We start from the raw sequence: 55,719 nt of genomic DNA, 5'->3' as shown, positions 1-55,719 counted from the left end.
GGAGGAGTAAAGGGACCATGTTCACTCAGGTTAAAACTTACTATCCGTTTATCGGGCCGCATGATCCATGTCCGCCCATCCGGGTGAAGACTTATCAGACACCGCCCCAATTATATATCCCCTTCCAGCAGCCCAATTTACCTCAATTCCATTTGTCCGAGGCGTTGAAGCGGGGTACTTTGTGGCCGGCTTTATACAGTCCGTATGAAGGCAGACCATAGAAAGGAGAAGAAGCGGTAATGCAAAAAACGTTGGATGAACAATATTACCGGAGGCTGCGGGAGCTGCAGGAGGTCGATTTTGCACTGGTTGAGCTGTCGCTTTATCTGGACACCCATCCCGGCGATCAACAAGCTCTCCAACAGTTTAACCAGCTTGCCCAGCAAAGGCAGAAGCTCGCCAAGCAATTCGAGCTGGAATATGGTCCTTTGATGCAGTTTGGACATAGCTTTTCGCGCTATCCTTGGCAGTGGGTAGAGTCCCCATGGCCGTGGCAGGTCTAACCATATAGAGAGAGGGATAACGTAAACAAAATGGGAGGAGCTTTTTATGTGGATTTATGAAAAAAAGCTGCAGTATCCGGTTCGCGTCAGCAAGTGCGATCCGCGGATGGCTAAATATTTGATCGAACAATACGGGGGGGCTGACGGGGAGCTGGCCGCCGCCTTGCGGTATTTGAATCAGAGATATTCGATCCCGGATAAGGTCATCGGATTGTTGACGGACATAGGAACGGAAGAATTTGCTCATACTAGTTATCAATGAATTAATTCGGTAATTTTGGATATAATTTCAGCGTAAACTGCTGAATCGCATCCGGATTCCATCTTCCCCCTACTTCTTTTCTGTATGTCGCATATTCCAGTACTGTTTTTAACAATTCGTTTTGTTTCTTGGGATCATTAGTTTTCCTATATACATCAAGCACGTACTCTACATTAGGGATGATCTCAACTTTAGCATTTTCCCTCTTCTCTTCAATTTCATACTCCATTTTTGAAGTTTTCACCGCCATTTTAGCTTCTTGGATACGGGAAGATAGTATTTGTGATCTCTCCATATATTCATCGATCGAATATATTTTACGTTCCAGTAAGTCGTGAAGGTTATCCTTCTGATTTATAAGTTCGGTTAGCAACTTTTCGGCGCTTTTCAAAATGTTCAACTTTGCTTCGAGCATATCTTCCTTTGGCGCAGTTTCTCTTGGCTTTTTTTCCATCCATTGTGCCTTATAATCCTTTAGCCATATCCGAAGCCCCTCTAAAAGTCTATCCTCCACCAGGTCCAATTCCGAACTCACATTTTTGCAAAGTGATGTAGCACACATGATAGCTGCGGGCCTGTTGTGATAGGGTCTGCGAACCATAGATCGTCCGCATATATCACAACGGATCAAACCTGCGAGGGGATTCGTAATTATTCCAGTTGGAGCAGGAGTAATATCTTTACTTTCAAGGATTTCCTGAGCCTTTTCCCATGTCTTCTCATCGACTATTGCTTCATGTCTACCTTGGTAGAGTAGCCAATCTTTCCTATCTGCCCTTGGTCGAGACAATTGTAAGATCCCGTCTTTTCTTCTTCGCTTTGTGGGTCGTCTATTCCAGGCAATTTTCCCCATGTAAACAGGGTTTCGTATCATCCCATTGATTGTTTGGAGCGTCCAAATGCTATTCCTTGCAGTTGGAACAGCTAGCTCGTTCAATCTCCTAGCGATCAGCCCCGTTCCTTTACCCTCACGCACGTACATATCAAAAATCATCTTGATTATGGGGGCCTGGTCTGGATTTGGTACGAGTGTATAGCCTTTTCCAGGCAGTTTCTTTCGATCATATCCATACGGCGGTTTGCTACCGGCATACCTGCCGTCCTTGACCGCATCTGCACGGCCGCCTTGGAGACGTCTCGTCGTAGTCTTAAACTCCCTGCGACTCATAAATAAACCGAATTCAAAATATTCCTCGTCATCAGGATTTTGCGGGTCATATATCCTCATTGGAGTCACGATTAAAGTATCAGAATACTTAAATGCCTGGGCTACAATCCCTTGATCCATCGTATCGCCACGCGCGAGCCTTTCGACCTCAACGACAAGAATACCGGTCCACATTTCATTTTCGACATCCTCAAGTAATTGAATCATCTGAGGACGCTCAGAAATCCTCTCGCCAGATGTAGCCGGTTTTTCTTTATATATTTTCGAAAGAGTAATTCCATGGCGCTTGGTCAGCTCTAAAAGAATTTGCATATGACGTTTGTATGTATCTTCTTCGCCTCTAGCTTCAGCTTCAAGGTCTACACGTGATTTTCGAAGGTAGGCAGCATATTCTCCAGAAGGTAGTTTAAACATTTGAAACCCTCCTCCTATATATCTATCTTATTCATAATCCTATGACATATTGATACGTTCTTCTCCGAATTTGCTGAAGGCGCCGCTCGGCAAGTGCATGAGTACAGCCAAATTCCCGAGCAATGATGTCTATTGCTTCGCATTCCCGAGAAGGGAGAATCAGATTGCGATACATAGAATATGGGATAGCTGCGTACAGTAGAAAATTGTCGGCATCCCATTCTTGCAATTCAACGAATGGTTTTGGCAAATGCATTTGGTTACCGGAATGTCTTAGGACATGGCATAGTTCATGTAGAAAATCTTCCCATTGTTCCGGAGGAGAACGTCTTCGATCGAGACTGATGCTGATCAGTCCATTTCGTTCGATTGATTTGCTAGGAAAATCGTTGAAATATAGCCAAGCATTGAGACGGTATGCGATCTCAAAAACGTTCAGTTGGGACGGATTCTGGATGCCTAACCTGGTGTACATTCTTTCGACCCAATCCTCCAGATGAGTAGTGCGATAGTAGGTCATGATGGCACCTCGAATGTATGTTCTGCATTTGAGTAAAAAGAAAAGCCCCGAGGGCTAAAGTTATTAATTTTCGATGCCTAAAGTGTTCTCGATATCAGTTAGATATAAGATCCCTTGTAAGAAGTAATCCCCAGACTGATCTACGATATCTTGTATATCATTAACTTCTGAGGCAGGAAACTCCCCTTTATCAAACATCTTTTTAGCCTTTTTAATGGCCTCTAATCGGAATGCAATTGCATCTTCTATTTCAACCTGAAAGGAACCGAGTTTCTTTTTCAATTCTTTGTCTAAACCATCAGTCGGGAGTTCTCCGGTTTGCTGGTAGATTAAGTCATATCTTTTTTTTGCAGTATCAAGTTTTTTCCATGCTTCTGAGGAAGTTATTTTTCCGTCGGTTACACTTTGAAATGTATAAGTCCATAGGGTTTCCCATATAAAATCAAATTCATCTACAATATGATCTATTTCAGGTTTAGTCGTCTTAATGTAGAAATCTCTTTGTGCATCCAAAGGGATTTCTTCGATGACCGGTTCCATTTCAGTTTTAGTACTATCTTCTCTGGAGACTGGTGTCTCAGTCTTTGTTGTCAGTGTATTCACGGGTTTACTATCCTTAGTGTTCTCATCACTGCCACCACATGCCGAAACAACAGAAGTGAGAAAAACAGCCATAGTTATAACGAATATCCGTTTCATTTGTTTTGCCTTTCAGTATTCAATCCCGATCGGCTCGGGTACTTGCTTAATCATCCTGTCTTTGACCAGGCTTCCGGTCTTTCTCTGCTTCCTGTATAAATTTCCAGAAGCGGAGCATCTCCTCCTGACGCTCTTTCGGAGCGCTCTTAAAGTCCTTGAAAAACATGCTGATTTCTGTATCGCTTTCTTCTTCCTCCTCTTTGGATGTATCTTCGGAAGGCTGGTTTGTTCGGCCAAGAAGGAAGTCAGTTGATACATCTAATATATTCGCAATGGAAACGAGAGTTTCGTGTGGTGGAGTACTATGGCCGTTTTCGTAGTTACTAATTGTTCCTTTAGTAGTATTGACCTTGATCGCTAACTGCTCTTGGGTTAGCTTTTTCTTTTTTCTCCACTCTATCAATCTTTCAGGATGAAACAAAGTAGTTCCTCCTTAAATTAGAAGTACAACTATATTGTACACAAATATAGAAATACAACAATAAAAGTACAAGAAAATTATATTTTTATGTTGACATACAAGAATCTTATACTTATAATAAAGTACAAGATTGTTATACAAAAGGTGGTGTCGCAGTGAGAAAAAATCTATTCCTTATTGAATCTCGCAAGAAGAAAGGACTTACACAGGAGCAACTGGCAGAACTATTAGGATATCAAAAGGCAACAGTGAGTAATTGGGAAAATGGCTATTCCAATCCTTCTCTAACTGATGCATTCAAAGTCTCTGAAATTCTTGACGAGGATATTAATTATCTTTTTTTAGGTCTGAAAGTACAAGGTTCTCATACATCAACAAAAAATGAAGTTAGTTAAAGTATCAATGTTCCTCCTGAAAGGCAGGTGAAAACTTATATGGCCGTCCCATTGTTAGTGGAGCATATGCATAACCCAAGAAGGGGGAATGCACTTATGCCGAACAAACCTAAGCCTCAGCCTCTGGAAAAGGGCAACATCGTCGAAACGTATCAGATCGGGTTAACAACCGTGCACATCTGTGATGACTACGTTGCCAAAACTCCTGAAGACATCGAGAAAGTTATTGACGATATGCATGCTGCAGGTTGGAAAATCATCGAAAGTGCTGCTAAAGGCGAAGCGATTTAGGCTTCGCACGATGGACAAGTAGTGAAAGGAGCATGGTCATATGAATGATATTTATCAAATTTCAGAAGTTCGGCGTACTTCCGATGAGAAAGAAGTTAATAAGCTTCTTGCAGAGGGATGGCAGGTCCAACATCTGGTACCAAATGGAACAAAGTTTGTATACCTCTTGGTAAAGATGTAGGTGACTCCGATGCGTAAGCCTTCATTTCGTTGGAAAAATAGAGAAGCTTTTGTGTGTATGGCAGTTGCAAGGATGCGGTTCAAGGGTTTGACTATCGACGAAGCAATTCAAGATACCCTTTCCAGGGGACATTGTTCCAACCCGGAATTCATTTCCGAGAGGGAACTAACTCGAATTAAAAAGATTATATCAAGGAATGCTGGCCTTGCCGGATGAGGTCTTATTGAAGGGAGGTGATTCTTTGGAAAAGGACAAGCATTATGCAGTTGAGGAATTGGAGCAAGCAATAGCGCTACTAACCGCAGTTCAGCATAGATTACGCCGATTAAAAAGTTTGCAATCAACACGCTTGTTGCTTGCTCTTGAGGAGGTACGCGAGGTGCATGCGATTCTGACGGAAGAAAGTGAGGGGTGAGTCCGTCGAATAGGATCCTTGGCCGACGGTATGGGGAACGATTCAACTTCATTATAGATCATACCGGATCCTCAGCCTATTCCATTTTGGAATAAACCGGGAGGTGAGTACCATTTGAAATTTGGCGCGATCATGCAGGCTTGTCGGGAACGGGCAGGTCTGACTCAAGAGCAAATGGCCGAACTTTTGCATCGATCACAATCTTGTATTTCTAAATACGAGAAGGATCATAAGGCGCCCGACGTACAGACATTGATCCAATGGATTAATATTACGAATGCAAAAGAAGTATTTGTCGCTTTCCTTTGTGGGATAGACGGAGTATCGATCATGCAAAACATACTACAAATCTTCGGAGGAGGTTGATTTTCATGGATGGACAAGTATACGACTTTAAGGCAGCTCGTTGCCGGATTGAAGAACTTAAGTTGATCTATCGTCAAAATAAGCATTTACAAAAGGAAGATGGTACATGGGACTGGTGGCTTTTGGCCCAGATTGAGGGATTGGAGAAAGAAATTCAGGAGGCACATAAAAACAGAATGACCGCTGTTCGCGGCAGCGGCCATCATGTGAAGCTATTAAAAAATCTTATTTCTCCCATTGTACCCCAGTGGGATTCTCAAGGCAAGGAGGAATCGATCCATGCTTAAACAACCTCTGAATGGATGGCTTGAGGAAGCAAAGGCGCGATTTGGCGATAAAACGGCCGACTGGAAATTTGTTTGTCCGCGATGCGGTAATGTGCAAACCCCGCAAGATTTCGTAACTGCTGGGGTGAGAGTTGAAGAAGCGGCTAACATAGCGTATCAGCAGTGCATTGGACGTGTAGCTGTTGACAAAGGATGCAACTGGACAGCATACGGTCTTTTAGGAACTTTGGGAAATGGTCGGATCGTCATCACGACGGATGGAAAGGAAGTAGACGTCTTTGATTTTGCCAAGGAGGAGCATGTGAATGCGTGAGGAAGTTGCCGGAAACATTCAGATTGTTCGGTTTCATAGCCCTAGCGGAGTAAACCATTGGTTGCAGGAAAACCCGGATGTAGAGGTCTTAGATATACAGTTATCGATCAGCGATAAAAGAGAGTCTTTCATGATTGTATATCGCCCAGAAAACAATTGAGAGGGGAATTACCTATGAAAAGTACAGGAATTGTACGGAAAGTAGATGAACTGGGACGAATTGTCATCCCGATGGAGTTGAGAAAATCGCTTGGGATTTCGGAAAAGGACCCCATGGAAATCTTTGTTGATGGGGATCAAATCATTCTCCGAAAATATGCACCGGGATGTGTTTTTACCGGAGATACTACGGACCTTGTCAGCTACCAAGGCAAATTGGTTAGTCGCCGGGCAATACAGGAAATGAGCAAAATCAAGTGATTCGAAGGGCCTTGGCCCCTTCGTCGGGATCGTGAATGAGGCTATTCCCAACTATTGACTTCACGGTTCGGACGATGCGGCCAAGCTGCATCAATACATAGGAAAGGAGGGATGGAATGGGAGATATTGCGGATATGATGCTTGATGGGACACTGTGTTCATGTTGTGGGACCTATCTTGGCGATGAGGGAGACTGGTTTCCAAGATTGTGCGAAGAGTGTGAAAACGAAAAATGACCCGCGGCAACGGGTCACTTGAAAAACAGATCTTAAGGCCATCTTACCATGGCAATAAAGATTAAATCAATTATCGGAGGTAATCAAATGGATAAACAATCGATTGCAATGCGAGTACTGGCGCTACCAGAAGAAATCGAAGCTGCGGAAAAAGAACTTATTAATGCGGAAATGTCGCTTCGGGCCGCAAAGGCTAATCTGCAACATAAGGAGGATGGCCTGTTGCTTGGTGTCTTTGATGGCATAGTAATTGACGGTAAGAATGCGGAAACCCGTAATGCACAGATTCGTTCCCATACAGAGTCAGAACGGGAAGCAGTAATGAATTGCGAAATGGAACTGACTAGGGTTCGTTATCGAGTGGAACGACTGCATAACGAGTTCCGGGCACTCCAAGCAGTAGCCGGAATGCTTCGGGAGGTGGCCTAATTTGACAGATGTCACGGTTTTGCAACCTCAACCCTCCGGCGGGAATGCCGGAGGAGGGGCGATCGTTGACCTTGAGTTCGGGAGTGCAGCTGACCTTCGACGGAAATTGGACGGTATGAAACAGAAGTTAAACCTAACAAGAGAGTTCTTTAGAGAGGTCATGCAGGAAGGCGTGGATTACGGAATTATTCCCGGAACGGACAAGCCGACGCTGTACAAGCCTGGAGCTGAGGGGCTGTGCGAGTTCTACAACTTGGCTCCGACAATCGCGGGCAAGGTCGAAGATAAGAATCACGAAACCGGGTATTACAGCGTGGACATCACCGTTCGATTAATTCATCGCAATACAGGATCCATCATCGCTGAGGGAGTTGGCCACGCGAACACCTTCGAGAACCGCTACCGCTGGCGCTGGGTTTCTGAAAAAGATATCCCTAAGGGGCTTAGCAAGGAGGAATTAGTTTCTAAGGAGCGGGATGGCAGATACGGGAAGTTCGTTCAGTATCGGCTTGAAAACGACGACATGCACTCCATTTGGAATACTGTGCTGAAAATGGCGAAAAAGCGTGCTCTTGTGGATGCTGTATTGTCGGCCACTCGTTCCAGCGGAATCTTTTCGCAAACCGAAGAAGAGCTTGAGGCGTACCTGAACGGCGAGGATCCGGAAGCTGGGGACGAAGGAGCCGTTCCGCCGCCTCGCCAACAAAGTCGTTCATCAACCGGAGCGAGATCTAGCGCCGCAGGACGTCAAAGCGGGGGCGCGCGTGGGACAAGTGACAAAAACCGCGCCTTCGATCTTGTAAAGCAGCATAACGGCGGAGCAATGGACTGGAAGTGGCTCACTGATCGTGCATCCGAGGCCCTAGGTCGTTCGATTGGCAAGGTTGTCCAGGATGTTGCGGATGCCGAGTGGAAACTAGTCGCCGACTACTTGGAGCAATATGATTCCAATGGTGGCGATCAAGGTGAACTTGATTTTGACGACTTTCCGGAAGATTTGAGGTGATTATATGAAAATAGCACATATTGCAGACGCACATTGGGGCTTCGGGTATCCGGGCCCCACGCCGTCAGCCCGGTTTGAGGATATTACTCGAACGATGGACTGGGTTGCAGATCGAATTATTTCGGAGGGTTGCGAGCTAGTATTATTCGCCGGCGACGCTTTTAAGGACGCCCGGGTTTATATCGAACGGGCTACAGCAGAAATCAAGGCATTTGTGTCCTGGCTTCGTCGACTTTCGGATGCTGGCATTGAGGTCATCGTGATCAGCGGCACGCCGTCGCACGATGCGATTAGCGCCTATCACCTCATTAGAGAGATGCAGATTCCTGGTGTTCAGGTATTCACTGAGCCGGGAATCGCCTCGCTACCAACTGACGGAGAGGTGATCGTTGCCTGCCTCCCGGGTATAAACCGGTCATCGTTCGCCCTGAAGGACGAGTTCGCAGGGCTGCCTCCACATGAATTTCATGCGAAGATGACGGACTGGATTACAGACACTTGCCGTGATCTCCGCGCCGGGCTTAGTGGTCCCGTTATCCTCATGTCTCACCTGACTTACGACCTGGCCGAAACCGGCTTTGAGGATGCTCTACTTCAAAATGAGCCGGTTCTGACTGACGAGGCCGCACGTATGTTTGATCTCGTTTGCCTTGGTCACATACACCGGCCGCAGCTTGCTGGGAGCAATGTCTACTACAGTGGTGCTCCGGAGCGGCACAATTTTGGAGATGAACGAACGACGCCAGGTTTCTGGATTCATGATACCGAGACGTTCACGACGAAATTTGCCAATTCAGAATTCATTAAGACGCCGGCGCGCCGCTTTAAGACCATCGACTGGTGTGACATGGACATTGAGGCTTGGCTGGATGGTCAGGTGGACGACTTTTCTTCAATAAAGGATGCGATTGTCCGGGTCCGGTATGCCTGTAGTGAGGAGCTGCAGAAGCGGTTTGACCGGCGCTCACTCGAAAAAGCGTTGTACGATGCTGGAGCTTTCTTCGTGGCGGAGATCCGTGCGGAGGTTGAACGATCAGAACGGATCCGGGACGCAGAGGTTACAGAAGGGCTGAACCCTCTGACGGCACTGGCCGCTTGGGGGACCAATCAGGAAATAAAAGAATCGGAGATTGTTGAGCTCCAGGCGTTGACTACTGAATTGTTGGAGGGAAGTGTATGAGTAGCTTGAATCCAGGAATATGTAGGGTTTGCGGCTGTACTGAGGATGATGCATGTGTACATGAGTGGGGAGCTTGTGGGTGGTACGATGACACTCGAACAGTCTGCAATTCTCCTACATGTGCAAAGGAAATTCAACTGAGTGAACAGTTTTATGGGTACTGTTTTCCTGAACCCGACGGCTGGCATACACCGGCTGTTACTCTGAATTCAGCTGAAGAAGTCTTTCGATATACTCAATTGCACGGCAGGACGGGAATGTTCAGGGAAATTCGTGTCACAGATAGCGGTGATCATATTGTTGTACAGATGGTTGATGGAAAATATACATGGCCAGAAGAGTGGAAACAATTCAATAAGGAGGATGCTGCAGGATGATTCCATTACGCCTTATTATCCATAACTTCAGAGCCATCGAGCATGCCGACATTGATTTGTCGGCTGTAACATTGGCAGCCATTGCTGGTCGTAACGGCGCCGGTAAGTCCTCAGCCTTTACCTTGTCACCACGGTTTGCTCTATTTGGGGACGTAATCAAAGGGATTAGCCTTGACGACCTGGTCCGCCGCGGTGCGCAGGAGATGTCCGTAACCTTCGTTTTTGAGCACCAGGGTAGCGTTTACCGGGTTATCCGGACGCGGTCGACAAAGGGTAAGGGAAAGTCCACGCTTGAGCTACAGCAGCAGGTTAACGGAGCCTGGGAAAGCCGGTCGGCCGAGAAGATCACTGACACGGAGGCAAAAATACGGGCTTTGCTCAACCTGGACGACGAGACGTTTACGGCCAGCAGCATGATATTGCAAGGCCAGGCCAACGCCTTCACCGGCGCGACGGCAGGCAAGCGAAAGGAGATTCTCTCGCAGATCCTCGGTCTGAACGTATACGAAGAACTGCAGGAACGTGCCCGGCAGCGGGCCGCTTCCCTGAACATTGAGATTGAGAAGGCTAAGGACAGGATCCTTGCACTGGACGAACGTTTATCCGTCCGACCGGCAAAGGAAAATGAGTTGCGGGTGGCCGAGGATCAGCACAGCGTCACACTAGATATGATCGCGGAGGACGAAATGGTCGTGAAAACTGTCGAGGCTCAGATTGCTGCTATTGATGGAAAGCGGGCTCGGATTCAGCAGATTGAACGGGAAGTGTCGGAATTAAGTAAAGAGATTGCGGCATTGCGGGCCGAAAAGAATGAACAACTCGGGCGCAAGGAACGTGCTGCGAAGATCTTGGCCAACGAAGCGGCCATCATGGAAAAGTCAGCTGAACTGGATCAGATCAAGCGGCAGCTCGCGACTCTGGAAGCGCGGAAGCCCGAATTGGACCGACTGCAGCGCGATTTGACCGTTACCCAAGCGGATTTGTACCAGTTGGAGGATGACCTTCTTCGGCTGGGCGATCGCATAACGGTATTACAGCGGCAGCTCGCCGGGCGGGAGACGCTACGGCAGCAGGCGGAGGTACACGAGGCAGAGACGCAGCGGCTTCGGGAATTCGAGGAGAAAGCGGACCGGTGGAACCGGTTGGAGGCGGAATTGCGTACCCTTGAGGCACAGCGGGACCGTGAAGAAGCTCTAATGAAACTCGACGAGCAACGTCTCAACGACAGAATTGCCGAGCTTGAGCGGCAAAAGGCTCATATCCATGACAGCGGCTGCCTTCCTACATGCAAGTTTCAACGAGCTGCTGCTGCGGCCGTTGCGGATTTGCCAGCACTGCGGGATCAACTGGAGCAATTGGATTGGAGCAGCCTCGTCAAATTGACAGCAAACATTGCTGCCGTGGCGGCTGATCAGGTCAATCTGGGGTATGATTACGCAGCCCATCAAGCATGTAAAGACAAAGTGAACGAGTTGCGCGAGGCAGCCACCGTATACGCCCAACTTGCTGGCAAAGATGAGCTGCTTCAGCAGCTGGAACAGCAGCAACAGGAAAAGTCGGCGCGTTTGACTGCGGGGGAGCAGCGGCGGAATGCTCTGCAGCAGCAAGTGGACGAACTGGAGGCAGATTTGGCGCCGCTTCCAGAATTGGCGGCAAAAGCGGCCGACATCGATCGCTGGGCGCGGCTCAAGGATCAGATCTCGGCTGCTCGGGAGACTGTGGCCAACACTCAGGAACGAATCGCCGCCATCGATCGCGAGATTGCTGGCAAGGAGGAGCGGCAAGACGAGTATGTGCATGAACATGAAGCTCTCGTCCTTGAAACGCTGGAGTTTGATTCGCTGAGGGAGAAGTTGTTCGCTGTACAGGAGCTGCTCCAACAGCGTCGCCGGCATCTCTCGGCACTGGCCGAGCAGATTGGAGGGATCAAGGCGATGCTGGCCGCGCTCGACGCTGACCAGCAGGAACGCGACCGATTGGCCGCCGAGTTGGAGCCGAAGTCTGTCCGATGGACCCGATATCAGTCACTAATCAAGGCCTTCGGGCGCGATGGTATCCCTGCGCTCATCATCGAAAACGCCGTTCCGCAGCTTGAACGCATCGCTAACGAGATTCTTGGCCAAATGTCAAAGGGCAAGCATTATATCCGGTTTGAAACGCAACGAGAGCTTAAGAGCAAGGACGGAGTCGCCGAAACGCTAGATATCATGATCGGCGATTGGACTTCAGAGCGCCCATACGAGACATTCTCCGGTGGGGAGCAACTCCGCATTGATTATGCCATCCGTTTCGCACTGGCTGAGCTACTTGCCCAACGTGCCGGCAGCAAGGTTGAATGGCTAACAATCGACGAGGGGCTCGGCTCTCAGGATGCGGAGCACCGTGCGCTCGTGCTCGAATCTATCAAGTCAGTGTCTAGCCGATTTAAGAGAGTCCTGGTCATCACGCATATTGAAGACGCTCAGGCTGCTTTCGACCAAGTGATTCGATTTGATAACGCCGACGGCGGCGTGGAAGTGCAAGTAGCGTGAATGACGAGTTCGGCCGGCCGCTTCTACAGAGCATGATGGGCGATCGAATCTGGCGACTGATGCGCGTCGATCGTGAGGAATTTATGCGAGAAACACGTGCATACTTCGCCCGGGGATACCCTGGATGGACGGTGGTCCGGGTAAAGTACCCGATTGTGTTTTTGAGAGATGAAAGGGGGCGCGACCTTTGACAGAGCCTATACAACTTGAACTTTTCAATGATATCCCTGCCGAACAACCTTTAAATGGCTTTTATTATGAACGGAGCAGTGATACATTCGTTTCCTTCGTGCTAGGTCGGAGGCATTATGAGGAACCAGCGAAAGGTTGTCGTTATCCGAAAGAGTGGCAAGAACGGTTGAAGAAGGAGCGTGCAATTCTATGAAAAACGGTAAGCGACCAACTCGCAACCAAAAGTTGGCCATCCAATCGGCCGGCTGGAACCCAAACAACTGGTTGGTAGTGAAGAACTTGCCCGGTGAATTGCATCTAATTCATCGTCAGACAGGGACAAAGAAAGTAATATCAGCTTAAGGAGAGGAGGTGCGCCGATGGTATCAATGGTTAATCCGCAACCCGAGGATGCTCATATACGAATTAACAGCGAGATACATAGGGAGATTATCAAGAGGAAATTCACGCAGCGTCAGAGGGACATCATAGATTTTATCCTTACCCTAAGCTGGGGTTGTGGTAGTAAACCATCGGCGCTCATTCCTAAACTAAAGGATTTCGAGTTGTGTGGTGTAGGTAAGAATCATATCAAAAACGAACTCGAAATTCTGGAGTCAAAGAGGGTTATCTTTTGGGACAGGGAGATGAATTTGTTCCAGATTAACAAGCATTATGATCAATGGGAAATAGAGATTATTGGAAAGTATAACAAAGAAAAAATGAACGAATTGATCAGTTTAAACCTATCTAATAGAACATCGAATCTATCGAAAAAAGTTCCTGAAAAGGGAACTGATTTCCGAAAAACGGAACCTGAAAAAGTTCCCGATTCGGGAATTAAGTTCCCAAATAAGGAACCGGAAAGTTCCCGAAAAGGGAACTCAAAAGTTCCTAAAAAGGGAACCTCAAGGTCGAATAAACCCTTACGTATCAAGCGTTTCCGGCTCTCTAAAACAAGTATTAAAACAATTATTAAATATACTACTACAACAACTACAAGAGCGCGGTCGCCTGATGATTATTCTTTCGGAAACGTCTTCCGAGCCTACGAGGAAAATTTTATCGCCGGAGGTAAAGTGACTCAGTTTGATATTGATGAATTTTCGGCCTTGTTTGATGACTATGGTGGGGAATGGCTGTTGAAGGCGATGCGAGAGGCGTATCGTCAAGGGCCGGACAAACGAAACCTTGCATACGTGCATGGTGTGCTAAGGGGATACCAGGAACGCGGTGGTCCAGAATCCAATGGCACAATTACGGTCTCAGATCATTCTACCGGAGCTATGGGAGCCAAAAAGACCAGGCAACAGCGGGACTTAGAAGAACTAGATCGAATGAGGGAGGAAGCGTTGCAACGTGAAAGAGTCGGATGTTATTGACCTCTTGAAGGTCATCAGGCGGGCATATCCTACATTTGATTGCAGTGCCGAAAGCGTACGGCACCACTATAAATATCTGCGGGACTTTCCGTTTGGGGCAGCCCTTGAGAACGTGGAAAAACATATCATGACCGAGCGTTTCCCGCCGACCATCGCAGATATCCGGGGACGGCTCGGTGATCAGATGGAGAGCCAACGAAGCAAAGCAACTGCCGCTGAACATTTCGCTCGACTGGATGCTTGGGGGGCGAATAACACTCCGCCGCCGGAGGATTACTGGGAAAGCATCAAACGAAAATTGCGTGGTGAAGTGGGTGGAGTCGATGATTGATCGTGAATCGGTACTGCAGCATTTGGGAATAGAGAGACCGTTTGACTTGCAAGCGGAGCAGGCGGTACTTGGAGCGATCCTTTTGGACTCGGCTGTGTACGACGTAGCGGTGGACACCTTGCAAGGTGGAGAATTTGCCGACGATGGACATGCCCGGATATTTCGGGCAATGCGGCAACTGCGGGATGCAGAGCAACCGCTTGATCTGGTGACATTGACGGCACAACTCCAAGACAGCGAGGAACTTAATCGCATCGGCGGCGTTAGCTACTTGACCCAACTTGCTAACTCGGTCCCGACAACGGCCAATGTCTCTTATTACGCCGGGCGGGTACAAGAGATGTTCCTGCGGCGGCAAGCGGTGGACGTTGCGCTTAACTTGCTCCGCAATGCCGGCGAGGGCGAGGATGTACGCGAATTTGTGGCAATGGCCGAAACTGCCGTCAGCCGGCTGTCTGACCAGACGATCACGGTTAGAGAGTTTGCAGCAATCAAGCAAGTACTGATACAGGTCTGGGAAGAGGCAGAAGAGCGCTACAACGCCAAGGATACCAATCGGGGCGTGACCGGCATAGAATCAGGCTTTCCGGATCTTGACCGAATGACTGCTGGCTTCCAGCAGAGCGATCTAATTATCGTCGCGGCGCGGCCGTCGGTGGGGAAGACCGCTTTCGCCCTGAATATCGCCCAGAATGTAGGCATTCGTGAGAAAGAGACCGTAGCCATCTTCAGTCTGGAGATGTCAGCGACCCAACTCGTACAACGGATGATATGCGCTGAAGCAGAGATTGACGGCAGTCGTATGCGGACGGGTCGCTTCGAAGGGAATGATTGGGAGAAGATGTCAACTGCTGTTGGACTGCTGTCCGAGGCGGACATCCACATTGACGATACTCCAGGCATCACTGTCAATGAGATCCGCGCCAAGTGCCGTAAACTGAAAAAGGAACGCGGGCTTGGTCTGATCCTGATCGACTACCTGCAACTGATTCAGGGCAGCGGCCGCAGAGGTGCAAACCGGCAGGAGGAAGTATCTCAGATCTCCCGGACGCTTAAGCAGCTGGCTCGCGAATTGGAGGTTCCAGTTATCGCATTGTCCCAACTTAGCCGGGGAGTTGAGCAGCGCCAGGATAAGCGTCCGATGATGTCCGACCTACGGGAATCGGGATCGATTGAGCAGGATGCGGATATTGTCGCCTTCCTGTACCGGGACGATTACTACAACCAGGAGAGCGATAAAAAGAACATCATCGAGATCATCATCGCGAAGCAGCGGAACGGGCCGGTCGGAACTGTGGAACTGTCCTTCATGAAGCAATATAACAAGTTCGTAAGCCTTGATCGGAAGCATAAAGAGACGCCGTCGCCAACCAATGGAAAAACCATTGACATGTGGAGGAAAACGTCATGACGACACAAAGCGAACTGAGTTGGCATTTGGCCACACGAGTCCAGTTATACGTGATCGCTTGTGACGAAAAAGCGTCACTTGCAGACAGGATTTCAGCGGCCGCCGAACTGAAACGGAGAAATCGGCAGAAGTATTGCAGATTGAATTACCGGGAGAAAGTGGTGTATCCCAGGTGAGGATTTCTCAATACAAAAAAAATCGATCCTTTTTACCAAACGTCCATAGGTTATCTGATCAGAGACGGCCGTGGCACCATTCTGGGTGAGGTTTACGTGCTAAATCGGGGAAATATCGTTGCAACAAGAAGGAAAAACGGCCTTAGGTGTGAGAGGAGGAAAGCAAGATGATCAGTTTTACGGTGTATGGGGAACCGGTCGCACAAGGTCGACCAAAGTTTTCAACAGCGGGGGGGTTCGTCAAGGCATATGATCCCAAGAAATCTCGTGATTATAAAGATTTTGTCCGCCTGGCCGCCGTACAGCATGCACCGGATGCTTTGCTAGAAGGGCCCATAGGGATGATGCTTACGGTGTATCGCTCCACTCCGAAAAGCTTCAGCAAAAAGAAGGCTGAGGCGGCGGAAAGGGGAGAGATTCTCCCCACTTCAAAACCTGACGTGGACAATTATCTCAAGGGTGTGAAGGACTCTCTAAAAGGAGTGATTTGGAAGGATGATAGTCAAGTAGTTGATGCGTTTGCGAGAAAGCGATATAGTGCAAGGCCGCGTATCGAAGTAAAAATAAAGGAATTATCTTAAGGGGTGCGTGAAAAATGTCTTATACAGAGTTTAATCCGAACGTGAAAAAAGTGAATCTGAAACCGAAAGGCGAGGTCGAGATCGTCCTGACAACATCTCTTAGTGATCTCCGCGGCAGCGTTGAAACACTATCGGATATGATCGATCAAAAGGTTCGTGTAGCGTTGGAATCTGCAGTGGTGACATATAATGTCCAAATCAATGCCAGGACTCAAAAACCGATCCGGGAATATAAAGTGGATGAATCGGGAGTCGTGTCGGAAATTAAACCTGAAGGAGAACAAGTGGAGATGGATCTCAATCTGCCTAAAGAGAAGGTTCCGATTGAGGAAATTCCCGAAGAAATCGAGCGGAAGATTGTAGACGACTTTATCCTCAGCCTCTTGTCCCCTTCCTACGACGACCTCCCGTATCCCTTCTTTGACTGGGTTTCCAGGTTGGCAGACGGAGAGACCTATTCACGATTGGCGTCTGATTACGGGTTATCGTCCGGGCGAATCGTTGAATTAATCGATGAATACCGCTCACGAATCGCGCCGCTTGCTGCAAAGTGGAACGAGTGGCGGGAACAGAAGCAGGATGCCGAGACCAATATGGGCCAAGCGGCCAAGCCTGAGGTTAAATCCAAGTCGGCAAGCATTCAGGATGATGGCCAAAATGATATAGAAGTATCCGAAGAAGAGGTTGGACCCGAATCTGACAATCTGGATGACGATCTACCCGATTGGATGAAAGATGGCGAAAATGATGGTGTGATTGAATTCGAGGATACAGATAAAGCAGAACCAGCCGTTTCCGAAGCACCCGTTGAAGTAGACAAGGATGAACTTGAACAATTCATTTTGAATAAGAAGCCAGCTTTCGATGATATCCAGTTTGATTTTCCCTCTTTGTTGCAGCGGAAAAAGGCAGGCGAGACCTGGATGGAGATTGCTCATTCGGTCGGAGCTACATCAGGGCAGCTCTCAAGCAAGTGGAACCTGTACAAAAAACGGGTTCGGGATATCATGAAAGGGCCGGGAGCAGCGTAAGTTGCTTATCCCTTAAATAGAAGATCCCTCCCCTCAGTAGCTTGAGGGGAAGATTTTCTATATCCCTTTAACGGAACGTATGAACTCATTTGCTGAAGGGAGAAGGTATTCTTGCACACTCTTGAAAACATCGAATATAAAACGGCCGCAATTTTGTTTGGCGGCATCGGCGGGGAATCTGCCGGGCTGCTTCGTTCACAAGTGGAGTACGGCGGAAAAGTGTACCGTTTTCGGTTACTCTGCTCGATTGATAGTGATCCTGTCGCATGCCGAAATCATGACCTTATCACCGGGGAAAAGACGGCGGTGGTCATGGACTTGTTCAGACGCTGGCAGTATGTAGCATGGCACGGCCACAAGCCGCCAGAGGACTGGCGAGAGGTTACGCCGTGGGATATCTGGCTTGCGTTCAAGCAGCAAGTCCCGTTCTTCTTGTTTCTATCTCCACCGTGTAAGGGGCTGAGCGGGCTTCTGCCGCAGAAAAAATCCGAATCAGATAAATACCAGGCACTCAATTACCTGACCGTAAGTGGTTTGGAGATGGCGCTGCAGGCTTGTTTGGAATATGGCGGAAGTCTTCCTGCAATCATTCAACTCGAAAACGTTCCGCGAATTACATCCCGAGGGAAACCGCTGCTGCGGCAAATTAAGAAATTGCTGGTCAAATACGGGTACGCGGTCAGTATCAGGGCAGACCACAACCTCGGCGAGATCGGCGGGCTCGGCCAAAACCGAGTGCGTTTCCTGATCATGGCACGTCATGAAGCGCAAATCCCAAACGTGATCTATTACCCGGAACTCAAACCGCTGCGCAGCATCGGTGATGTAATCGGCCCGTTGCCGGCACCCGGAGACACGGAGGCCGGGGGACCGCTTCACCGCCTTCCTCGCCTCCAGTGGAAGACCTGGATGCGCCTGGCCCTGATACCCGCAGGCGGTGACTGGCGCGACCTGAACAAGGTGGACTGGCAAAACTTGCGCGTCACTCATGAGCCACGGCGCGGGGCATATGAGGTGGCTGACTGGCAGGAACCCAGCCGAGCGGTAACGAGCACGGCAGGACCGGGCCGCAGCAATGGTGTTACCGCGGTGTCGGACCCGCGCCTACAGATTGGCGGCGAAGGAAAGACCAACCTGCTCCGTATCCAGTCAGTAGATGAGCCTGCTGTTTGTGTAACCGGGGCCGCCGGGACACATCAGGGCGCTTCATGTATTGCGGACCCTACGCTTTCATACCGCCCGGGGCGTCATCCGGCGCAGTATCGGATTGTCCGAGTAGATGAAGTGGCGCCATGTGTGACCGGTTCGCGGCTTGGGAGCGGAGCGATCGCGGTGGCCGACCCTCGAATTAATACAAAGCTTCATCCTGATAGCTACGGCGTCCAGGATTGGGATGCAACAGCCAAAACCGTTCGATCGGCCAATCGCATTATGCAGGCAGCAGGAAGTATAAGCGATCCTCGTATCGCTGATCGTCCCGGACGCTACACTGATAAATTCCGGGTACAAGCCGACGGTGAGCCCGCCGCCACCGTAACAGGAACGACTGACGTACAAAGTGGTGCTCAATTGGTTGCTGACCCTCGTATTCAAAGCGCACCGCGCGCGGATACCATGGGGGTTCAGGACTGGAGTACAACGGCCAAGACCGTCACGGGCAGCATGGATGTGCATGCCGGCGCTGCCGCCGTCGCCGATCCGCGTATCCCGGCGGACAACGAACAAGGTGTATGGTTGATTATCGCCCAGGACGGAACATGGCACCGCCCGCTCACAACCTACGAGTTGGCAATGCTCCAAAGCTTCCCGACGCATTTGCCGGATGGAAGGCCATTCCAGCTTGAGGGATGCAGCGACGCAAAGGCTCGGGAATATATCGGGAATGCCGTTCCCCGGGACGCAGCGGAGGAAATGGGGAATGTAATCCTGTTGGCCGGAGCTCAAGCAGAAGCCGGGATCACCTTCGAAATGAGTTGGGATCCGGTATGGGTGGCTCCCATGGAAGACGAAGTGCCAGTTCGTGTGCATTAGGAGGATATCAAAAATGATCATACAAGGAAACTGCATTGAAGTTATGCCACAACTCGAGGCCGAATCCTTTCACACATGTGTGACTTCCCCCCCATATTGGGGGCTGCGGGATTACAGTCTGACCCAGACATACTGGCCAGAGGTGACGTATACGCCGATGCCAGGGCTGTCGCCCATGACCGTACCGGAGTGGACCGGTTGTCTTGGTCTAGAACCAACTCCTGAAATGTTTGTTGCTCATATGGTAAAGGTTTTCCGGGAAGTATGGCGTTTATTACGAAAGGATGGAACCCTATGGCTTAATTTCGGAGATAGTTATGCCGGCGCTCCTCGGAGGGACGAGGGATTTAATGAGAGATGGCATGGAAAGCATTATTTATCAGATAAACAAGGGGATACAGTTAGGCAAAGGCCTAAAAGAATATTGCCGTCAAACCTTAAATCTAAAGACCTTGTCGGCATCCCATGGCGTGTAGCCTTTGCGCTGCAAGCAGATGGTTGGTATCTCAGATCAGATATCATTTGGAACAAGCCTAACGCGATGCCAGAAAGCGTTAGGGACCGTCCTACTAAGGCTCATGAATACATCTTTCTGCTTTCTAAGTCAGAGAAATACTATTACGACAAAGACTCTATAAAAGAACCAATGGCCGAATCAAGTTTAGCTAGATTATCACAAAATATCGAGGCTCAACAAGGTTCGTATCGAGCAAATGGCGGAACAAAGACAAACGGGCCAATGAAAGCAGTGGGTAAGGCATATAGTTTTAGTCGGAAAGTAAACGAAGGAAAAGTGCCTGGGAAACCGGCTCAACATCGGGAAGAACGAGAAGACATCAAGTATTACGGATACCGTAATAAGAGATCGGTATGGAATGTGTGCACGGCCCAATTTTCAGAAGCGCATTTTGCCACATTTCCCGAAATATTGATTGAGCCGTGCATCTTAGCTGGTGCTCCGGTGGGGGGGCGGGTCCTTGATCCTTTCGGCGGATCCGGAACGACCTATAAAGTAGCACTGGAAAATAACCGGGAATGCACCATCATTGAATGGAATAGCTCATATGTTGAGATCGCAAAGAGACGTACTGCAATAATACAACCGATTTTAAATCTATGAAAAAGGTTGGTGGTCAAAGTTGGAAAGAGAGTACCCTTTGAAGGATGGAGGATCACTAATAAGGACCGAAGAAGGTGTTTTGTTTTGTCGAAGCAGTCCAGGGATGATTCCCCTACTGACTGATCCGGAAGTCGAAATTGACGATGTTCTGGAGTGTTATCGTGACGTATTAGACGAGAATCGTCGGCTACGGAAGGAAATCGCAAAATTGGAAGAAGAAAAAAGTTTTTTTCTCAAAGCATATATCGAAAAGATCATGCAAGAAAAATAAAAAAAGCCCCCGCACCTTGGCCGGACCGCGGGGGAAGAGTCTATTAGTATTCCTCTCAAACCAATATAGCACAAAAGGGGAATGAGGGGAATGGCGATGGTATGGGGGCAGTTTGAGCTTTTTTCGGAAGCAACAAGGCAAGAAATCCAGAAGACGAAATTCCTTCTCAAAAAATATACAAATATGATTGCTCTGATGCAAGATTACGAGCGGTTCGAGAAGGACCTAGCGCTGGTGGCCGTTGATGGAGAGGTAGGACGCCGGATAGATGCAGAAGACCATCATGCTGACAAAACGGCGAATGCCGTCATATTGACGGAAAAGCAGAAATGGGTATATGAGCAGTATTGTTTTTACACAAGTATGCTGCAGCGGGCTGCCGGTCTGATCCAGGATGAAGATGCAAAGAAAGCAGTTGAGTACCGGTTCTTCCAGGGATATAGTCGTAAGGAGACAATTCTATTTTTTCGGAGGGGGCTGAGCGATAGCACGATCGACCGAAGAATCGATGAAGGAATACTGTCAATTGCGAATACATTGAAACTGCTTGGGTTCTTCGAACGGCTGACCGAATTTTGACGAAAATGTGGGACATTTCGGGAAATGTTGAAGTCCGCCTGAGGAAAATAACATGTTATTATGGCATTGTGGAAATCGAGCGAGAATGAAACGCACGGCTGCTACTGCAGCGAATGAACCGGGGCGTACCTCTTCTCGCTTTATCTATTTATAGTAGGAAACATAACAACATCCGTCTAGCGGACCTTGAATTCGCAGACGGACTTTAAGTATTTCTCTCCATTTATGACGACAGCAATCTCCGAATGTCCCTGGATCGGGCCGCCGTAGTCGATTAATTGGCCCTGTTGCCAGACTTCGACTGACTTTCGGAAAAATATAGCGTTATCGAAATCAAATGGTGATTTTAGGGTGTAACCTTTCTCCAAGATAAAAACCTCCTTTTGGACTAATACTTTCGGCAGGGGTGCAGGAAAATCCTTCCTTGTGTCGAAGTGTGATGGAGTAGAAAGATTTTATGAATCCATCGAAGAATGGAAAGACAAATCACACCTTTGGGTACTGGAACCGAGAGCGATTTTCTTTGAAATTGGCTACAAACTAGGCGCGAATTTTGTAACATCAGATGATTTTATTGGGAATACAAAAGAGAGGGTTCTAGAGCTTCTAAATAATGAAAAAATTAATGAAGATTTTTTGGTGTGTGGTATGGTGAATGTTGTTACAGAAACATTAGAACGCATTATATACACCCAAGGAAGCTCAATCGTCAACAATGAAGAATCTATAAGAAGATCATCAGAGGTACAACAAAAGTATAATTTCGATGAAGAATCCAGGGAAGAAGCAGTTGATGCTTTCGAAAGAGTACTAACTAGGTTAAAAAGAACTGACTATTATCAACACGCTCAAATTAATTTAGATAACTGGAAAGAAATTGTTAGCCGTAATTTTTCAAGATCTAAAAGAAATGAGTGGGAGGACCAACAAGCGATAGAAGCATTTGGTAAATATAAAATTTAAAGTTATTAAGTTAAGCACCCTAACCGGTGCTTTTTCTCTGCTCTCACGGGCAATAAAAGCCCGTTTCAAGAACGTATGCTCCCGTAGTATATTTACAGGATGAAGTCCGTAGAAAGTCGGAACGGGGCCATTCTGGCGCTCTGGTGAAACATTAACGGCTTTGCCTGAGGGGGAAACCGACTCAACACAAAGGAGTGGAGGATGCTGCTGCAGACAATGATGGAATTGCCCGAGTACGGTCCTTGGCTTGTAACCCACAAAGGTGATCGTGCTTGCCGTCTTCTGGCCGATCGTCATTACTCCCGGCAAACCATCGGGAGTCCTCAATTCTGTCGGCCTGGTCGCAACCTTGTGTTGAGGACGGCTCCAGGTGATGCTGTTTGGGTCACATGGTCAGGTATCCGGGATGACGGGCTTCAAGCTTGGGAGTGCGCGATCTTCCGAAACGAGTCCAACCATCTTAGTAGCGACATGATCCGCGCCGCAGTTGAAGCCACATACATTGAATGGGGACAGCCTCCGCCAGACGGCATAATCACATATGTTGATCAATCGAAAGTTCGGAGTTCTAATCCGGGCTTTTGTTTTTTGAAAGCTGGCTTCCGGCGGATCGGACGGAGCAAGAGGCGGGGGCTGGTGTTGTTACAGTTCAAAGTCTGAAGGAAATCCCTTCCTTTTGTCGAAATATAATGAGAGGGAGGGATGGGCATGTATTTAAAACTGATTGACACCAAAAGTGATAGTGTAGGTTTTAGTAATAGACATGGACATATAACCGAACAGAAATATGAGTGTCCATGTGGAAAAGGCGTCGTAGCTTATGAAATTGATGACATTACAGGGTTTAAAAATTGGGACATTTATTGTGATTGTAAGAATTGTAGTGATAAATATCATTTTAAAAGAGGGGGTATAGCAGAAGAAAAATAGTTACAGTTTTTTAGAAGTTAGCACCATCTAGTGCTTTTTTTAAAAAGGAGCGATCACATGAACATTCAAACCATCCCAATAGATCACATCAATCCAGCAGTCTACAACCCCCGTGTCGATCTTCAGCCTGGCGATCCGGAGTACGAGAAACTGCGCCACAGCATTGAATCGTTCGGGTACGTAGAGCCGATCGTCTGGAACGAACGGACCGGCAATATGGTCGGCGGGCATCAACGCTTCAAGATCCTTGTCAAAGAGCTAGGGCACTCGGAGGTAGAGGTTTCCGTTGTTGACCTGAACCCGGAGCAGGAGCGTCTGCTTAACCTCGCGTTAAACAAGATCAGCGGGCGATGGGATGAGGATGCCTTGGCCATATTGCTCTCGGAACTGCAGGTGGTCGGGGCGGATTTGGAGCTTACCGGCTTCGATCAGGATGAGATAGGAGACCTAATCGCAGGGATGCCGGACGTACCGGACATAGAGCCGCAGGTGGTTGAGGATGATTTCGATGTTGGCCGGACTCTTGAACAGATCAAGGAGCCAGAGACGCGCCGCGGCGATGTCTGGCAGCTCGGGAGGCATCTTTTAGTGTGTGGCGATGCTACGGATCCGGAAGACGTCTCACGATTGATGGAAGGAGCCAAGGCTGCCCTTGTTGTCACTGATCCGCCGTACAATGTGGCCGTAGAGAGCGATTCGGAGCGGCTCGCTGCAGACGGACGCAGCAGTATAATGAACGATGACATGCCCGCAGAGGAATTTGCGGGCTTTTTGCATTCCGTTTTTAAGAACTATGTTGCAGCAATGGAACCCACCGCAGCAATCTATGTCTTCCATCCTTCTTCTTATCAGCGTGAATTCGAGGATGCCATGAACACAGCAGGCATCGTTGTCCGTTCACAGTGTGTCTGGGTGAAAAACGCCGCTTCCTTCGGTTGGTCGCAGTACCGCTGGCAGCATGAGCCGGTTTTCTACGGCCATATGCGCAGGCAGTCCCCTGCCTGGTACGGCGACCGCCGACAATCGACGGTATGGCGTTCGGGATTGCCGGCGGAAGAGCCCTTGCCAACAACGGTATGGGAAGTGTCCCGCGGAGACGTCACGAAATACGTCCACCCGACACAGAAGCCTCTCGAATTGCTGGCCATACCAATCGGCAACAGCAGCCAGCGCGGCGACTTGGTCGTCGATTTCTTCGGCGGTAGCGGCTCCACATTGATGACATGTGAACAGATGGGCAGGGCGTGCCGGACCATAGAGCTTGATCCAGTATTCTGTGATGTGATTAAAAAGCGGTACCAGCAAGCGACTGGTATCGAGCCAATTCTTATTCATCGGTCTGAAACAGCAGCATAAAAGAAAAAGGAGGACGCGGTAACGTCCTCCCCTTAGACCAGGGTATCCCCCGGCTGAGATAGCGGCCCGCCGCGCGCGGCATTTAGCTGACATCCGCTATCTCGCATTCCATCATATCGGAAAGCCGAGGGGAACGACAATGGGAACAACGAATAATGAAGATTTACTGCTGCAGCATGAGCTCGCGGTGATGGAAGGTATCTTGGAGTCTAAAGAACAGTATCGCAAGATCGTAAAAGCTGCTATTGCACGCTGGGTTAAAGACTTTCAAGCTGGCCACATTGAAATTAAGACGGTGGACGATCTGAAAAAGCTGATTGAAATAGATATAGAGTTACAGAAGGATGGATTGTAGTACACTCTGAACGTTATTTATGTATTGCAGATCCTTATCATAAAATCGGGGGCCGAATACAGACCTTCAATAATTGATAAGGAGTTGTAACGTATGGTACTAAAGCGTTTTGAAGAAGAAGGAATCTCAAGCAGAAAGTTAGGAGAACAGGTAAAGCGAGCTACTCTCTTAGAAAGTTTGACAAGCGAGTTAGAAAGAGCTGAAAAAGTCAGGTATACATACCCTGATTGGATAAGTCTAGGGAGTAAACCCGATATTCCTAACCAAGTTCTGAAACTTAAAAAAGGGTCCTAATGAGTCTTTTTCTTGTCGGAGGTGGTGGTATGTAGTGGCGAGAGAACGGAGCCCACAACGGGCAGAAGCCAAGAAAATGTGGCTGGACAGCGGCGGCAAGATGAAACTAAAGGACATTGCTGCCTCCCTCGGAATCGGCGAGACTCAGGTCCGCAAGTGGAAAAGTCAGGACCGCTGGGCTGACGATTTGAAAGGTAACGTTACCAATGAATCTAATAGTAACGTTACCAAACGAAGAGGAGCGCCGAAGGGCAACAAGAACGCTCTTGGCAATAAAGGTGGTGCCCCGAAAGGGAACCAGAACGCTAAGGGAAACCGCGGCGGTTCCGGCGGTCCTCCCGGTAATAAAAAGGCTGTTACAACCGGCGAGTATGAGACGATCTGGCTTGATGCTCTTGAGGAAGACGAGCAGGAGCTTGTTGACCTGATCGATACTGATCCGATCCAGCAAGCAGATGATGCGATTATGCTGCTATCTATCCGGGAGCGACGCATGCTGCAGAGGATCAGTAAGCTGATGAATGGGTTGACTGAAAAGCAGCGGCGTGTCCTAAATGAACTCAAGGCGATTAAGGATGTTATGACCGTTCACGATGAAAAGACTGGTGTTACTAAGACAATACCGGTTACTCGCACTGAAATGGTCGAATCCGAGATCGAAGAAACTGAATTCCGTGCGATTGACGATATCATCAAACTTGAAGAAGCGTTGACTCGTGTCCAGGACAAGAAGTTGAAGGCAATCGAACTTAAAAATAAGCTGGTGGCCATCGATGAGGAAAAACAGGTTCGGACGGCCATCTTACAGATTGAGCTACAGAAACTTCAGGGCGGGGCAGGGGCAACACAAAGTTGGACCGATGCACTGAAAGAAATTGCAGAGAAACGTCGAGCGAAGGTGGAGTCAAATGGGTAAGCCGTATAACGTCGTCGCCGACCTCGTTTCTCTCATTGACCTTTATTGGGATGATCCCCTTGCTTTTGTCCAGGACATGTTGGGGGTTGAGCCGGACGAATGGCAGGCTGCTGTTCTCCATGATATTGCTCATCATCCTTTAGTGAGTGTGCGGTCTGGCCAAGGTGTTGGTAAAACTTCATTGGAAGCTTGGGTAGTCGTCTGGTTCTTGTGCTGTCGTCCAAACCCAAAGGTTGTTTGTACTGCACCAACTAGGCAGCAGCTGCATGATGTGCTTTGGGCAGAGGTCGCTAAGTGGCTAGAGGGCTCGATGGTGAAGAATCTGCTCAAATGGACGAAAACCAAGATTTATATGATCGGCCATGAGGAGCGTTGGTTTGCAACAGCCCGGACCGCAACCAAGCCGGAGAATATGCAGGGCTTTCACGAGGACTACATGCTTTTCATTGTGGATGAAGCATCCGGCGTTGCGGATCAGATCATGGAAGCAATCGACGGTACGCTGTCTGGTCCAGAAAACAAACTATTGATGTGCGGAAACCCGACTCGAACGAACGGGTATTTTTATCGTTCGCATCATCAAAACAGGGGAGACTTCAAGACTCACAAGGTTTCGTCACGTGACAGCAAGCGAACCAATCGTAAAAACATTGAGCGTCTTGAAAAGCAATATGGTAAGGACAGCGATGTTGTTCGCGTCCGGGTGGATGGGGAGTTTCCCCGCGCTGAGCCGGACACCTTCATCCCCTTGGAATTGGCCGAGGCGGCCGCTATGCGGGAAGTATACCAACAGGAAGACGGGAGTCTTAATATCCCGGAAGCGGCGCCTCTTGAGATTGGCGTCGACGTAGCCCGTTTTGGTGACGACGAAACCGTCATTGTGCCTCGAGTCGGCCTTCTGGTTCCGCTTATCAGGACATATACCAAAAAGGATACCATGGAGACGGCCGGGTGGGTCATTAACTTAGCAAAGGAGCTCATGCTGACTTACGGACGCCCGCGCTGCACCATTAAGATTGACGATGACGGCGTCGGTGGTGGGGTGACTGACCGAGTACGGGAAGTGGTTCGTGAAGAAGGGTTGTACATCGACGTGATCGACTGTCACAACGGCGGCAAGGCTGACGACCCCGACCACTATGATAATTGGGGGACTGAAGCCTGGGCGAATGTCCGGGACTTGCTGCAGGCTGGGGACATTCAGATACCTAATGATGAGGATCTGATCGCCCAACTTTCAACCCGGAAGTACACGGTCACAAGCAAAGGACGTATTATTCTTGAATCAAAAAAAGACATGAAAAAGCGGGGACTTCGATCACCTGACCGGGCGGACGCGCTTGTTTTGGCGTTTGCGAAAACCGGAATGGTTGTCGATCCGATAGCCGCAGCTCTGTTGAGAGGAGGGAAACTTTATGGCTAGTTGGTGGACCCGTGCGGTTGGTGAAATGTCTCGACTGCGAAACGGGTTATCTGGATTGTGGGGTCTTGTTACCGGCAGTATAGGCGTAACGTATACGCTTGACTCAACACGCGTCGACTATAAAAAAGCACGGGCTCTATATGATAATACGGAGGAGAATTACAAGCTTGGAGCTGGCTTTGCAAAGAAAATTGTAAATGCGACCGTAGGATTTATGGGTATTCCGGAGATAAACAGCGTGGACGAAGAGGCCAAAGACCGATTACAGAAGTTTTTCAAGAAGAACCATTCCAAGGTCCAACGTACACAGATAAATGCGATCAAAGAGGCAGACTGCTTCGTTTGGCTTACGCGGGAGGACAACCCTTCTCTACTTTACCCAGAAGAGAATAAGCGTCTAGTTTATAACATCATCCCACCAGAACAAGTCAAGAAAATCAACCGAGACCCTCTCACCGGGGAACCGCTAGAGTATATCCTTGAATCTACCCATACATGGGTAGATGAGAGTGGAGCGAATCGGAAGGCAACCATTAAGCAACGCATAAGCGCGGAGCGACGCATAATTGAGGTTGAAGGCGATCCCCCTCCTGGCCTAGAGGCTGGAGAGACATTGAATCCGTGGGGATTCATACCTATCGTTCACTTTAAAAATGAAGGAGACGAGACAACTGAGTTCGGCAAGAGCGATCTAGAGTCTGTTGAACCGTTCTTGAAGGCTTATCATGACGTTTTTCTCCATGCGATTCAGGGCTCTAAGATGCACAGTACGCCGCGGTTGAAGCTAAAACTCAAAGATGTGGCCGCGTTTCTGAGGAATAACTTCGGAGTTAACGACCCCGCTGAGTTTGCAAAAAAGGGAGGCACTCTCAAACTTGAGGGTCATGAAATGTTGATATTTCAGGAGAGTGAGGATGCAGCGTTTATCGAGGCGAAGTCCGCTACAGGTGATGCTACCGCATTGCTGGAGTTCATCTTCTACTGCATCATATCCGCATCAGAGACGCCGGAGTTTGTTTTTGGTGTGCATACTCCGTCGTCACTTGCTTCGACCAAGGAGCAGATGCCTGTGTTTATCCAAAAGATTGAGCGTAAGCGGCAGATGTTCGCGGATTCTTGGAAATTGCTTTGTCGTATGGTCCTATCTATGATTTCTCAGTCGGAAAACGTATCGTTTTCAACTTTTGAGACTGAACTGATTTGGGAGAATATAGACCCTCGTGATTCGAAGGACGCTGCCGAGGAATTGAAACTGATAGTCGAAGCACTCGACAAAGCAGTGAGTGGGCAACTCATGTCAATGGAAGCAGCCGTGGAGTATCTGAAATACTGGATCGATACCATCCGTGATTTCGAATCGGACGATCCAGAAGTGGCAGGTGAAAAGGATCGAATATTGCAGACTTCTATATTCCGAGCGCGCCTTGAAGATGCGTCGTATCTTGACGCTGAAAAAAACGAGTTGGATAAGGCGGGATAGGGTATGAGTAAAATTGCTTTTGCCTCCGCTCAGGAGATGCTGCGGCAATTAAAGCTGACCGTCGGACCATATTTTCAGTGGGCATTATCGGCTCGAAAAAAATACATCGAGCTTCGCCTCAGACAGGACCAAGAGGTCCGTGGGATTTATATACGGGCTACCGACAAACTGGCGAAGGAAATTCGGAGTTTGAAACGCCAAGGTTACGGCAGTCAGATGAACATCCGATATCTGACGGCGCTGGAGCAGTCTCTTAGGGATAATGGCATTGCAGATTCTTTAATGAAGGTAATGCCTGTGTATTTGGGTAGGGCTATTGAAGCGGGCTCCAGCTATTCATATGAGGTGACTCTATCGCAGATCAGCAGAACGAAGCTTGCAAAGGAACCTGTCCAGAAGGCGTTTGCTAGAGCCAATAAACAAGCGGTCGAAACATGCTGGGCACGGACCCATAATGGCTTGCATCTGTCTGACCGTATCTGGAAGCATGATCAAAAGTATCGTATGGCCATGAGTGAGATCATCCAGGATGGTGTTGCTACAGGGGAGGACCCGGTAGCAACTGCGCGGCAGCTTGAACAGTACGTACGCCGAGGGAAGAAGACACTGGCCGCCGAGTATCCTGAGATGATGGAGCGAATGGGGAACCGGATACCGCAAGATATCTCATATGAAGCCCTTCGGCTTGTCCGGACGGAAACAGCGGCCGCCTTTGGTGAGGGAACAATCGCAGCGGCAAGCGTCTCGCCATCATATACAGGAATGCGCTGGCTGCTCTCCAAAAACTCAGACCCCTGCCATATTTGCAAAGGATTGGCTGAAGCTAATCACGGCCTCGGCAAGGGTGTCTATCCTCCAAGCGATGAACCTCCGATGCCAGCACATCCTAACTGTATGTGCACGCTTGTTTCGGTCCATGAGGACACAGATGCCTTTATAGATCGCTTGAACTCATGGATTAAGGATCCTGCATCGCAACCCGATTTGGAAAACTGGTATCAGAACGTATATTCCAAAGTGGCATAGCATCATCCTTTTCTTGCAAGATATGATAGTTTCAAAGGAGGGATGCACATGTCAGGGGGCATTGAAATCGAATTCCCGTTGATTCCGACCGAGGAAGAACTCCGAGAGATGCGTAAGGAGCAGACCAGGGAAAAGCTGCAGCTACTCGATGGCGGCAAAAATTCAACCGAAAACGATAAAGATTAGGCGCCTTTTAGGGCGTCTTTTCTTTTGTCCGAAGGGAGTGATGTAATTGCAGGAAGTTATTTTAACCGAGGAGGAGCTCCGCACCAAATGTGCAGAGTGGCAGAAGATCCTCAGGCTGCAGGATTGGATTGTTGTGACGGGGATTAAGAGGGGTCGTGATATGACGTTGCAAGGAGTTTGCGGTGAATGTTCGTGGCAATTACAAAAGCGCATGGCTGCAATTAACGTGCTTGATCCGGTCGACTATCCACCTGATCTTATTGAGCCACACGACATGGAATTGACGTTGGTGCATGAACTGGTTCATCTTCACTTTGCTTCGCTCCAAACTCCTAACGAGGATAACACAGCTGAGGAGCAAGCAATCGAAGCGATCAGCCGAGGATTAATCACCTTGGCACGGAGAGGGGGTGAACGTGAAAAATGAGAGGCACACTGATTTATGGGGAGATGGCTGCAGAGGGTAGCAACCTTTTTCGTTTGTTTGCAGGCGTTAGCGGTGAAATGAGCGTGAATGATATTCCTCCAGCTCCTGGAGTGGACGTTGATTTGCTCAAACAGGGCGATGCTGACCCACTCGAGGTTGTTGTGGAGGTACCGGTCGGCAAGTCGAAGCGAGGCTGGAACTATACGCATAAGGCGCTGAAGGATATCGTTGACGCGGTCAACACCCGGACGCTGGCAGGATTCAAGGGTCACCAGAGACCGGAGGACGTATCAAATCAATTTATTGACCCGGCCACACACTGGATCGGGGCGAAGATGACCGAGACAGCGGCGTACTTTCGAGGCATCGTGGACAAGAAGGAAGAAGATTTGAAACGCTGGATTAAGGGCAAGCGCATTAAACAAGTGAGCATTTACGGACGCCCCACGCTAAAAAGCGTTTCCGGCGAGACGCAGGTCGTTGGCTATGATCCGCTAAGCATCGATTGGACGCCGCTTGATCGTATGGGGATGCCGACACGCATTGTCGCTGCGAGCGGGGAAATGTGGGATTTAGACGGGGCTGGCCCCGAGGGAGAAATGAGAGGAGATGATGAGCAATTGGAATGGGCACAATTGATTTCTGAATTGAAGAAACGTTATGAGAATAAGACGATTACAGTTGGAATGCTTGCCGGTGAGATGGGGCTGTCTAATGACCAAGTAATCGCTGAGTTGACTCCGGAATTTTCCAAGGAGGTACAACGTGCGTTGGAGATCAGCACAAAGGCTACTGAAATTCTGGGAGTCAGTGGTGAAATGGACATTGAGGCGCTGTTCAAATCGCTCAAGGAGGCGGCCGACAAAGAGGCAGGTGCTGGCCGCGACAAGATCGTCGGCGAAATGATGGAAAGCAAGGTGACGTCCGAGGCTGTCCGCAAAGAGTTGACGAATCCAGAGACGACGCTAGGTAAGTTGTGGTCCTACCATGCACGCGGCATTGCTGCTGATGCAACCAAGGAGCAAATCGCTGGCGAGATGGACACTTTCCTAGCCGATCCCGTTGTAAAAGGAATGGTTGATGCTATTCACACTGACAGGCCTGCCGGGACTGGCGGGGGCGGAGGTAGTAATGCGGATACCCCGAAAAACTTGCGAGTTAAGCGGGCATCAATTTAAAATCTATTAATTTCAAGGAGGGATTCAAATGGCTTACAAAGGTCAACCGGTGCCCAGCACCGTACATCATTCTTACCGTGCAAAGGTTAGTGACGGCAAATCAGTTCGTGTTACCGTACCCGAGAAAACAGAGATCAACGCACAGCAGTTTTACCTGTTCGGGGGCTTCTTCGGCGCGGCAATGGAGTCGGTCACTACCGGACCGGGCGAGACGGGTGAAGTCATCCTGAACATCGAACAGGCTGAGTTTGAGACCGACCAGATCGTTACGACCGACGCATTTGCCGCAGGTGATACGGTCTACTGGAATGGTAGCAAATTGACAACGAAGGCAGAGTCCGGTGGGGAATCTCCTACGCCATATCGTGTTGTCGGTCGGGTAACAGCTCCAAAAGACAGTAAAAACGTAATTTGGTTCCTATTGGGACCGCAAGTATAAGGAGGCTGATAATCAATGGCAAGAGTACACAGTATTGAGACACTGAAAGAAAAGCGCCGGCAGGGGACCGTTGAAACAGCGGTTCCTTTTTTGTTGAATGGACGTCAGGAAGTAGTCACCAAGAAGATCGTAAACGGCGAGATGGAGACCTATGAGCTCGACAAGCCGATCGGTGAGATGCTTACATCTGAAAACAGCAGGAAGGAACTGCTGCAGAAGGTTGTGCTTGACGTTGAGCTGGGGAAAGAAGAAGTTCCGACCCTATACGGTCCGATCTATGAAACGATGAACGATCCGAATTTTCCAAAGGAATTCGAAGCAAAGTGGGCACAGTACGGAACCGTTATCTTTTTAGAACACCTCGAGGGTGAAGAGGTCAAGTTTGGAAGCTTACAAGCGGAGCAGGGTCCTATCGCCAGAATCAAAGGATATACCGCAGGCTTCGAGTACACGAAGGAAATGGAGCTTTTCAACCAAACGTTCAATTTTGAATTGATGAACAAAGCATTTGGTGAGGCTCATAATGCATTGCTAAACCATTTGCACCTTGGACCAATCATCAAGTACAGCTATAAGGCGGCCAATAAAACGGCGCCTGTATACGTGGACGAACTTGGCAAAACGCTTGCGAGTGCAACTGGCTCCCATTTCATCCTCAGTATGCGGGAGACGTTGCGAACTGCTCTGAAGGATGCACGGACGGCGAAACGTCCGGGTACCATTCTATTGGCAAATCCGGCTGATAAGGAAGACATTGACGATGCACTGTCCAGCTTCACGATTCAAGCGACCCCATACAGAGCTTTGGCTGGCATTACAGATATCATTTATTACGATGGATGGGAAGCGGAAGTCAGCAAGAAGTCGTATACCTATCCGGGTGTTCCTGCAGGAAAGGCTTACCTTATCCGTCCGAAACGAGGATTCAAGGAGCTCGTCAAGCAGGCGCTGCAAATCCAAGCAACTATCGGTGATCTAACAAGACTTGTCGAAGCTCAGATCGTCGGCGACGTATGGCGCGGAGTGTTCGCTGCTATAGAAGAAAACGTCCAGGAGATCACATTCCCGGGTAAAGCCTAAGGCGGTGATTTGAATGGAGCCAACCAATGCACTTCGGAGTCGGTTGCGAAAACTGTTAAATGAGGTTATCCCAAACGGCGGTACCGAAGCAGATACGAACTTTCTGGACTCTGAGATTGACTTGCTACTTGAGGAAGCGGACACTCTCTACGGTGCCGCTTCATTAGGTTGGATGGAAAAGGCCGGGCTCCTGCAGGGCGACATTGAGGGCTACAGTAGCGGTACGGAGAAATACGACCTGACATCATTAAAAGATCGGCTCAGTCATGCGCTTGCTATGGCAAAACAGTATTCCGATATGGAGGCTGCTGCAGCTGGTAAGGATTCATCAGGCTTTATGATCCGTGTCTGTCCGCCGGAGGTGCTGTGATGGTAGTAACGGACTTTGTTGCGATTCGTCGGCGACACATTGCCTGGAACATTGCACAGAACCCGACGGCGATCACCATCCATCGCAAGGAGAAGATCCGGAAGGGTGGCGGGTATGATGAAGTCGAGTCAGACTTGTCGCCCGTTACCGTCCGGATTTTTGTTTCTCGATCTCAGATACCGCAGGCGGTTTCCAATTTAGCCGGCACGAAACAGACGGATAAGATGTACAGCCTGCTGGCGGACGATCATGCTGACATCAAGGCAGGTCCGACGGTTACGGACCGGTTTTCGGCAATGGGGGAAACATTTGAAGTCATATCGGTTCAGCCGCAGGTCGTGCAGGGTGTGATTGTCGGATACCAAGCTGATTTGGAGAGGGTGAAATGATATGGGCGGATTTGGACAAGGCGCTATTGATTACATGAAGTGCAAGCAGGCCGGAACGTTTGCTCTAATTGAGAATTTGAGTCGGCAGGCTGAAGGCGACATGAAACTAGCGGCACCTTGGAATGATCGGACGGCCACGGCCAGAAGGGCGCTTCATTCTGGTGCCGAGAATGCCGGGGAAAATACGATCCGGATGTACCTTGCCCATGGAGTCCGTTACGGTGGCATTCTCGAGACTGGTTCAAAGCCTCATATTATCCGACCGAAAAACAAAAAGGCTTTGTATTGGAAGGGCGCAGCGCATCCAGTCAAAGCGGTTAAGCACCCCGGGACGAAGCCGCGGGCAGTTGTTGAACCAACGGCTAAGAAATATAAGGTCAAGATACGCGACACTCTTGTGAAATGGTGGAATATGCCATGAGGAATACCATTCGAGAAAGACTACTCGCTTCCGTTCCGGAGCTGAAGGACGTCTTCGAACCGCATGCCGCGGAAGCAAGCAGTTTGAAGCCGTATGCCGTGGTATTGCAGGGCGAGGACGGTGACGAGTCGCCTTGGGCGGGTTTCCGGCGGATCGTCGAGATTTGGCCATACGTGTCCCGTTCGACTTTTGGGAAAGTGGATGAGCTGGAAAAGAAGATCATTGCCGCCCTGGACAAGCAAATGCTGACTTCGGAGACGGGAGAGGTATTTTCTTGTGTTTATTTGGGTTCTGCCGGCCAGGACGTGGTCGACGAGGAATGGGACGCCATCACCCGCGGCATTCAATTCGCGGTAATGGCACTGCAGCCGGTTGGAACCGACGGGCAAATCACGAGTGACCCGTGGGTTCCGGCTTTGGCAGCCTGGACGGTCGGCGTGATGGGGAACGAATGGAACGTGTACAACGGGTATTGGCCGCTTGGTTATGCTCGGCCTGCGGTGATGTGGCGGGCGACCGGGATCGATGTTGAGGTGAATGGGTTGGCATCTTACACGGTGACAAAACGATTCACAACTCATGTACTCGGAAATCGGCAGCACCCCGAGCATAAGGGGGTCAATTCCTTGGTTGCTCAACTCGGGAGCTCGGTTAAGATTCCGTTTGATCTTACAGATAGGCGTTATCTTACCGTAAGTGATGCTAGGGCCAATGTGGGAGCTGACGCGATTCGGGAGGGGCAGATTACAGTGACTTTGTCCCGTCGAATAGCGCGACCACAGGATGAAATGTCGTTGATCATGTCGGTGAATTACAAATCAAATATCAAGTAGGTGATGTGAATGGCTGAGAAGCCGGACAAGAAACAGCAGCTTACTGAGAACTCAACAACAATTCCACGTTACCCCGTTGAGGAGCTTGCGGCCAATGCCGAGGATCTTTTTGCTGTTCGCCCCGAAGTGCTTGTGGGGGCGCTGTACGGTAATGGTCAAGCAGAACTGACGATCGATGAGGTCAAACGGTTGATCGATCAATTCTTGAAAAGGAAGGTGAACTAAGTGGCAGGAGGAAATTGGAGTCCGACGGATATGCCGGTGTTACCCGGTTTTTATATGAATTTCATGGCGGCAGCTACTGCGTCCATACAACAGGGAGCACGGGGCACCGTGGTTGTTCCCGTGAAGGCTCACTGGGGACCGGTCCGGGAATTCGTTGAGATCACGAGTGAGTCCAGAATTAGAGATATGTATACAGACGATGAGTCGGGCGGCGCAACAGCGTATACCACTCTACGCTTCGCGCTGATGGGCGGAGCTCAGAAAGTACTGGCGTATAGACTGGCCGCTGATACTGCAGCTACAGCAACGCTCACTTTACAAGGCGACTCGAGCACGGATGTACTTAAATTGGAAGCCAGATACCCAGGGGCGCGTGGGAACAATTTCAAAATCACTGTCCAGACAAGTCTTGTGGACAGCACGAAAAAGGACATTAAGCTTTACGATGGCACAACTCTGCTTCGGACGTTTACGTTCGCGGAGAACAAAGCTGCTGAAGTCATTAATGGGGACAGCGAAAACAAGTGGATCGTAGCTACGAAAATGGCTGACGGCGTCCTTGCGGATGTTTCCAGTGTACCGATGATTGGGGGCGACTCTGGCATAACCGGTGTCACGAATGCCGACTATATGGCTGCTTTAGATGCAATCGAAGCGCAGGAGTTCAATGTTACGACTCTGGACGGGATATCAGAAGCAGCTTTGCGAGCGAGCGTTGTCTCGTGGGTATCTCGCGTGAGGGATGCAGGAAAAGGCATAGTTGCTGTGCTTGGTGGATCAACTGCTGACGATACTGCTGCAGATGCGGTAACAAAAGCGATCAATAAGAGTGCGCAAGTGAACCATGAGGGCATTGTCAATGTCGGTACTGGCGCTGTTTTAAATGGAGTGCGATATAGTTCTGCTCAAGTGGCCGCCTTCGTCGCCGGTTTGATTGCAGGTACGCCACTGAGTGCTGCCACGACATATGCAGGTACACCGTTTGAGGATGTGACTCGTCGGTGGACCCGTACCGAGCAGGAGCAAGCGGTTCGGAATGGAGTATTCTTACTCATTCACGATGGTCGCCAGGTGAAGGTGTTACGCGGCGTCAACAGTCTGATTAGTTTGCGCCAAGGGCAGAGTAACGCATGGAAGAAGATCCGGACAATCAGCGTCATGGATTCGGTCAACCTTGATCTTCAGCGGACGGCTGAAGACTCGTATATCGGTAAAGTGAACAATACTGAGGAGGGTCGTCTGGCATTGATCGGTGCTTGTAAAGAGTATTTGCGAACGCTGGCTAACGCTGGTGTGATTGAGTCCACTGGATATGATGTTTACTTGGATCCGGACTATCCGAACCCGGATCCCGATCAAGTTTTCTTGAAATGGGAAGCACGCCTAACAGATGTGATGGAACAAATTTTCGGTACATTCATTGTGAAATAACGGAGGTGAACACATATGCTTGATCCTACTCGTGTTAGTCTTGGTACGTATGCAAAAGCTTACATTAATGGTGTTTGGCAAACGAACATAAACCATCTTGAAGCCACCGTCGAAATCGATAAGCGAGAATTAAATCTCGTCGGGTATGACTGGGTGCAGTTTAAGAAGGGTGCTCGTCGCGGATCTGGAACGATCAGTGGATACAAAGTTACATCTGATATGATCCGCCGTGGTTTCACTAAGTTTGAGATCATCACAACTCTGGATGATCCGGAAGCGTATGGATTTGAACGAGTGCGCTTAATGCGTTGCATGCCTGATTCTATACAACTAGCAAACTGGACGGCTGGTGAAGAAGTCATGGAAGAAACCCCGTTTACTTTTGAGGGTTTCGAGTTGATCGACCCTATAATCGCAAATTAAATTTACTCACTGGAGGAATGTGAAAATGAAGAAAAACGTTGAAGAATACTCCGAAGATCAAATACTGGATATGCTGCTTGAAACAGCCGAAAACTTACCGCAGGCAACGGTATACATTGAACGGCTGGACATGAAGCTGACTTTACGCGGGCTGACATCTGGTAAGGTAGATAGCTTGAAAGAACAATGCGTAACAAGGAAAAAGGTTGGAGGCCGGCTGGAGGAGAAGTTCGATAATGAGCTCTTCAGCGCACTAATCATTTCTAATGCTACTGCAAATATTGAAGTTAAGGGACTCAAATTAAATGGTTGGGGAGATCCGCGTTTAGTTTCTCGTCTAAAGGTATCGGGAGGCGAGCAAGTGGTTCGTCGCATGCTGTTGGCTGGCGAGTTGGACGCCGTCGGAGATAAGGTCCTTGAGCTCTCCGGGTGGGGAGTAGAAATTGAAGACATAAAAAACTAATAGGCTCCGGGGGAACGATGACGGCGCTGTACCACATGTGGGTGCAGCACCATCTGAGGCCCGGAGCTTTTTGGTCTTTGCCCCGGGGAGAAAGAACACTATTGCTAGCATTTACCGAAAAAGAGATAGAGTCATTGCCTAAGCCCAAACCGAAGGGAGGGCGGAAACGTGGCAGAACAGGAGTTTTATAGGCTCGATTTAGTTATTGGCACGGATGGCGTTGAAGGCGCAGAGAAGCAGCTCAAGGCAATGGACAAGATGCTGGAGCATACTGAGCGTCGTGCAGCTGCATTAGGCAAATCAAAAATTAATCCCAAGGCAACTTTGAAAGACAAAGTATCAAGCATTGTCCAACAGATCACGGGAAAGATTAGGCGACTTAATCAAACTAATGCAAAGCCTACAGCCACATTGCGTGATCGGGTGTCTGGCCCTGCCCAGAAAATTAGGTCATTTATGACAAGCCTATCGCGAGCCCCCTATACGGTTGTTATCCAGGCCAAGGACATGGTCACCGGAACGATCAAAAAAATCACAGGCATGTTAACGAGTCCACTTGCGGCACTAGGCGTAGGTGGAGGGATAGCAGGGACCACCGCATTTGGCTTGAATATTGTCATGGGCCGACAATCTACTACAACGGCTTTTGACGTCCTCCTCGGCAGCATAGAAGCTGCAGAAGAACGAATGGAAGAACTCATCGCGTTTGCCGGACGAACCCCATATAAGCGGGACGAAATCTTTCAGTCGAGCCGGATTTTGGAGGTTTTTACGAAGGGGAAACTCTCTGTCGGTGAGGAATTGACTCGTATCGGGGATATCGCGGCCGGTACGCAGAATGAATTCGCGGACGTTGCCCTTTGGATGGGACGATTGTACGATGCAATGCAATCCGGCAGGCCGGTTGGAGCCATGACATCTCGGCTGCAAGAGATGGGAGCAATATCCGGGGACGCAAGAGCACGTATCGAAGCTCTATCTGAGCTTGGTGTAGACATTTCAAGGGCATGGCCACTCGCTACTAAGGAGTTCGCGCGTTTTGACGGAATGATGGAGAAGATGAGCGGTAACTTGCAAAACCTTCTCCTTGGCACAAAGACATTCTTCACTGAGAATGTCTTTTTTCGATGGGGAAAAGGTGTATCCGATGCGATCACTCCTGCGCTCAAACGATTCCGCGAATGGCGTTCAGAGAACAAAGAGACTGTCGCAAAGATCGGTCAGTGGTTCGAGGAGCTCGGAAAGAACATTGGGACCTCATTTGTAAACAAGATCGAAGGCATGACGACGGCCATTAGTCAGTTGAGGAAGAATCCCGAGTTCCAGAATGCAGATTTTTGGGGAAAACTCAAAATCGCATGGGACGAGCTGGTCACTAAGCCTTTTTCGGAATGGTGGGCCAGTGGTGGCGAGCAGAGGCTTAGGGAGATCACTTCGAGAATCGGAGAGGTGCTCGGTGGTGGAGCAAAGGGTTTGATTATGGGCGGTCTTAGTTTGTTCGTCAAGGACGATGATATCAAGGATCCGAATCCGTATGTCCAGGCTGGGAAAACAGCGGGCAAGGCTTTCTTTGAATCTTTTATAGAAGCTTTTGATGCAAAAGCGATAGCGAATAAGGCTGCTGAGGCTTTTAAAAATATCCAGCCGACTTGGTTAGGTGGAGAATCAAGTGGTATGGGAAGTATCGCAGCCTTGTTGTTTGATGTGTGGCTGGCATCTAAAATATATAAAATGGGGAAGAAACCCGCTAAATTTGGTAAAGGCATCTGGGATTGGATGAAAGGGATGTTAGGCAAATCCAAAAATGCGGGATCGCCTGATAGTAGAATTCCGAGTGGGAGGAGGGGGGCTCCTGGCGAAAAGACAAGTACCGCTCCTAGAGGAGGGTCAACAACCCCCACTAACTCGAAACCACCTGTTCAGGCAAATCCTAGAAGCCCTAATGACCCTAACTTGTGGAGAAGGTATCAGACACCAACGAAATGGGCTAAGCCGCCGAAACCAAGTTCATCTCCTGCCAACCCAATGGCTAACAGAAAATGGATTGGAAAATATCCTAAGTGGATCAGGGGGTTCGGACTTCCACTTGCCATAGGAAATATGCTGATGTCTTCATATGAAACAAGCGAGAAACTTCAGCAAAACCGCGCCCAAAGAGCGCAAGAGTTTTCGGAAATTTATAAAGACAATCCCGCGATGCTGCAATGGGGCGCAAAGCCGACGCATGAGAGAATGTCCGTGGTAAATGGAATTAATCAGCCAACCGAGAAAATACGTGATGTGAACATATCGGTATTGTTGGGTACAGAAACACAAGGGCTTTTACAAAGGGTGATGAATTTTCAACAGGAGAAAGTCGAAAAGACTTGGTACGATCAGACACTCTCCCTTGGAGGAATAAATCTAAAAAAGGCGGTTCAGAAGAATCCTACGGTGCAGATATCTGATCAGCAAGTAGATCAAATATCCAGCCTGCTGAAAAATATAAAAAATGAAGTGAAGAATGAGTATCAGATCAACATCCCGGTGGGTGCGGTGCAACTGAATGTGAAAGAAGAGATGGACTATGAAGAAGTCTCTAACCAAATAGGAGGAAGAGTAGCAAGGGCCCTAACGGACCAATTAAAGCGGGCCATGGAAAATAGGAACTGACCATTGCACGTATAAATCCTACATGCTACACTTAGAATAGTAAAAGGAGCCGGCTGGCACCGGCTCCAGTACAATAGCCGCTTTTAAGGGCGGTAGGCTTTTCAAAGCTTACACGGCAGAAATAGACCGCATACCTTTGCATGGGGCGGTCTATTTCTTTTTGTTCGCATATATCAGCAGCGTAATAACCAGAGTTATCAACGCGATTATCCAGATTCCAAACTGGAACATTACGGATAGCGCTTCGTATACGCTCACGGGCATCACCTCCCTTCCGGGAGTTAGCCGACCGCCCTATCAAGCCATACAATTGTACAAGCCATATTATACCATGAGAGGCGCACTCCATCGAGAGCTGCGCCTTTTTTGTTGGTGGTGATCAAGTGGATTTTTATATTATTGATCCGGCAGGCGGTCAGCTTCGGCTACCGGTAAATCCGGAAGAAGTCATTTGCCCCGGAGCTAAAAAGATCGAAACGGTTTCTATCGTCAATATTGGTGACATCGACTTTCCAAATGGTGATGAGCGATCGGGAGTTTCTTTTTCTTCCTTTTTTCCGGCTGAATATGATCCATCCTATTGCCGGTATCCCGATATTCCGGATCCTAACGAGGCGATGGCCATGTTAATAAATTGGAGGATAAAGCGGGCTCCCATACAATTGCTTATCACGCATACCTATGTCAACATCACTGCACTGCTCACTAGAACGGAATACCGCTACGTTGGGGGAGAAACCGGTGACATTCAGTACGAGGTAGAGTTTAGGCAGTGGCGTGAAGTGAAGGCGAGAACAACGGCAGAGATGGCCGCTGTCACAAATGATTCTGCAGGAGAACCACGGTCAGATCTCAAGCCGGTGCCCAAGACATATACTGTGAAATCTGGAGATAGCTTGTGGAAAATAGCAAAGCTTGAATTGGGAAACGGAGCCAAGTATAAAGAACTATATGAGTTGAACAAATCAACCATAGGCCCGGATCCTAGCAAAATATTTCCCGGTCAGAAGTTGGTGCTATCATGATTACTCCAGGTGCCAAAAGGTATGATGTGATCCTACGAAATCAGTACTATTTGAGAGAATTACTTGAGGGCGTGACGCTCGAAGATTCACTCGAAGAGATCGCATACAGGGCAATCATTCGAGTATCCATTACGGATGACTTTCCGGAAATCGGTCCGGGAGATGAAATCCGTGTTTCGGGTGTACCTTTTGACGGGAGCGGAATGGTGTATCTTTTGCATCCCGGTGTTATTTGGGAGTGCGATAGTAAAGACAAAGGGCACAAAACGCTAACCGTAACAGCCTACGACAGAACGATATACCTGCAACAATCCGAGGATGAAAACATTCTCCCAGCCGGGCAGACAGCTAGTCAGCGGCTGCGGAAATATGCTGCTGATTGGCAGATTCCTATTGCCAGCATCCCGGAAACAGGAGTGGCCCTTTCCAAGGCAGTATATCGTCCCCGCTCTATTCATTCCATGATCATGGCCGACCTCAAGGAGACCGTGAAAAAAGGCGGAAAGATGTACCGCCCTAGAATGACACCGAATGGATTAGAACTGTACGAACTTGGTACAAATAAAACGGTGTGGGTCTTGGAATCGAATCAGAACATCAAGGAGTTGAACCAACTCCGAACGCTGCAGGGGGCTGTCACTCAAGCGAAGGTGCTTGGAACGCAAGAGAAAAGCCGCGCCAGTCAAATGAATGTAAAACTGAATACAGACGGTATGTCGGATGCAGAGTTGGAAGAATACATCCGGAAATATGCTGCAGGTTCTACTGGGAAAAAAGCAGGTGGCAAAAAACCAAAAACAAAGCAAGACATACCTTCCCCGGTCCTGGCTATTGAAAAAGGTGAAACAGCTAAATACGGAACGATCCAGAAGATCATCCAAGATAGTGAAATAAAGTCCGTTGCCCAAGCCCGTAAGGCCGCCAAGGAAATGCTCGCAGGAATGCAAGAGTCGTTTTCTGTCGTTGCTATCGATATTAACACAATCAGAGCCGGCGACATGGTTCGACTCAACGGGCTAGACTTGCTTGTCATTTCTGTTCAGCATAACTTAGGAAGTCCGGGTGAGATGACCGTGGAAGTGGCTTGGCCTGATGTTGTTAAAAGGAGGGTATACGGCTATGGATCCATTTAAGGAGTTTGTGAACGTATTAGGTCTGAACATGGACAGAAAGGCCGGCCAAGTTATTGATGGCGTACCAGCGGAACTCGGGACGATCACTGAAACCGGGTTAAAACTTGATAGTATGAAGCATGAAATGCAAGACTATCTGGTGGCTGATTGGTTGGTGACGGTACATTTGCCGGCTTTCTCTTTGGAAGGTAGTGTATCAGGTCTAATCGATGGTGAGGGGCGTTCGGTGACGGGGGAAGCGAAGTTTTCATTTAAGTCTACCCAGATCGAGGAAGTCCGCCTGAACTGGTCAGAAGGATTCTTGCCCGGTGATCGGGTGTTGGCCATCCCCGTAAACAGCGGAAATGAGGCCGTGGTCGTATGCAGAATCATTGGAGGTGGAGGTTGATGCCTAATCTATTTCCGATAATTGAAAATGACGACCATACTGAACAACAGGAACGACAGGTACAATTCGGTCGAAGTTGGAAGTTCGATTATGAAAAGGGGGACTTCGTTACGAGTCCTACCGGCAAAGTTATGGGATGTTCCAACACAGATGCATGGCTGGAATGGTGTAAGAAAGCGATCCTGACTAAGCGTTACAGACATCTCGTATATTCTCGCAATCATGGCCAGGAACTCGATGATTTAATTTCCCGGCACCTGACAAGGGAAGCGAACGAGTTGGAGATCAAACGAATGGTCACGGAAACGCTTATGGTAGACCCGAGAACATCCGGAGTGGGAAATTTTACTTTTCGCTGGGAAGATGAGAAATGTTTCTACACTTGCGAGATTACTAATACAATCGGAGAAACAAGATCAATTCAGCAAAGCGTGGTGATATAATTGGCTGCCTTACCGGACTATTTGACAGATCAAACCGAGGAGCGAATACGACAAAGAATGTTTAGGAGCCTACCGCCAGATTTAGATAAATCGGAAGGCTCTTTTATTTGGGACTCGCTGAGTCCGACGGCGATAGAATTGGCCCAAGCGGCGATCTGGGCACAGGAAGTATTACGGCGAGCATTTGCAGCTACGAATTTTGGATCATACTTGGATCTGAAAGTAGCTGAACGCGGGTTAAGCCGGCGAGCAGCAATAAAGGCGACGTCCACAGTAACATTTGAAGGTGAGCCAGGACGTCCAATACCTTCTGGTACCGTTGTGGCCACCGAAGCTGACTCTATAACCGATACACCATCTATAGAGTATGAGACTACTGAGGAAGCCATCATCGGGGAGTCCGGCCAAGTCACCGTTCCTATCATTGCGCTTGTGGCGGGTAAAGCCGGGAATGTACCTGCTGGGGCAATTCGACTGATATCCACTCCAATCAGAGGTGTGAGTAATGTTACCAATCAGCAGGAGATCACTAGCGGCGCCGATGAGGAGTCAGACGATAGTTTGAGGGAGCGATATTTTGCAATGGTAAGAAGCCCGGGAACGAGTGGTAACAAGGCAGACTATATACGATGGGCAATGGAGGTTCCTGGTGTTGGTGGTGTTCAGGTCCTTCCGATCTGGAAAGGTCCGGGGACGGTTGGGGTATTTCTTCTTGATACAGAAAAACGTGCCGCAAGTCCTGCAATCGTGGAAGCTGTCCAGCAGCATATTGATCCGGATCCAGCTATGGGAGAAGGCACAGCCCCGATTGGTCCAGACATAACTATTGCAGCAGGCGAGGAAATTCCAATCAACGTGAATGCGAAGTTGACTTTGGCCAGCGAGGCTAGTTTGGATACAGTCAAAAAGCTGATTGAGTCTGGCCTGAAAGAATATCTTAAATCTCTTGCCTTTGTGGATCCAATCGTCCGATACACCCGAATATCGGCTATTCTACTAGATATCCCTCCAATCATAGATTTTCAGGAACTTAAGGTGAATGGAACATATAACGAGAATATAGAGATTTTTTCGGGGCAAGTAGCTGTGCCGGGAGTGGTGACGGTATATGAATCATAAGGGAAAAGAGATGCTATCGTATTTACCGGAAATCTATGATAGATCACGGATTATGCAAGCGGTCCTTAACATCCAAGGAATTGAAATTGAAAATCTCCTGCAGGCGATCGACGAAATACTCGATCAATATTTTGCCCTGTCAGCAACTTGGTGGCTTGATCATTGGGAATTCGAGTTAGGAATAGAAACGGATCCCTCAAAGCCTATAGAGCAGCGTCGATCTGTCGTCATTTCAAAGATTCGAGGCACAGGAACGGTCACAGTGGCCATGATCAAACGAGTAGCGGAGTCTTATGTGAACGGCGAAGTTGATGTGAGTGTTGATAGTCCTGGGTTTACGGCGATTATTACCTTTATTAGCAACTTGGGGGTACCCGAAAACATTCGTGATATTGAAAATGCGATTAGGGATATCATTCCAGCCCATCTTGCTATCAGGTACGAATATAGATATCTACTTGTCCAGCACATCCATCAAAGTATGACAGTGAGTCAGTTGCAAAGTACAAAGCTAAACAAATTCTCACCCTTCAGGGAGGTGTTGTAATGCCGAATTATACGCAGAATCTGAAGCTCCATAAATACGATCCTGAGACTGACGGAAATACAACATTTGATATTGTCGACGCCATAAACAATCCGTTCGATATCATTGATGATACTCTAGGCGGTCAGGTGGTTCCTTCCCCTCCCACTCCCATATCCCTGACAGCCGGCACACAAACGATCACCGTTGATCGTGACACGCCTTTTAACGTGCTAGATATCCGGGGTCGTACGCTGGTCAACCTTTTGGGGCGGGATGGGAACTGTGAGGATATAAGTCGCTGGGGGAAGTATCAGGTCACAAACGAACTTGACCCCGACAATAAAACAAATGGCTCTTACGGTTTAAAAACAATTGTTGCTACAGGATATAGCACCGGTTCGTCCTATAGTGTTAATAAAAATGATTACCAAGCAGATAAGCATTATATTTTAATAGGTATGCTGAAGAATGGAACGGCGACAGATACTAGCCTTTCTATATCAGGATTTTTCAATGAAACGAGAAGTAACGTAGTGACTGATAGCTCAACCTTTCAGGTGGCAGTTTCAAAATTTACCGGATTAACTATGGAACGAAGGCCAGTAGCGGTTAATATTACTGGCCAACCGGGTACGTACTCCTATGCAGACGAAATCCGTCTCTACGAAATCACCGAAGCTGAGTACAATGCCATTGACTCTATGACGCCGGAAGAGGTAGCAGCCAAGTATCCCTATGTAGACAGCATTCAGAATGTTAATGCAGTATACGTGGAGAATACTGGCGGTAATTTATTTCCGCAGAATGTAAAATGGGAGCAAGGTGGCCTTACCTCAACCGGAGAAGAACTTTCGAATCCATTTAAAATACGAAGTCCAGTATTCACTGTACTTCCAAACACTCAATATTCACTTTCATTATTAAAAGAAGCTATGGCAACACTATTTATGTACCATGAGAATGGAACTGTATCCCGACTACTTTTTTCCAAATATAGAATTTTCCAGTCGAACGATGACAAGACAAGGTTCAGACTTGAGATAGGGACCAGCGATCTTAGTACTATTACTCCTTCTGATATATCTGAATACTCACCAATGCTTACAATCGGTTCCGAACCCGTGCCATTCCAGCCACAACGCAAATCCTACTTGTACCTTCCAACATGCCAACTTGCCTCCAATCTGGACGGCTCAGTGGCAGACAGGATGTACATGGACAATGAGGGTAAGCCTAGGACTATGAGGCAGTTTAGGCGAATAGAGTTGGATGGAGATAATGTTCAGGTAGACTACAACACTAGGGGAACAGATTATAAGCGTTTGAATGTTAGGATTACAGACTTTAAATCCTTAAGTTTTGTCACTGTTAAATATGACGGAAAGATATTAAAAAATGTAGGTAGTGAATGGACTGGCGGGGATGAAGCGAGACTCTGGTCTTCCGATAATGGTCACATATTCTCGGTCTGGAATTCTGATTCAGGTTGGGGGTATGACTACACGCCTACTAAGGAAGATATCAAGGCATACCTCTTGGGGTGGAGGATGTATAACAACGATGTTGGACTGACAACACCTTATAACAATACTGGTACTAAGCGGTGGTTTGCAATCGCAAACGATGTTGAAAAGACCCCATTGGGATCAACAACACCACCAAACTATCCTCCTAACAGTGTTGTGCCTGATAAATGGACCCCTTACCTCCTTCAATATCAACTATCCTCCCCTGTAGACGAACCATTGGAGCATGAAGGCAGCCTGATGCTCTACGAGGGCGCGAATCAGGTTGAAGTCGGTACGGGTATTGTGGTGAGGGAGAAGGCGAATCCTGTTTTTAGTGGAGGAGCGGCTTGGCACATTAATAATACTGATAGACCATTATCACTACTATCTAAAAGAGTAGACAAAGTGATTAAAGTGTATTGTAACAACGAGGCAGATGAGTGGGGGGAACAGATCGGATCATCGATTGGATATGGGAATGTCTGGCTTTTTAAAAACAGAGAGCGTTATGACCCCGCAGCCGTCTACCAAGTCACCTACCTTGCGCTGGACACATACAAGATAGGCATAGCTCCGACAGAGATCAGCGCCGAGTATGTGTCTAATCTGAGGGGCACGGTTGATAGTCTGGTGGAAGGAAATAAGAATGCTCTGGCCCGGATCAGTGTGGTTGAGAACCAAATGCAGATGAAAGAACCAAGTCCTCCTCAATGGATAACCCCAGCATTGTTAAATGGATGGGTAGGATATGGAGGTGGCTTTACAAGGCCACAATATCATAAAGACTCCCAGGGATATGTACACCTACGAGGCAGAATTAAAAGTGGAACAGCAGGCCTTAAGATTACATTATTTTGGCTGCCGCTAGGGTATAGGCCAGCAAATACATCTCTATCGTATAGCTATCAGGACTATTCTGGTGCACATAAAGGCGAAATAACCATAGACCCAACGGGTGAAGTAGCAATATGGACAAATCAAAATTCGGATGGAAAATTAGACGGAATTTCATTCCGTGCAGAACAATAGAAAGGAGGCGTAACCTTGAAAGAAGCATATGTAACTGACCTAGACGGATATTATCTCGAACCAACGCTTGTCGCTGACCATGTGACAGGCGTTTTTCCTATTATGAAGCCTGTTTCAACACCGGACGAGCCCGAAACCGTCCTTGTAGGCTACACTGTGGCCGTCCCGGTGCCGGAAGGACTGTATCAGCCGAGATATGACCTTGAGGCTTGGAAAGCAGCAGAAGCGCAGTACGAGCGAGATTTGGAAGCCTGGAAGCAAGAACAGCAGCAACGGGACGAAGAAGATGAAGCCAATCCGTCGCCCCCGCCGGAGCCGGTAGACCTAGCCCAATTTTGGGTGGAGGGTTTAACGCCGGAGGAGATAGAGGAGATCAGGAACCGGCCGCAAGTGCCCAGCATCCCGGAGCGAGTCGAGAAGGTGGAGAACGATACTGCTCAAACAATGTTGGGACTGGTGGAAGTCTATGAGGCAAATGAAGCCACAGACGAAGAAAATAAACAGTCTATGCTGGCCATGGTCGAGCTTTACGGGATTATAGAGGCTCAAGGGGAAACTATCCAAGCCCAGGCCGAAGAATTAGCTGCTATCCGCACCGAATTGGCAGCCCTGAAAGGAGGTGAGGGGTGATGGTAGCAGTATGCGTTACATTGATTCTGGACGGGCTGATGACCTTTGCAGAGGTTCCGAGAACGCTGAAAACTAAGGTTCAGACGGCTCTCGAAACTATGGGGCTGGATACAAACGGCCACCCGATCAAAAGCGCGTAGAGCGCTATTTTTTTATGCCCTCGGGATCCGGGGGCTATTTTATTTTTGGAGGTAGGAACATGAAAACATCAAACTTTGCCGCCGGTGCCGCCGGTGCATTCTTTTTTCCAGCTTTTCATTTTATGTATGGTGAAGGAACAGTTAGATACTTAGCCATGTTTCTGTTTTTACTGCTAATCACGATGGACTGGATTGCCGGGTATCGAGCATCGAAAATGGACGGATCTTATGCATCTGAATATGGGATTGCCGGGGGTTTTAGGACAGTGTTCATGCTTTTTATGCCTGCAGTTGGCCATCTGATCGACAGCATCTTCGGTATGCCAGGAATTGCATTTGGTTTTTTGATAGCAGTATTCGGTCTGCACATCTGGAAAAGCATGACTGCAAATGTAGCTCGCGCTGGATGGGATAAATGGGTGCCTGAGTGGGCTTTAGAAATGGTGGCGGACGAAATTGAACATAAGATATCCAGGGCAATTAAGCGAAGGCAAGAAAAGGATAAATATTTGGATGGTGCAGGCGAATGAATAGGGAGATCGTATGGAAAGGGAACAACCATACCAACAGCAGCAGCCGGGGGACGCATGTCCCCTTTGTCATTGTGAATCATATCTCAGCGGGCACTATGGCCAGCATGGATTCCTGGTTTACGAGTCCAGGAAATAAAACCTCATCCGCACATTTCGGAGTGGCCAAGGATGGCCGCATCCACCAATATGTAGATATTCGTAGGATGGCTTGGGCGAACGGAATCGGGGCAGAGGATATTGCCAAGTCGAAGACACCCGTGATCCAGGACAATCCGGGAATCAACCCGAACCTTTATTCCGTTTCCATCGAACACGAGGGCACGGATGGTGATTTAACCGAGGCTCAGTTCCAGGCTTCGGTTTGGCTGCACCGGTATATCCAGCAGCAGGTTCAAGAAATATGGGGCCGAGTCTTCGAACTGGACCGTTATCATGTTATCGGTCATTTTCAAGTTAATCCGAGAGGAAAGCCGTCCTGTCCGGGTTCGAAATTTCCGTGGAATCGACTATACAAAGAGCTGCTGGAAGTAGAGAAGAAGGAGGACGATACTTTGAAACTGGAAACATGGCAATGGAAAATGCTCGGAGATACTTTGGATGGACTTTATAGGAAAGGCGTGATTGGGGATTATTCATGGGCCGAAAAGGCTTATACCGGCAAGCTGACTGCATCAGAGTTGGCTTGGTTGAATACGGTGATTTTTGCGAGGCAAGCGGGCGTAGAAGTATAGGTAAATTCGAAACAAAATAAAAAAGGCGTGGACACTATATCCTGATAATTATCCTAAACGGACAACGTTGTAGATATAGTGGCCATCGCCTTGTGAACCACGTGGCTGTTAGCTATTATTAGTTTCTATGTACATTTTATACTTGGTTTTTCCAATTGTCAAAGTTATTTTCGTGGCTTCCAGTGCCAAATATTGATCCTAGAGTCGTATTTATTGAGAAAATAATTGCTAAACTTGTTTTTTCTCTCCCCAGCAGGGGAATACTTGTTCTTAACAACTCCTGTTAATAAATCACATATTTGTGTGGCATCGCATTTTTTTGAATCAGATGATTTACAGGATTTAACAACGTAGCCGTGTCTTTCATAAAAAGATTTATAGTTTAGGTTACGAACTAAATAATCATAAAAATTGTCTTCTTTCATCCTGTTTTTATTATCAGGTCGTATATGAATATGTTCTGATCTATTTTTAATGTGATTGTATATTAATAGTTCAGAAAATTTGTTATAGGCTAAGTGCCTCTTATAATCAAATAGACTCAAATCAACATCTTCTCTGGATACTACTATCGCCCTATAAGAAAAGTAACATTTAAATGCTTCTTCCAATGCATCTTTATATACTTGTGATCTTAATTCTGAAAATTTTTGAAAATGGAATTCATTAAAAAAACCTCTTTGTGCTCTTACAGAAGCTATAGAATCAAGTAGCCTTTTCTTCACATTTTGAGTCATTCCTAGAATCCCAACTATAAAGTATGGGTCTTTACCGGGTTCTCCAGACTCGTCTTGAAATATCCAATATTTTGACCCCACATCCAAATACCTCCAATTATCTAAGACTATAGACAGGGTACCCCAAATTAACATAACTTTCAAGAATAGTATAGAAGAACTAAAAAACATAGTAAAATCCCCCGCTTGGCCGTGTGGCTGGGCGGGGGTTATTTTATCTAGTCTTCCCAAACATCTTCCATGAGTTTTTTTATTTGTTCCATCCTTTCCTTTGTCCCCTGGGGGTCTTTTCTCCATAAACCATCAACTAGGATAACAACATCTCCATCTTTTACATCGGGATCAACTTCGTTTCTTGGAACATCCTTAGTCTGGCCATCAACTTCAATTACTACATAATTTCCCTCAAAACGATCAACGATTCCCTTCATGTAAATCACATCCCTTATTGTGGTATAAAGCTTGTTTTAGTCGTTGCGGTTTTGCCGCTATGGGTAACAGTGATATTTCCATTTACCTTATAATCTTTTGCGGCACGTCCGATCTTAAATGATATTGAGGCTACACCGGATTCATTTGTCACCCCATCATAGTTTGTTGTTGTCGATTTATATTTGAGTGACAAATCTACCTGAGCGCCTTTCACGGGTTTTCCATCTTGATCCTTGACAGTGACTGTTACAGTGACCGTAGAGTTTTGTTTTGGCGAATCATTGCTAATGCTTGCGGTTGCTGTAATCTCACCTTTGCTTTCATTTTGTGTCTCTACTGATTCCTGTTCATTTGGAGCCGGCTGATCGACTTTAGATTGCATCGTTTCATTTGGTGTCCAGTCATCATTATCTACCTTTATCTCTTTTCCATTTGAGGTAAAGATGATGTTACCTTGCAGATCATTCCGATATATCTCGATCCCTTTATTAGTCAATCTATCTAATACTTCGCTGGCTGGATGCCCATACTTGTTATCTTGGCCCGACTGGATGACCGCATATGTAGGATCAACAAGATCTAAAAACTCCTGACTAGTGGATGTTTTAGATCCATGATGACTAACCAGAAGAACATCAGCTTTTAGATTAATTCCGGAAGCAACCATGTCTGCTTCGCTTTTACTTTCGGCGTCACCGGTGAGAAGAAATGATGTTTCCCCGAATGTAATATGTACTACAGCGCTCATTTCGTTGGTATCGTTGTACTCACCGATCGGTGAGATCATATTAGCCTGGACAGCGTTTTCCCACTCCAGTACGATCCCGGATTTTGCAGTCGATATCTTTAGCCCCTTACGCTGTGCCGCCAAAAGCACATCCTCGAAGGTTTTAGTGTTGGCCTGGATTCTCGGCATGTAGATTTTTCCGATGTCAAAATTGTCTATGACTGCATCCAAGCCACCAATATGATCCGCATCTGGATGAGTACCAATGATAATATCGATACGCTTAATCTTTTCCTTTTGCAGGTACTCGACCATTAGTTTTTCTTTATCATTGTTCCCGGCATCAATGAGCATCGTTTTTCCGGTTGGTCCGATGATAAGTTGTGCTGCACCCTGGCCAACATCGATAAAATGAACTTTTAGTTCGCCATCAACCTGTGAGTTCTGATTATCCGAGTCTGTTGGTTGGACTTGTTCTCTGTCTTTTGCTGTAGCTGGTGGCGGGCTTGGTTCCTTGCCACTAATAGTATTGGTGCCATCTTTAACTACTGAATTTGGCTGTGGTATTGGCTGAGTCTGCTCCGTGATACAGCCACTTAGTATTAAAACAGATGCAAGCAAAATGAATAAAATCTTATGTAAGTGTTTCAAATCTTTACCCCCCCATTGAGGAAGATTATACCACAATCAGCTCTTTTTTACCTGTTGCATCAAGAACATTCGTTCGCATATAATACAAACAAGCGTTCTTATTTGGAGGCGAACGATTGTGGATGTCGGGAAGTATGTAGGGCGAACGATTGAAATGATTTATCTTGATCGTCACAACCGTTTTTCTAAGCGAAAAGTAAAGGTTAAGTCCGTTGACGGTCAGATCGTCCGGGCCTACTGTCTGGAGCAGCGGGGGCCACGAGTGTTTCGTGTAGAAAACATACTGGCTGTCCAGCCGGTCAAGATCGCATGACCAAACATCGAATCACACTCGAAGAATTGGAATTGGTCCGTGACTATATAGTGTTGCTGGCAATGCTAACTATAGTGGAACGGAGTAGAGAGGAGATTGAATTTTCTCCAATCTCTCTCAAATCGGTGTATCTCGTAGTTAACTCAGCACTACAAGACAGGATCCACTCTGACCTCGCGACTGTAAAACGCAAACTCCGGACAAGTGGAATCAAAGTATGGGAAGATGAGCGTGATGAATTTATCCTCCGTCACCGATTTGTATGTCGTGGGTATGAGGACCGTTTTTCCATAACGAGGGAGGTTGTAAAATCGGAGATAAGTATCAGGATTGGGAAGTATATATCAGAAATACATGGGTCGGCCAAGCTGGACTATGAATGACAAATGGATGACTAACTTTAGCTAGTCATCCATTTGTCATTCATAGTCCCAAACGTTTGGGAATTTTATCATTGATAACATATATGTTCTGAAGAATTTGCTCACCTCGAAATGATTGCAACGATGGTCTACAAGCTGACCAAGGATGCAACGGTCGAGCAGCTGAAGGAGGCGGGGCTTGGGGATCATTATGCCGACCATGACAGAGCCCTGTTTTATCATAATGCGGCAGGGGTGCCATGGACCGCAACTTATATTCAAGCCAAGGGGGATCCGATTGCGGATTTGTATGAAGATATTGCCGCCGAAGAGAAGGCGAGAGCAACCTATCAATGGCTTATTGATATGACGGATGATGTCGATTTGCAGGACGGCTTGAAATTTTTAAGGGAAAGGGAAGTAGTGCATTCTATGCGCTTCCGTGAAGCCGTTGAGATTTTGAAAGCGGAGAGAGAGACCAAGAAGATATTTTAAAATAAAATATTAAAGGCGTTTCATGACTTTCATGACGCCTTTTTTTGCGTATTAGGGCGACTCGGGAGCAAAGGGGGTAATGAATGCAGTATAATGTAAATAATATATTTAGCTGTGATGGCATAATCAGGTTACATATTGCATTTATATTAAGCTGCAGGCTGGAGGTTTTATGGATGGGAAACTATCATTTAATTGGAATTAAAGGGTGTGGAATGAGCGCATTGGCGCAGATTCTGCATGATTTGGGACATAAGGTTCAGGGGGAGGATACTGAGGCTCCGCTTTTTACCCAAGCTCCTTTGGAAGCGAGAGGGATTCCCATCTTTCCGTTCGCCGAGGCACCGCTGTCCGACGATATGACGGTGATCGCATCGAACGCTTTCGCCGATTCGCATCCGGCCCTGGACCGCTGTCGGCGGTTGGGATATCCGGTCCGGCGCTATCATCATTTTCTCGGAGAGTGGATGAAGGATTATATCAGTATAGCCGTTACCGGCTCGCACGGGAAAACCACCACAACCGGAATGATGGCGCATGCGCTGGGAGGAGTGGAGCCGGTCTGCACTCTGATTGGAGACGGCACCGGCAAGGGGGAGAAGGATGCCCGGTTATTTGTATTTGAAAGCTGTGAATACAAGAGGCATTTTCTGGCGTACCGCCCCGAAATTGCGGTCATTACGAACATCGATTTCGATCACCCGGATTATTATGCCGACCTGTCGGATGTCCACAGCGCGTTCGAGGAGATGGCTTCGCTGGTTGGCCGTCTGCTCGTTGTATGCGGGGATGACCCGCATGTCCGGTCATTAAGAATAGATAAAGAGGTGCTGTACTACGGTTTCGAAGATCATAACCTGCTGAGAGCCTCGGCACCCGTAGCCGGGAGTAACGGCACCTCTTTCGAAGTGTACTGGCGCGGCGACGGAATAGGCCAGTTCACTATACCGGCCTATGGACGCCATAATGTGCTCAACGCCCTGGCGGTTATTGGAACGGCGCTTGTCCTGAATCTCGATTTGGAGCAAATAAAGCACCATATGGCTTCCTTCTCCGGAGTCAAGCGAAGATTTTCCGAGAAGGAATGGAAGAGCAATATCGTGATTGATGATTATGCCCATCATCCGTCCGAAATTAGAGCGACTCTGGAAGCGGTAAGAAGCAAATATCCGTTGAGAAGAATAGTGAGCGTATTTCAGCCTCATACGTTCAGCCGGCTGGAGAAGCTGATGGACGACTTCGCTCAATCCTTGCGGGGCGCAGACGATGTATACCTGTGTCAAATCTTCGGATCGGCGCGCGAGGAAGGCGGCACTGTCTCGATCGAGCAGCTGCGCGACCGGATTCCCAATGCCCGGCTTATTTCGGAATCCACGGTCAACAATTTATTAGACTATAAAGATTCGGTATTGGTATTTATGGGGGCCGGTGACATTCAGAAGTACCAGACGATCTTCGAAGGTTAGGCGGGGAGGACGGGGCATGAAGCTTAAGGAATTGATTCCGCTGCTGACTATTGTGAAAACAGAGGGCAATCCGGAGGTTGAGATTACCGGAATTCAGATGGACTCCCGCAAGGTGCGGCCGGGAGACTTGTTCATATGCATCCCCGGCATTCCGGGACTGCAGGAGGACCGGCATCTTTTTGCCGAGGAGGCTGTACGGGCAGGGGCTGCGGCATTGGTCACGGAGCGGGAGGTCGGAGCAGGAGTGCCGACCCTGCAAGTGCCGGATGCGCGATATGCGATGGCTGTCATTTGTGCTCATTATTACAGTTATCCGAGCCATGATCTCAAGCTGATCGGCGTCACCGGAACCAACGGTAAGACGACGGTCAGTCATATGATCGAGTCTATCCTGAAGCATGCCGGATTCCGGACGGGCCTGATGGGAAATATAGGGACGAAGATCGGGGATACGCTGCTCGAGACTGACATCAATACTCAGGAGCCACCGGTACTGCAGGCCAATTTAACTTCCAAAAGCGAGGTTCAACTCCACCGTCTTTAGACGGTATCCGCTTTTAGCCCTACAGG

The 55,719-nt window shown here is 48.2% G+C and carries 70 protein-coding genes and 2 pseudogenes; 64 read left to right on the top strand and 8 right to left on the bottom strand.

The genetic code is table 11. The features are described from left to right. The first annotated feature begins 17 nt into the window (after positions 1 to 17). The 3 genes and pseudogenes from ACFQ03_RS06620 to ACFQ03_RS06610 form a co-directional block, all read left to right on the top strand. Positions 18 to 221, top strand: a complete 204-nt coding sequence (locus tag ACFQ03_RS06620) for a spore coat associated protein CotJA (RefSeq protein ID WP_379286971.1) — start codon at positions 18 to 20, stop codon at positions 219 to 221. Between the two features lie 18 nt (positions 222 to 239). After that, positions 240 to 503, top strand: a complete 264-nt coding sequence (locus ACFQ03_RS06615; protein ID WP_379286969.1) for a spore coat protein CotJB — start codon at positions 240 to 242, stop codon at positions 501 to 503. Between the two features lie 46 nt (positions 504 to 549). After that, a pseudogene (locus ACFQ03_RS06610) lies at positions 550 to 750 on the top strand (manganese catalase family protein); the annotation flags it as partial. 16 nt (positions 751 to 766) lie between these two features. On the opposite strand, the gene ACFQ03_RS06605 reads toward ACFQ03_RS06610, so the two are convergent. The 4 genes from ACFQ03_RS06605 to ACFQ03_RS06590 form a co-directional block, all read right to left on the bottom strand. Continuing rightward, positions 767 to 2,347 carry a recombinase family protein gene (locus ACFQ03_RS06605; RefSeq protein ID WP_379286967.1) on the bottom strand — a complete coding sequence of 527 codons (1,581 nt, stop codon included), beginning with the start codon at positions 2,345 to 2,347 and terminating at the stop codon, positions 767 to 769. Between the two features lie 31 nt (positions 2,348 to 2,378). After that, positions 2,379 to 2,822 carry an ImmA/IrrE family metallo-endopeptidase gene (locus tag ACFQ03_RS06600; RefSeq protein ID WP_379286994.1) on the bottom strand — a complete coding sequence of 148 codons (444 nt, stop codon included), beginning with the start codon at positions 2,820 to 2,822 and terminating at the stop codon, positions 2,379 to 2,381. Between the two features lie 108 nt (positions 2,823 to 2,930). Continuing rightward, positions 2,931 to 3,566, bottom strand: coding sequence for a hypothetical protein (locus tag ACFQ03_RS06595; RefSeq protein ID WP_379286965.1), 636 nt, complete (start codon positions 3,564 to 3,566; stop codon positions 2,931 to 2,933). Between the two features lie 46 nt (positions 3,567 to 3,612). Beyond that, complete coding sequence (locus ACFQ03_RS06590; protein ID WP_379286963.1) at positions 3,613 to 3,987, bottom strand: helix-turn-helix domain-containing protein; 375 nt, start codon at positions 3,985 to 3,987, stop codon at positions 3,613 to 3,615. 155 nt (positions 3,988 to 4,142) lie between these two features. On the opposite strand from ACFQ03_RS06590, the gene ACFQ03_RS06585 reads away from it, so the two are divergent. The 46 genes from ACFQ03_RS06585 to ACFQ03_RS06360 all read left to right on the top strand — a co-directional run bounded on the left by ACFQ03_RS06585 (position 4,143) and on the right by ACFQ03_RS06360 (position 40,758). Continuing rightward, positions 4,143 to 4,382 carry a helix-turn-helix transcriptional regulator gene (locus ACFQ03_RS06585; protein WP_379286961.1) on the top strand — a complete coding sequence of 80 codons (240 nt, stop codon included), beginning with the start codon at positions 4,143 to 4,145 and terminating at the stop codon, positions 4,380 to 4,382. Between the two features lie 96 nt (positions 4,383 to 4,478). Then, complete coding sequence (locus ACFQ03_RS06580; RefSeq protein WP_379286959.1) at positions 4,479 to 4,673, top strand: hypothetical protein; 195 nt, start codon at positions 4,479 to 4,481, stop codon at positions 4,671 to 4,673. Positions 4,674 to 5,095: 422 nt separating this feature from the next. Beyond that, entirely contained in the window at positions 5,096 to 5,269 is a 174-nt protein-coding gene (locus ACFQ03_RS06575; RefSeq protein ID WP_379286957.1) for a hypothetical protein, read from the top strand. A gap of 114 nt (positions 5,270 to 5,383) precedes the next feature. Then, positions 5,384 to 5,635 carry a helix-turn-helix domain-containing protein gene (locus tag ACFQ03_RS06570; RefSeq protein ID WP_379286955.1) on the top strand — a complete coding sequence of 84 codons (252 nt, stop codon included), beginning with the start codon at positions 5,384 to 5,386 and terminating at the stop codon, positions 5,633 to 5,635. A gap of 5 nt (positions 5,636 to 5,640) precedes the next feature. Next, positions 5,641 to 5,922: a hypothetical protein gene (locus ACFQ03_RS06565; protein WP_379286953.1), complete on the top strand. Its 282-nt coding sequence runs from the start codon at positions 5,641 to 5,643 to the stop codon at positions 5,920 to 5,922. Then, positions 5,915 to 6,235, top strand: coding sequence for a VVA0879 family protein (locus ACFQ03_RS06560; RefSeq protein ID WP_379286951.1), 321 nt, complete (start codon positions 5,915 to 5,917; stop codon positions 6,233 to 6,235). Before ACFQ03_RS06565 ends, ACFQ03_RS06560 begins: the two co-directional genes overlap by 8 nt. Then, positions 6,228 to 6,395: a hypothetical protein gene (locus tag ACFQ03_RS06555; protein ID WP_379286949.1), complete on the top strand. Its 168-nt coding sequence runs from the start codon at positions 6,228 to 6,230 to the stop codon at positions 6,393 to 6,395. Before ACFQ03_RS06560 ends, ACFQ03_RS06555 begins: the two co-directional genes overlap by 8 nt. A 14-nt stretch (positions 6,396 to 6,409) precedes the next feature. After that, the gene (locus tag ACFQ03_RS06550; protein ID WP_379286947.1) at positions 6,410 to 6,655 is read left to right on the top strand and encodes an AbrB/MazE/SpoVT family DNA-binding domain-containing protein; all 246 of its coding nucleotides are present in this window, start codon (positions 6,410 to 6,412) and stop codon (positions 6,653 to 6,655) included. 323 nt (positions 6,656 to 6,978) lie between these two features. Next, positions 6,979 to 7,320, top strand: a complete 342-nt coding sequence (locus ACFQ03_RS06545; protein ID WP_379286945.1) for a hypothetical protein — start codon at positions 6,979 to 6,981, stop codon at positions 7,318 to 7,320. Between the two features lies 1 nt (position 7,321). After that, the gene (locus ACFQ03_RS06540; RefSeq protein WP_379286943.1) at positions 7,322 to 8,326 is read left to right on the top strand and encodes a hypothetical protein; all 1,005 of its coding nucleotides are present in this window, start codon (positions 7,322 to 7,324) and stop codon (positions 8,324 to 8,326) included. Positions 8,327 to 8,330: 4 nt separating this feature from the next. Continuing rightward, positions 8,331 to 9,506: a metallophosphoesterase family protein gene (locus ACFQ03_RS06535; protein ID WP_379286941.1), complete on the top strand. Its 1,176-nt coding sequence runs from the start codon at positions 8,331 to 8,333 to the stop codon at positions 9,504 to 9,506. Then, positions 9,503 to 9,883 (top strand): hypothetical protein, encoded by a 381-nt coding sequence (locus ACFQ03_RS06530; RefSeq protein WP_379286939.1) that lies wholly within the window; start codon positions 9,503 to 9,505, stop codon positions 9,881 to 9,883. Before ACFQ03_RS06535 ends, ACFQ03_RS06530 begins: the two co-directional genes overlap by 4 nt. Further along, positions 9,880 to 12,414 (top strand): AAA family ATPase, encoded by a 2,535-nt coding sequence (locus tag ACFQ03_RS06525; protein WP_379286937.1) that lies wholly within the window; start codon positions 9,880 to 9,882, stop codon positions 12,412 to 12,414. Before ACFQ03_RS06530 ends, ACFQ03_RS06525 begins: the two co-directional genes overlap by 4 nt. A 381-nt stretch (positions 12,415 to 12,795) precedes the next feature. Further along, complete coding sequence (locus ACFQ03_RS06520) at positions 12,796 to 12,948, top strand: DUF6906 family protein (protein WP_379286936.1); 153 nt, start codon at positions 12,796 to 12,798, stop codon at positions 12,946 to 12,948. 17 nt (positions 12,949 to 12,965) lie between these two features. Continuing rightward, positions 12,966 to 13,967, top strand: coding sequence for a replication protein (locus ACFQ03_RS06515; RefSeq protein WP_379286934.1), 1,002 nt, complete (start codon positions 12,966 to 12,968; stop codon positions 13,965 to 13,967). Continuing rightward, on the top strand, positions 13,945 to 14,298 hold the full coding sequence (locus ACFQ03_RS06510) for a hypothetical protein (protein WP_379286932.1): 354 nt from the start codon (positions 13,945 to 13,947) through the stop codon (positions 14,296 to 14,298). The genes ACFQ03_RS06515 and ACFQ03_RS06510 overlap by 23 nt, the downstream gene beginning before the upstream one ends. Beyond that, positions 14,291 to 15,709: a replicative DNA helicase gene (gene dnaB / locus ACFQ03_RS06505; protein WP_379286930.1), complete on the top strand. Its 1,419-nt coding sequence runs from the start codon at positions 14,291 to 14,293 to the stop codon at positions 15,707 to 15,709. Before ACFQ03_RS06510 ends, dnaB begins: the two co-directional genes overlap by 8 nt. Beyond that, positions 15,706 to 15,885, top strand: a complete 180-nt coding sequence (locus ACFQ03_RS06500) for a hypothetical protein (RefSeq protein ID WP_379286928.1) — start codon at positions 15,706 to 15,708, stop codon at positions 15,883 to 15,885. Before dnaB ends, ACFQ03_RS06500 begins: the two co-directional genes overlap by 4 nt. A gap of 167 nt (positions 15,886 to 16,052) precedes the next feature. Further along, complete coding sequence (locus tag ACFQ03_RS06495) at positions 16,053 to 16,466, top strand: RusA family crossover junction endodeoxyribonuclease (protein WP_379286926.1); 414 nt, start codon at positions 16,053 to 16,055, stop codon at positions 16,464 to 16,466. 14 nt (positions 16,467 to 16,480) lie between these two features. Beyond that, on the top strand, positions 16,481 to 17,497 hold the full coding sequence (locus ACFQ03_RS06490; RefSeq protein ID WP_379286924.1) for a hypothetical protein: 1,017 nt from the start codon (positions 16,481 to 16,483) through the stop codon (positions 17,495 to 17,497). A 111-nt stretch (positions 17,498 to 17,608) separates the two neighbouring features. Next, positions 17,609 to 19,528 (top strand): DNA cytosine methyltransferase, encoded by a 1,920-nt coding sequence (locus tag ACFQ03_RS06485; protein ID WP_379286923.1) that lies wholly within the window; start codon positions 17,609 to 17,611, stop codon positions 19,526 to 19,528. Between the two features lie 13 nt (positions 19,529 to 19,541). Then, a complete protein-coding gene (locus tag ACFQ03_RS06480; RefSeq protein WP_379286921.1) occupies positions 19,542 to 20,648 on the top strand; it encodes a DNA-methyltransferase in 1,107 nt (368 codons plus the stop codon). 19 nt (positions 20,649 to 20,667) lie between these two features. Further along, complete coding sequence (locus ACFQ03_RS06475; RefSeq protein WP_379286919.1) at positions 20,668 to 20,919, top strand: hypothetical protein; 252 nt, start codon at positions 20,668 to 20,670, stop codon at positions 20,917 to 20,919. A 90-nt stretch (positions 20,920 to 21,009) separates the two neighbouring features. Next, positions 21,010 to 21,498: a hypothetical protein gene (locus ACFQ03_RS06470; RefSeq protein WP_379286917.1), complete on the top strand. Its 489-nt coding sequence runs from the start codon at positions 21,010 to 21,012 to the stop codon at positions 21,496 to 21,498. Positions 21,499 to 21,924: 426 nt separating this feature from the next. Beyond that, positions 21,925 to 22,461, top strand: coding sequence for a hypothetical protein (locus tag ACFQ03_RS06465; protein WP_379286915.1), 537 nt, complete (start codon positions 21,925 to 21,927; stop codon positions 22,459 to 22,461). 708 nt (positions 22,462 to 23,169) lie between these two features. Then, positions 23,170 to 23,391: a hypothetical protein gene (locus ACFQ03_RS06460; RefSeq protein ID WP_379286913.1), complete on the top strand. Its 222-nt coding sequence runs from the start codon at positions 23,170 to 23,172 to the stop codon at positions 23,389 to 23,391. Positions 23,392 to 23,448: 57 nt separating this feature from the next. Continuing rightward, complete coding sequence (locus ACFQ03_RS06455; protein WP_379286911.1) at positions 23,449 to 24,747, top strand: site-specific DNA-methyltransferase; 1,299 nt, start codon at positions 23,449 to 23,451, stop codon at positions 24,745 to 24,747. A gap of 139 nt (positions 24,748 to 24,886) precedes the next feature. Next, the gene (locus ACFQ03_RS06450) at positions 24,887 to 25,102 is read left to right on the top strand and encodes a hypothetical protein (RefSeq protein WP_379286909.1); all 216 of its coding nucleotides are present in this window, start codon (positions 24,887 to 24,889) and stop codon (positions 25,100 to 25,102) included. 328 nt (positions 25,103 to 25,430) lie between these two features. Beyond that, on the top strand, positions 25,431 to 26,312 hold the full coding sequence (terS, locus tag ACFQ03_RS06445) for a phage terminase small subunit (RefSeq protein WP_379286907.1): 882 nt from the start codon (positions 25,431 to 25,433) through the stop codon (positions 26,310 to 26,312). After that, entirely contained in the window at positions 26,305 to 27,735 is a 1,431-nt protein-coding gene (locus tag ACFQ03_RS06440; protein ID WP_379286905.1) for a phage terminase large subunit, read from the top strand. Before terS ends, ACFQ03_RS06440 begins: the two co-directional genes overlap by 8 nt. Further along, positions 27,728 to 29,215 carry a phage portal protein gene (locus ACFQ03_RS06435; RefSeq protein ID WP_379286903.1) on the top strand — a complete coding sequence of 496 codons (1,488 nt, stop codon included), beginning with the start codon at positions 27,728 to 27,730 and terminating at the stop codon, positions 29,213 to 29,215. Before ACFQ03_RS06440 ends, ACFQ03_RS06435 begins: the two co-directional genes overlap by 8 nt. Before the next feature lie 3 nt (positions 29,216 to 29,218). After that, complete coding sequence (locus tag ACFQ03_RS06430; RefSeq protein ID WP_379286901.1) at positions 29,219 to 30,241, top strand: retron-type reverse transcriptase; 1,023 nt, start codon at positions 29,219 to 29,221, stop codon at positions 30,239 to 30,241. Between the two features lie 48 nt (positions 30,242 to 30,289). Then, a complete protein-coding gene (locus ACFQ03_RS06425) occupies positions 30,290 to 30,427 on the top strand; it encodes a hypothetical protein (protein WP_379286899.1) in 138 nt (45 codons plus the stop codon). A gap of 46 nt (positions 30,428 to 30,473) precedes the next feature. Continuing rightward, positions 30,474 to 30,854, top strand: a complete 381-nt coding sequence (locus ACFQ03_RS06420; protein WP_379286897.1) for a hypothetical protein — start codon at positions 30,474 to 30,476, stop codon at positions 30,852 to 30,854. Next, positions 30,851 to 32,032: a hypothetical protein gene (locus tag ACFQ03_RS06415; protein WP_379286895.1), complete on the top strand. Its 1,182-nt coding sequence runs from the start codon at positions 30,851 to 30,853 to the stop codon at positions 32,030 to 32,032. The genes ACFQ03_RS06420 and ACFQ03_RS06415 overlap by 4 nt, the downstream gene beginning before the upstream one ends. Before the next feature lie 28 nt (positions 32,033 to 32,060). After that, the gene (locus ACFQ03_RS06410; protein ID WP_379286894.1) at positions 32,061 to 32,471 is read left to right on the top strand and encodes a DUF2190 family protein; all 411 of its coding nucleotides are present in this window, start codon (positions 32,061 to 32,063) and stop codon (positions 32,469 to 32,471) included. A 15-nt stretch (positions 32,472 to 32,486) separates the two neighbouring features. Then, positions 32,487 to 33,551, top strand: coding sequence for a hypothetical protein (locus ACFQ03_RS06405; protein ID WP_379286893.1), 1,065 nt, complete (start codon positions 32,487 to 32,489; stop codon positions 33,549 to 33,551). A 13-nt stretch (positions 33,552 to 33,564) separates the two neighbouring features. Next, the gene (locus tag ACFQ03_RS06400) at positions 33,565 to 33,921 is read left to right on the top strand and encodes a hypothetical protein (RefSeq protein WP_379286891.1); all 357 of its coding nucleotides are present in this window, start codon (positions 33,565 to 33,567) and stop codon (positions 33,919 to 33,921) included. Continuing rightward, complete coding sequence (locus tag ACFQ03_RS06395) at positions 33,921 to 34,310, top strand: hypothetical protein (RefSeq protein WP_379286889.1); 390 nt, start codon at positions 33,921 to 33,923, stop codon at positions 34,308 to 34,310. The genes ACFQ03_RS06400 and ACFQ03_RS06395 overlap by 1 nt, the downstream gene beginning before the upstream one ends. A gap of 1 nt (position 34,311) precedes the next feature. Continuing rightward, positions 34,312 to 34,731 (top strand): hypothetical protein, encoded by a 420-nt coding sequence (locus ACFQ03_RS06390; protein WP_379286887.1) that lies wholly within the window; start codon positions 34,312 to 34,314, stop codon positions 34,729 to 34,731. Continuing rightward, the gene (locus ACFQ03_RS06385) at positions 34,728 to 35,564 is read left to right on the top strand and encodes a hypothetical protein (RefSeq protein WP_379286885.1); all 837 of its coding nucleotides are present in this window, start codon (positions 34,728 to 34,730) and stop codon (positions 35,562 to 35,564) included. The genes ACFQ03_RS06390 and ACFQ03_RS06385 overlap by 4 nt, the downstream gene beginning before the upstream one ends. A 9-nt stretch (positions 35,565 to 35,573) precedes the next feature. Further along, the gene (locus ACFQ03_RS06380; protein ID WP_379286883.1) at positions 35,574 to 35,789 is read left to right on the top strand and encodes a hypothetical protein; all 216 of its coding nucleotides are present in this window, start codon (positions 35,574 to 35,576) and stop codon (positions 35,787 to 35,789) included. Next, positions 35,790 to 37,220, top strand: coding sequence for a phage tail sheath family protein (locus ACFQ03_RS06375; RefSeq protein ID WP_379286881.1), 1,431 nt, complete (start codon positions 35,790 to 35,792; stop codon positions 37,218 to 37,220). Between the two features lie 15 nt (positions 37,221 to 37,235). Then, complete coding sequence (locus ACFQ03_RS06370) at positions 37,236 to 37,643, top strand: phage tail tube protein (RefSeq protein WP_379286879.1); 408 nt, start codon at positions 37,236 to 37,238, stop codon at positions 37,641 to 37,643. 25 nt (positions 37,644 to 37,668) lie between these two features. Further along, entirely contained in the window at positions 37,669 to 38,106 is a 438-nt protein-coding gene (locus ACFQ03_RS06365) for a phage tail assembly chaperone (RefSeq protein ID WP_379286877.1), read from the top strand. Positions 38,107 to 38,274: 168 nt separating this feature from the next. Next, positions 38,275 to 40,758 carry a hypothetical protein gene (locus ACFQ03_RS06360; protein ID WP_379286875.1) on the top strand — a complete coding sequence of 828 codons (2,484 nt, stop codon included), beginning with the start codon at positions 38,275 to 38,277 and terminating at the stop codon, positions 40,756 to 40,758. Positions 40,759 to 40,908: 150 nt separating this feature from the next. Here ACFQ03_RS06360 and ACFQ03_RS06355 read toward each other — a convergent pair whose 3' ends face one another. Next, positions 40,909 to 41,016 carry a putative holin-like toxin gene (locus ACFQ03_RS06355; RefSeq protein ID WP_379286873.1) on the bottom strand — a complete coding sequence of 36 codons (108 nt, stop codon included), beginning with the start codon at positions 41,014 to 41,016 and terminating at the stop codon, positions 40,909 to 40,911. A gap of 125 nt (positions 41,017 to 41,141) precedes the next feature. On the opposite strand from ACFQ03_RS06355, the gene ACFQ03_RS06350 reads away from it, so the two are divergent. From ACFQ03_RS06350 to ACFQ03_RS06300, 11 genes are read left to right on the top strand one after another with little or no spacing between them, the layout of a single operon-like run. Then, positions 41,142 to 41,783: a LysM peptidoglycan-binding domain-containing protein gene (locus ACFQ03_RS06350; protein WP_379286871.1), complete on the top strand. Its 642-nt coding sequence runs from the start codon at positions 41,142 to 41,144 to the stop codon at positions 41,781 to 41,783. Further along, positions 41,780 to 42,916, top strand: a complete 1,137-nt coding sequence (locus tag ACFQ03_RS06345; RefSeq protein WP_379286869.1) for an XkdQ/YqbQ family protein — start codon at positions 41,780 to 41,782, stop codon at positions 42,914 to 42,916. Before ACFQ03_RS06350 ends, ACFQ03_RS06345 begins: the two co-directional genes overlap by 4 nt. A 28-nt stretch (positions 42,917 to 42,944) precedes the next feature. Continuing rightward, positions 42,945 to 43,304, top strand: coding sequence for a hypothetical protein (locus ACFQ03_RS06340; RefSeq protein WP_379286992.1), 360 nt, complete (start codon positions 42,945 to 42,947; stop codon positions 43,302 to 43,304). Continuing rightward, on the top strand, positions 43,277 to 43,747 hold the full coding sequence (locus ACFQ03_RS06335; protein WP_379286867.1) for a DUF2634 domain-containing protein: 471 nt from the start codon (positions 43,277 to 43,279) through the stop codon (positions 43,745 to 43,747). Before ACFQ03_RS06340 ends, ACFQ03_RS06335 begins: the two co-directional genes overlap by 28 nt. Further along, complete coding sequence (locus tag ACFQ03_RS06330; protein ID WP_379286866.1) at positions 43,748 to 44,866, top strand: baseplate J/gp47 family protein; 1,119 nt, start codon at positions 43,748 to 43,750, stop codon at positions 44,864 to 44,866. Further along, the gene (locus ACFQ03_RS06325) at positions 44,856 to 45,413 is read left to right on the top strand and encodes a YmfQ family protein (RefSeq protein ID WP_379286864.1); all 558 of its coding nucleotides are present in this window, start codon (positions 44,856 to 44,858) and stop codon (positions 45,411 to 45,413) included. The genes ACFQ03_RS06330 and ACFQ03_RS06325 overlap by 11 nt, the downstream gene beginning before the upstream one ends. After that, positions 45,413 to 47,932 carry a hypothetical protein gene (locus ACFQ03_RS06320; RefSeq protein ID WP_379286862.1) on the top strand — a complete coding sequence of 840 codons (2,520 nt, stop codon included), beginning with the start codon at positions 45,413 to 45,415 and terminating at the stop codon, positions 47,930 to 47,932. The genes ACFQ03_RS06325 and ACFQ03_RS06320 overlap by 1 nt, the downstream gene beginning before the upstream one ends. 15 nt (positions 47,933 to 47,947) lie before the next feature. After that, positions 47,948 to 48,562, top strand: a complete 615-nt coding sequence (locus ACFQ03_RS06315; RefSeq protein ID WP_379286860.1) for a hypothetical protein — start codon at positions 47,948 to 47,950, stop codon at positions 48,560 to 48,562. After that, positions 48,562 to 48,702, top strand: coding sequence for a CD1375 family protein (locus tag ACFQ03_RS06310; protein WP_379286858.1), 141 nt, complete (start codon positions 48,562 to 48,564; stop codon positions 48,700 to 48,702). Before ACFQ03_RS06315 ends, ACFQ03_RS06310 begins: the two co-directional genes overlap by 1 nt. A 59-nt stretch (positions 48,703 to 48,761) precedes the next feature. Continuing rightward, on the top strand, positions 48,762 to 49,232 hold the full coding sequence (locus ACFQ03_RS06305) for a phage holin family protein (protein ID WP_379286856.1): 471 nt from the start codon (positions 48,762 to 48,764) through the stop codon (positions 49,230 to 49,232). Then, a complete protein-coding gene (locus ACFQ03_RS06300; protein WP_379286854.1) occupies positions 49,229 to 49,966 on the top strand; it encodes an N-acetylmuramoyl-L-alanine amidase in 738 nt (245 codons plus the stop codon). The genes ACFQ03_RS06305 and ACFQ03_RS06300 overlap by 4 nt, the downstream gene beginning before the upstream one ends. A gap of 164 nt (positions 49,967 to 50,130) precedes the next feature. On the opposite strand, the gene ACFQ03_RS06295 is transcribed toward ACFQ03_RS06300, so the two are convergent. From ACFQ03_RS06295 to ACFQ03_RS06285, 3 genes are all read right to left on the bottom strand, one after another. Next, a complete protein-coding gene (locus ACFQ03_RS06295; RefSeq protein WP_379286852.1) occupies positions 50,131 to 50,784 on the bottom strand; it encodes a DUF3800 domain-containing protein in 654 nt (217 codons plus the stop codon). Between the two features lie 137 nt (positions 50,785 to 50,921). Further along, positions 50,922 to 51,134, bottom strand: coding sequence for a DUF3006 domain-containing protein (locus ACFQ03_RS06290; protein WP_379286850.1), 213 nt, complete (start codon positions 51,132 to 51,134; stop codon positions 50,922 to 50,924). A 14-nt stretch (positions 51,135 to 51,148) separates the two neighbouring features. Further along, positions 51,149 to 52,513, bottom strand: a complete 1,365-nt coding sequence (locus ACFQ03_RS06285) for an MBL fold metallo-hydrolase (protein WP_379286848.1) — start codon at positions 52,511 to 52,513, stop codon at positions 51,149 to 51,151. Between the two features lie 118 nt (positions 52,514 to 52,631). On the opposite strand from ACFQ03_RS06285, the gene ACFQ03_RS06280 reads away from it, so the two are divergent. The 4 genes and pseudogenes from ACFQ03_RS06280 to ACFQ03_RS06265 all read left to right on the top strand — a co-directional run bounded on the left by ACFQ03_RS06280 (position 52,632) and on the right by ACFQ03_RS06265 (position 55,693). Further along, entirely contained in the window at positions 52,632 to 52,826 is a 195-nt protein-coding gene (locus ACFQ03_RS06280) for a hypothetical protein (RefSeq protein WP_379286846.1), read from the top strand. Positions 52,827 to 53,290: 464 nt separating this feature from the next. Next, positions 53,291 to 53,683 (top strand): annotated as a pseudogene (locus tag ACFQ03_RS06275) (manganese catalase family protein); the annotation flags it as partial. 176 nt (positions 53,684 to 53,859) lie between these two features. Continuing rightward, on the top strand, positions 53,860 to 55,149 hold the full coding sequence (murC, locus tag ACFQ03_RS06270; protein WP_379286844.1) for a UDP-N-acetylmuramate--L-alanine ligase: 1,290 nt from the start codon (positions 53,860 to 53,862) through the stop codon (positions 55,147 to 55,149). 16 nt (positions 55,150 to 55,165) lie between these two features. Beyond that, positions 55,166 to 55,693, top strand: coding sequence for a Mur ligase family protein (locus ACFQ03_RS06265; RefSeq protein ID WP_379286842.1), 528 nt, complete (start codon positions 55,166 to 55,168; stop codon positions 55,691 to 55,693). Positions 55,694 to 55,719 lie beyond the last annotated feature (26 nt).

The sequence above is a fragment of the Paenibacillus residui genome (assembly GCF_042677205.1).
GTDB lineage: Bacteria > Bacillota > Bacilli > Paenibacillales > NBRC-103111 > Paenibacillus_L > Paenibacillus_L residui.
Note: the sequence above shows the minus strand (reverse complement) of the source record. Positions and strands in the feature narration are given on the sequence as shown.

Bases quoted from the DNA above. Each gene is read 5' to 3' on its own strand.
- ACFQ03_RS06620 (WP_379286971.1), top strand. From the start codon at position 18: ATGTTCACTCAGGTTAAAACTTACTATCCGTTTATCGGGCCGCATGAT.
- ACFQ03_RS06615 (WP_379286969.1), top strand. From the start codon at position 240: ATGCAAAAAACGTTGGATGAACAATATTACCGGAGGCTGCGGGAGCTG.
- ACFQ03_RS06605 (WP_379286967.1), bottom strand. From the start codon at position 2,347: ATGTTTAAACTACCTTCTGGAGAATATGCTGCCTACCTTCGAAAATCA.
- ACFQ03_RS06600 (WP_379286994.1), bottom strand. From the start codon at position 2,822: ATGTACACCAGGTTAGGCATCCAGAATCCGTCCCAACTGAACGTTTTT.
- ACFQ03_RS06595 (WP_379286965.1), bottom strand. From the start codon at position 3,566: ATGAAACGGATATTCGTTATAACTATGGCTGTTTTTCTCACTTCTGTT.
- ACFQ03_RS06580 (WP_379286959.1), top strand. From the start codon at position 4,479: ATGCCGAACAAACCTAAGCCTCAGCCTCTGGAAAAGGGCAACATCGTC.
- ACFQ03_RS06565 (WP_379286953.1), top strand. From the start codon at position 5,641: ATGGATGGACAAGTATACGACTTTAAGGCAGCTCGTTGCCGGATTGAA.
- ACFQ03_RS06560 (WP_379286951.1), top strand. From the start codon at position 5,915: ATGCTTAAACAACCTCTGAATGGATGGCTTGAGGAAGCAAAGGCGCGA.
- ACFQ03_RS06555 (WP_379286949.1), top strand. From the start codon at position 6,228: ATGCGTGAGGAAGTTGCCGGAAACATTCAGATTGTTCGGTTTCATAGC.
- ACFQ03_RS06550 (WP_379286947.1), top strand. From the start codon at position 6,410: ATGAAAAGTACAGGAATTGTACGGAAAGTAGATGAACTGGGACGAATT.
- ACFQ03_RS06545 (WP_379286945.1), top strand. From the start codon at position 6,979: ATGGATAAACAATCGATTGCAATGCGAGTACTGGCGCTACCAGAAGAA.
- ACFQ03_RS06535 (WP_379286941.1), top strand. From the start codon at position 8,331: ATGAAAATAGCACATATTGCAGACGCACATTGGGGCTTCGGGTATCCG.
- ACFQ03_RS06530 (WP_379286939.1), top strand. From the start codon at position 9,503: ATGAGTAGCTTGAATCCAGGAATATGTAGGGTTTGCGGCTGTACTGAG.
- ACFQ03_RS06525 (WP_379286937.1), top strand. From the start codon at position 9,880: ATGATTCCATTACGCCTTATTATCCATAACTTCAGAGCCATCGAGCAT.
- ACFQ03_RS06520 (WP_379286936.1), top strand. From the start codon at position 12,796: ATGAAAAACGGTAAGCGACCAACTCGCAACCAAAAGTTGGCCATCCAA.
- ACFQ03_RS06515 (WP_379286934.1), top strand. From the start codon at position 12,966: ATGGTATCAATGGTTAATCCGCAACCCGAGGATGCTCATATACGAATT.
- dnaB (WP_379286930.1), top strand. From the start codon at position 14,291: ATGATTGATCGTGAATCGGTACTGCAGCATTTGGGAATAGAGAGACCG.
- ACFQ03_RS06500 (WP_379286928.1), top strand. From the start codon at position 15,706: ATGACGACACAAAGCGAACTGAGTTGGCATTTGGCCACACGAGTCCAG.
- ACFQ03_RS06495 (WP_379286926.1), top strand. From the start codon at position 16,053: ATGATCAGTTTTACGGTGTATGGGGAACCGGTCGCACAAGGTCGACCA.
- ACFQ03_RS06490 (WP_379286924.1), top strand. From the start codon at position 16,481: ATGTCTTATACAGAGTTTAATCCGAACGTGAAAAAAGTGAATCTGAAA.
- ACFQ03_RS06480 (WP_379286921.1), top strand. From the start codon at position 19,542: ATGATCATACAAGGAAACTGCATTGAAGTTATGCCACAACTCGAGGCC.
- ACFQ03_RS06470 (WP_379286917.1), top strand. From the start codon at position 21,010: ATGGCGATGGTATGGGGGCAGTTTGAGCTTTTTTCGGAAGCAACAAGG.
- ACFQ03_RS06460 (WP_379286913.1), top strand. From the start codon at position 23,170: ATGTATTTAAAACTGATTGACACCAAAAGTGATAGTGTAGGTTTTAGT.
- ACFQ03_RS06455 (WP_379286911.1), top strand. From the start codon at position 23,449: ATGAACATTCAAACCATCCCAATAGATCACATCAATCCAGCAGTCTAC.
- ACFQ03_RS06450 (WP_379286909.1), top strand. From the start codon at position 24,887: ATGGGAACAACGAATAATGAAGATTTACTGCTGCAGCATGAGCTCGCG.
- ACFQ03_RS06440 (WP_379286905.1), top strand. From the start codon at position 26,305: ATGGGTAAGCCGTATAACGTCGTCGCCGACCTCGTTTCTCTCATTGAC.
- ACFQ03_RS06435 (WP_379286903.1), top strand. From the start codon at position 27,728: ATGGCTAGTTGGTGGACCCGTGCGGTTGGTGAAATGTCTCGACTGCGA.
- ACFQ03_RS06430 (WP_379286901.1), top strand. From the start codon at position 29,219: ATGAGTAAAATTGCTTTTGCCTCCGCTCAGGAGATGCTGCGGCAATTA.
- ACFQ03_RS06425 (WP_379286899.1), top strand. From the start codon at position 30,290: ATGTCAGGGGGCATTGAAATCGAATTCCCGTTGATTCCGACCGAGGAA.
- ACFQ03_RS06415 (WP_379286895.1), top strand. From the start codon at position 30,851: ATGAGAGGCACACTGATTTATGGGGAGATGGCTGCAGAGGGTAGCAAC.
- ACFQ03_RS06410 (WP_379286894.1), top strand. From the start codon at position 32,061: ATGGCTTACAAAGGTCAACCGGTGCCCAGCACCGTACATCATTCTTAC.
- ACFQ03_RS06405 (WP_379286893.1), top strand. From the start codon at position 32,487: ATGGCAAGAGTACACAGTATTGAGACACTGAAAGAAAAGCGCCGGCAG.
- ACFQ03_RS06400 (WP_379286891.1), top strand. From the start codon at position 33,565: ATGGAGCCAACCAATGCACTTCGGAGTCGGTTGCGAAAACTGTTAAAT.
- ACFQ03_RS06395 (WP_379286889.1), top strand. From the start codon at position 33,921: ATGGTAGTAACGGACTTTGTTGCGATTCGTCGGCGACACATTGCCTGG.
- ACFQ03_RS06390 (WP_379286887.1), top strand. From the start codon at position 34,312: ATGGGCGGATTTGGACAAGGCGCTATTGATTACATGAAGTGCAAGCAG.
- ACFQ03_RS06385 (WP_379286885.1), top strand. From the start codon at position 34,728: ATGAGGAATACCATTCGAGAAAGACTACTCGCTTCCGTTCCGGAGCTG.
- ACFQ03_RS06380 (WP_379286883.1), top strand. From the start codon at position 35,574: ATGGCTGAGAAGCCGGACAAGAAACAGCAGCTTACTGAGAACTCAACA.
- ACFQ03_RS06370 (WP_379286879.1), top strand. From the start codon at position 37,236: ATGCTTGATCCTACTCGTGTTAGTCTTGGTACGTATGCAAAAGCTTAC.
- ACFQ03_RS06365 (WP_379286877.1), top strand. From the start codon at position 37,669: ATGAAGAAAAACGTTGAAGAATACTCCGAAGATCAAATACTGGATATG.
- ACFQ03_RS06345 (WP_379286869.1), top strand. From the start codon at position 41,780: ATGATTACTCCAGGTGCCAAAAGGTATGATGTGATCCTACGAAATCAG.
- ACFQ03_RS06340 (WP_379286992.1), top strand. From the start codon at position 42,945: ATGGACAGAAAGGCCGGCCAAGTTATTGATGGCGTACCAGCGGAACTC.
- ACFQ03_RS06335 (WP_379286867.1), top strand. From the start codon at position 43,277: ATGCAGAATCATTGGAGGTGGAGGTTGATGCCTAATCTATTTCCGATA.
- ACFQ03_RS06325 (WP_379286864.1), top strand. From the start codon at position 44,856: ATGAATCATAAGGGAAAAGAGATGCTATCGTATTTACCGGAAATCTAT.
- ACFQ03_RS06320 (WP_379286862.1), top strand. From the start codon at position 45,413: ATGCCGAATTATACGCAGAATCTGAAGCTCCATAAATACGATCCTGAG.
- ACFQ03_RS06310 (WP_379286858.1), top strand. From the start codon at position 48,562: ATGGTAGCAGTATGCGTTACATTGATTCTGGACGGGCTGATGACCTTT.
- ACFQ03_RS06305 (WP_379286856.1), top strand. From the start codon at position 48,762: ATGAAAACATCAAACTTTGCCGCCGGTGCCGCCGGTGCATTCTTTTTT.
- ACFQ03_RS06300 (WP_379286854.1), top strand. From the start codon at position 49,229: ATGAATAGGGAGATCGTATGGAAAGGGAACAACCATACCAACAGCAGC.
- ACFQ03_RS06290 (WP_379286850.1), bottom strand. From the start codon at position 51,134: ATGAAGGGAATCGTTGATCGTTTTGAGGGAAATTATGTAGTAATTGAA.
- murC (WP_379286844.1), top strand. From the start codon at position 53,860: ATGGGAAACTATCATTTAATTGGAATTAAAGGGTGTGGAATGAGCGCA.
- ACFQ03_RS06265 (WP_379286842.1), top strand. From the start codon at position 55,166: ATGAAGCTTAAGGAATTGATTCCGCTGCTGACTATTGTGAAAACAGAG.